The sequence below is a fragment of the Paracoccus denitrificans genome, from assembly GCF_900100045.1.
Classification (GTDB): domain Bacteria; phylum Pseudomonadota; class Alphaproteobacteria; order Rhodobacterales; family Rhodobacteraceae; genus Paracoccus; species Paracoccus denitrificans.
Window position 1 is genome coordinate 111,636 of record NZ_FNEA01000011.1, and the last position, 55,024, is coordinate 166,659.

General features: G+C 66.5%; 56 protein-coding genes, 1 tRNA gene and 1 pseudogene (3 of these 58 cut by a window edge). 26 read left to right on the top strand and 32 right to left on the bottom strand.

All coding sequences use genetic code 11. From position 1 onward, the window contains the following. Positions 1–16, top strand: the 3' end of a protein-coding gene (gene socA / locus BLT64_RS11555) for a type VI toxin-antitoxin system SocA family antitoxin (RefSeq protein ID WP_232290483.1). It extends 497 nt beyond the left edge of the window; only the last 16 of its 513 coding nucleotides appear in the window; its start codon lies off the left edge, out of view; the stop codon is at positions 14–16. Further along, positions 1–710: the 3' portion of a type VI toxin-antitoxin system SocB family DNA replication inhibitor toxin gene (socB, locus tag BLT64_RS11560; RefSeq protein WP_011746797.1), read on the top strand. Its footprint begins 7 nt before the window's first position; only the last 710 of its 717 coding nucleotides appear in the window; the start codon falls outside the window, past its left edge; it ends in the stop codon at positions 708–710. The genes socA and socB overlap by 23 nt, the downstream gene beginning before the upstream one ends. A 90-nt stretch (positions 711–800) precedes the next feature. On the opposite strand, the gene BLT64_RS11565 is transcribed toward socB, so the two are convergent. The 5 genes from BLT64_RS11565 to BLT64_RS11585 all read right to left on the bottom strand — a co-directional run bounded on the left by BLT64_RS11565 (position 801) and on the right by BLT64_RS11585 (position 7,910). After that, complete coding sequence (locus BLT64_RS11565; RefSeq protein WP_011746796.1) at positions 801–1,712, bottom strand: 3'-5' exonuclease; 912 nt, start codon at positions 1,710–1,712, stop codon at positions 801–803. Continuing rightward, a complete protein-coding gene (locus BLT64_RS11570; RefSeq protein WP_011746795.1) occupies positions 1,712–2,620 on the bottom strand; it encodes a carbon-nitrogen hydrolase family protein in 909 nt (302 codons plus the stop codon). The genes BLT64_RS11565 and BLT64_RS11570 overlap by 1 nt, the downstream gene beginning before the upstream one ends. After that, on the bottom strand, positions 2,617–5,805 hold the full coding sequence (locus BLT64_RS11575; protein WP_011746794.1) for an RNA-directed DNA polymerase: 3,189 nt from the start codon (positions 5,803–5,805) through the stop codon (positions 2,617–2,619). Before BLT64_RS11575 ends, BLT64_RS11570 begins: the two co-directional genes overlap by 4 nt. Beyond that, positions 5,802–6,839: a toprim domain-containing protein gene (locus BLT64_RS11580; RefSeq protein WP_011746793.1), complete on the bottom strand. Its 1,038-nt coding sequence runs from the start codon at positions 6,837–6,839 to the stop codon at positions 5,802–5,804. Before BLT64_RS11580 ends, BLT64_RS11575 begins: the two co-directional genes overlap by 4 nt. A 555-nt stretch (positions 6,840–7,394) precedes the next feature. Further along, positions 7,395–7,910 carry an IS5/IS1182 family transposase gene (locus BLT64_RS11585; RefSeq protein WP_011746792.1) on the bottom strand — a complete coding sequence of 172 codons (516 nt, stop codon included), beginning with the start codon at positions 7,908–7,910 and terminating at the stop codon, positions 7,395–7,397. A gap of 64 nt (positions 7,911–7,974) precedes the next feature. Here BLT64_RS11585 and BLT64_RS27820 point away from each other — a divergent pair. Next, positions 7,975–8,175: pseudogene (locus tag BLT64_RS27820) on the top strand (transposase); the annotation flags it as partial. Here the strand turns inward: BLT64_RS27820 and BLT64_RS11595 are convergent. The 6 genes from BLT64_RS11595 to leuB form a co-directional block, all read right to left on the bottom strand. Then, positions 8,140–9,216: a beta family protein gene (locus BLT64_RS11595; RefSeq protein ID WP_011746791.1), complete on the bottom strand. Its 1,077-nt coding sequence runs from the start codon at positions 9,214–9,216 to the stop codon at positions 8,140–8,142. The pseudogene BLT64_RS27820 and the gene BLT64_RS11595 sit on opposite strands and share 36 nt — an antisense overlap. A gap of 11 nt (positions 9,217–9,227) precedes the next feature. Further along, positions 9,228–9,740: an ImmA/IrrE family metallo-endopeptidase gene (locus BLT64_RS11600; protein ID WP_011746790.1), complete on the bottom strand. Its 513-nt coding sequence runs from the start codon at positions 9,738–9,740 to the stop codon at positions 9,228–9,230. An 11-nt stretch (positions 9,741–9,751) separates the two neighbouring features. Continuing rightward, positions 9,752–10,153, bottom strand: coding sequence for a hypothetical protein (locus BLT64_RS11605; protein WP_011746789.1), 402 nt, complete (start codon positions 10,151–10,153; stop codon positions 9,752–9,754). A 488-nt stretch (positions 10,154–10,641) separates the two neighbouring features. Continuing rightward, positions 10,642–10,718: transfer RNA gene (locus BLT64_RS11610), tRNA-Pro, on the bottom strand. Positions 10,719–10,794: 76 nt separating this feature from the next. Beyond that, positions 10,795–11,748 carry a DMT family transporter gene (locus BLT64_RS11615; RefSeq protein WP_011746788.1) on the bottom strand — a complete coding sequence of 318 codons (954 nt, stop codon included), beginning with the start codon at positions 11,746–11,748 and terminating at the stop codon, positions 10,795–10,797. Positions 11,749–11,808: 60 nt separating this feature from the next. Then, the gene (gene leuB / locus BLT64_RS11620; protein WP_011746787.1) at positions 11,809–12,930 is read right to left on the bottom strand and encodes a 3-isopropylmalate dehydrogenase; all 1,122 of its coding nucleotides are present in this window, start codon (positions 12,928–12,930) and stop codon (positions 11,809–11,811) included. Between the two features lie 154 nt (positions 12,931–13,084). On the opposite strand from leuB, the gene BLT64_RS11625 reads away from it, so the two are divergent. Beyond that, entirely contained in the window at positions 13,085–13,486 is a 402-nt protein-coding gene (locus BLT64_RS11625; RefSeq protein WP_011746786.1) for a carbohydrate kinase family protein, read from the top strand. Positions 13,487–13,591: 105 nt separating this feature from the next. Further along, on the top strand, positions 13,592–14,407 hold the full coding sequence (locus tag BLT64_RS11630; RefSeq protein ID WP_011746785.1) for a uracil-DNA glycosylase: 816 nt from the start codon (positions 13,592–13,594) through the stop codon (positions 14,405–14,407). Here BLT64_RS11630 and BLT64_RS11635 read toward each other — a convergent pair. After that, entirely contained in the window at positions 14,404–15,186 is a 783-nt protein-coding gene (locus BLT64_RS11635; RefSeq protein ID WP_011746784.1) for a protein-disulfide reductase DsbD domain-containing protein, read from the bottom strand. The two genes, BLT64_RS11630 and BLT64_RS11635, sit on opposite strands and share 4 nt — an antisense overlap. A 108-nt stretch (positions 15,187–15,294) precedes the next feature. On the opposite strand from BLT64_RS11635, the gene BLT64_RS11640 reads away from it, so the two are divergent. Further along, the gene (locus tag BLT64_RS11640) at positions 15,295–15,867 is read left to right on the top strand and encodes a YqgE/AlgH family protein (RefSeq protein WP_011746783.1); all 573 of its coding nucleotides are present in this window, start codon (positions 15,295–15,297) and stop codon (positions 15,865–15,867) included. Positions 15,868–15,870: 3 nt separating this feature from the next. Here BLT64_RS11640 and BLT64_RS11645 read toward each other — a convergent pair whose 3' ends face one another. Next, complete coding sequence (locus BLT64_RS11645; protein ID WP_011746782.1) at positions 15,871–16,821, bottom strand: L-threonylcarbamoyladenylate synthase; 951 nt, start codon at positions 16,819–16,821, stop codon at positions 15,871–15,873. Positions 16,822–16,937: 116 nt separating this feature from the next. Here BLT64_RS11645 and BLT64_RS11650 point away from each other — a divergent pair, with 116 nt between their 5' ends. The 4 genes from BLT64_RS11650 (at position 16,938) to BLT64_RS11665 (ending at position 20,533) form a co-directional block, all read left to right on the top strand. Next, positions 16,938–18,629 carry an acyl-CoA dehydrogenase family protein gene (locus BLT64_RS11650; protein WP_011746781.1) on the top strand — a complete coding sequence of 564 codons (1,692 nt, stop codon included), beginning with the start codon at positions 16,938–16,940 and terminating at the stop codon, positions 18,627–18,629. Further along, on the top strand, positions 18,626–19,648 hold the full coding sequence (locus tag BLT64_RS11655; protein WP_011746780.1) for an MBL fold metallo-hydrolase: 1,023 nt from the start codon (positions 18,626–18,628) through the stop codon (positions 19,646–19,648). Before BLT64_RS11650 ends, BLT64_RS11655 begins: the two co-directional genes overlap by 4 nt. A gap of 61 nt (positions 19,649–19,709) precedes the next feature. Beyond that, the gene (locus BLT64_RS11660) at positions 19,710–19,862 is read left to right on the top strand and encodes an aa3-type cytochrome c oxidase subunit IV (RefSeq protein WP_041529744.1); all 153 of its coding nucleotides are present in this window, start codon (positions 19,710–19,712) and stop codon (positions 19,860–19,862) included. A gap of 23 nt (positions 19,863–19,885) precedes the next feature. Continuing rightward, entirely contained in the window at positions 19,886–20,533 is a 648-nt protein-coding gene (locus BLT64_RS11665) for a hypothetical protein (protein WP_011746778.1), read from the top strand. Here the strand turns inward: BLT64_RS11665 and BLT64_RS11670 are convergent. After that, positions 20,518–20,850: an AzlD domain-containing protein gene (locus BLT64_RS11670; protein WP_011746777.1), complete on the bottom strand. Its 333-nt coding sequence runs from the start codon at positions 20,848–20,850 to the stop codon at positions 20,518–20,520. The genes BLT64_RS11665 and BLT64_RS11670 overlap by 16 nt on opposite strands. Continuing rightward, complete coding sequence (locus BLT64_RS11675) at positions 20,847–21,623, bottom strand: AzlC family ABC transporter permease (RefSeq protein ID WP_011746776.1); 777 nt, start codon at positions 21,621–21,623, stop codon at positions 20,847–20,849. The genes BLT64_RS11670 and BLT64_RS11675 overlap by 4 nt, the downstream gene beginning before the upstream one ends. Positions 21,624–21,728: 105 nt before the next feature. On the opposite strand from BLT64_RS11675, the gene BLT64_RS11680 reads away from it, so the two are divergent. Continuing rightward, positions 21,729–22,316, top strand: a complete 588-nt coding sequence (locus tag BLT64_RS11680) for a GNAT family N-acetyltransferase (protein ID WP_011746775.1) — start codon at positions 21,729–21,731, stop codon at positions 22,314–22,316. On the opposite strand, the gene BLT64_RS11685 is transcribed toward BLT64_RS11680, so the two are convergent. Further along, on the bottom strand, positions 22,313–23,260 hold the full coding sequence (locus BLT64_RS11685; protein WP_011746774.1) for a hypothetical protein: 948 nt from the start codon (positions 23,258–23,260) through the stop codon (positions 22,313–22,315). The two genes, BLT64_RS11680 and BLT64_RS11685, sit on opposite strands and share 4 nt — an antisense overlap. 17 nt (positions 23,261–23,277) lie before the next feature. Then, positions 23,278–23,748, bottom strand: a complete 471-nt coding sequence (gene greA / locus BLT64_RS11690; protein ID WP_011746773.1) for a transcription elongation factor GreA — start codon at positions 23,746–23,748, stop codon at positions 23,278–23,280. A 276-nt stretch (positions 23,749–24,024) separates the two neighbouring features. On the opposite strand from greA, the gene BLT64_RS11695 reads away from it, so the two are divergent. The 11 genes from BLT64_RS11695 (at position 24,025) to BLT64_RS11745 (ending at position 36,079) form a co-directional block, all read left to right on the top strand. Continuing rightward, positions 24,025–25,671 carry an electron transfer flavoprotein-ubiquinone oxidoreductase gene (locus BLT64_RS11695; protein ID WP_011746772.1) on the top strand — a complete coding sequence of 549 codons (1,647 nt, stop codon included), beginning with the start codon at positions 24,025–24,027 and terminating at the stop codon, positions 25,669–25,671. A gap of 95 nt (positions 25,672–25,766) precedes the next feature. Further along, on the top strand, positions 25,767–27,596 hold the full coding sequence (locus BLT64_RS11700) for a tetratricopeptide repeat protein (RefSeq protein ID WP_041529743.1): 1,830 nt from the start codon (positions 25,767–25,769) through the stop codon (positions 27,594–27,596). A 3-nt stretch (positions 27,597–27,599) separates the two neighbouring features. Further along, the gene (locus BLT64_RS11705; protein WP_011746770.1) at positions 27,600–28,421 is read left to right on the top strand and encodes a 4-(cytidine 5'-diphospho)-2-C-methyl-D-erythritol kinase; all 822 of its coding nucleotides are present in this window, start codon (positions 27,600–27,602) and stop codon (positions 28,419–28,421) included. Between the two features lie 30 nt (positions 28,422–28,451). Next, positions 28,452–29,186 (top strand): pyridoxine 5'-phosphate synthase, encoded by a 735-nt coding sequence (locus tag BLT64_RS11710; protein WP_011746769.1) that lies wholly within the window; start codon positions 28,452–28,454, stop codon positions 29,184–29,186. Between the two features lie 48 nt (positions 29,187–29,234). Beyond that, a complete protein-coding gene (acpS, locus tag BLT64_RS11715) occupies positions 29,235–29,654 on the top strand; it encodes a holo-ACP synthase (protein ID WP_011746768.1) in 420 nt (139 codons plus the stop codon). Between the two features lie 59 nt (positions 29,655–29,713). Next, positions 29,714–30,505 (top strand): signal peptidase I, encoded by a 792-nt coding sequence (gene lepB, locus BLT64_RS11720; protein ID WP_011746767.1) that lies wholly within the window; start codon positions 29,714–29,716, stop codon positions 30,503–30,505. Positions 30,506–30,549: 44 nt separating this feature from the next. Beyond that, complete coding sequence (rnc, locus tag BLT64_RS11725) at positions 30,550–31,239, top strand: ribonuclease III (protein ID WP_041529742.1); 690 nt, start codon at positions 30,550–30,552, stop codon at positions 31,237–31,239. Next, a complete protein-coding gene (gene era, locus BLT64_RS11730) occupies positions 31,236–32,147 on the top strand; it encodes a GTPase Era (protein ID WP_011746765.1) in 912 nt (303 codons plus the stop codon). Before rnc ends, era begins: the two co-directional genes overlap by 4 nt. Continuing rightward, on the top strand, positions 32,140–32,475 hold the full coding sequence (locus BLT64_RS11735) for a DUF1491 family protein (protein ID WP_011746764.1): 336 nt from the start codon (positions 32,140–32,142) through the stop codon (positions 32,473–32,475). The genes era and BLT64_RS11735 overlap by 8 nt, the downstream gene beginning before the upstream one ends. A gap of 186 nt (positions 32,476–32,661) precedes the next feature. Continuing rightward, positions 32,662–35,100, top strand: a complete 2,439-nt coding sequence (gyrB, locus tag BLT64_RS11740; protein ID WP_011746763.1) for a DNA topoisomerase (ATP-hydrolyzing) subunit B — start codon at positions 32,662–32,664, stop codon at positions 35,098–35,100. A 211-nt stretch (positions 35,101–35,311) separates the two neighbouring features. Beyond that, a complete protein-coding gene (locus BLT64_RS11745; RefSeq protein ID WP_011746762.1) occupies positions 35,312–36,079 on the top strand; it encodes an outer membrane protein in 768 nt (255 codons plus the stop codon). Between the two features lie 61 nt (positions 36,080–36,140). Here the strand turns inward: BLT64_RS11745 and pdeM are convergent, their stop codons facing one another. From pdeM to BLT64_RS11770, 5 genes are read right to left on the bottom strand one after another with little or no spacing between them, the layout of a single operon-like run. After that, a complete protein-coding gene (pdeM, locus tag BLT64_RS11750) occupies positions 36,141–36,797 on the bottom strand; it encodes a ligase-associated DNA damage response endonuclease PdeM (protein ID WP_011746761.1) in 657 nt (218 codons plus the stop codon). After that, entirely contained in the window at positions 36,794–39,229 is a 2,436-nt protein-coding gene (locus BLT64_RS11755; protein ID WP_011746760.1) for a ligase-associated DNA damage response DEXH box helicase, read from the bottom strand. The genes pdeM and BLT64_RS11755 overlap by 4 nt, the downstream gene beginning before the upstream one ends. Next, a complete protein-coding gene (locus tag BLT64_RS11760) occupies positions 39,226–40,770 on the bottom strand; it encodes a cisplatin damage response ATP-dependent DNA ligase (protein ID WP_011746759.1) in 1,545 nt (514 codons plus the stop codon). Before BLT64_RS11760 ends, BLT64_RS11755 begins: the two co-directional genes overlap by 4 nt. Next, complete coding sequence (locus BLT64_RS11765; protein WP_011746758.1) at positions 40,767–41,756, bottom strand: ligase-associated DNA damage response exonuclease; 990 nt, start codon at positions 41,754–41,756, stop codon at positions 40,767–40,769. Before BLT64_RS11765 ends, BLT64_RS11760 begins: the two co-directional genes overlap by 4 nt. Before the next feature lie 30 nt (positions 41,757–41,786). Beyond that, on the bottom strand, positions 41,787–42,260 hold the full coding sequence (locus BLT64_RS11770) for an Lrp/AsnC family transcriptional regulator (protein WP_011746757.1): 474 nt from the start codon (positions 42,258–42,260) through the stop codon (positions 41,787–41,789). Between the two features lie 73 nt (positions 42,261–42,333). On the opposite strand from BLT64_RS11770, the gene BLT64_RS11775 reads away from it, so the two are divergent. Then, positions 42,334–43,755: an aminotransferase class V-fold PLP-dependent enzyme gene (locus BLT64_RS11775; protein ID WP_011746756.1), complete on the top strand. Its 1,422-nt coding sequence runs from the start codon at positions 42,334–42,336 to the stop codon at positions 43,753–43,755. Here the strand turns inward: BLT64_RS11775 and BLT64_RS11780 are convergent. Next, positions 43,733–44,434, bottom strand: coding sequence for a helix-turn-helix transcriptional regulator (locus BLT64_RS11780; RefSeq protein ID WP_011746755.1), 702 nt, complete (start codon positions 44,432–44,434; stop codon positions 43,733–43,735). The genes BLT64_RS11775 and BLT64_RS11780 overlap by 23 nt on opposite strands. Before the next feature lie 60 nt (positions 44,435–44,494). Here BLT64_RS11780 and BLT64_RS11785 point away from each other — a divergent pair, with 60 nt between their 5' ends. Next, positions 44,495–45,088, top strand: coding sequence for a glutathione S-transferase family protein (locus tag BLT64_RS11785; protein WP_011746754.1), 594 nt, complete (start codon positions 44,495–44,497; stop codon positions 45,086–45,088). Here BLT64_RS11785 and BLT64_RS11790 read toward each other — a convergent pair. From BLT64_RS11790 to BLT64_RS11800, 3 genes are all read right to left on the bottom strand, one after another. Continuing rightward, a complete protein-coding gene (locus tag BLT64_RS11790) occupies positions 45,043–45,963 on the bottom strand; it encodes a DMT family transporter (RefSeq protein WP_011746753.1) in 921 nt (306 codons plus the stop codon). The two genes, BLT64_RS11785 and BLT64_RS11790, sit on opposite strands and share 46 nt — an antisense overlap. Before the next feature lie 144 nt (positions 45,964–46,107). Continuing rightward, positions 46,108–46,407, bottom strand: coding sequence for an HU family DNA-binding protein (locus BLT64_RS11795; RefSeq protein ID WP_011746752.1), 300 nt, complete (start codon positions 46,405–46,407; stop codon positions 46,108–46,110). Between the two features lie 151 nt (positions 46,408–46,558). After that, positions 46,559–48,043: an AMP nucleosidase gene (locus BLT64_RS11800; protein ID WP_011746751.1), complete on the bottom strand. Its 1,485-nt coding sequence runs from the start codon at positions 48,041–48,043 to the stop codon at positions 46,559–46,561. Between the two features lie 95 nt (positions 48,044–48,138). Between BLT64_RS11800 and BLT64_RS11805 the strand changes: the two genes are divergently transcribed. Together BLT64_RS11805 and BLT64_RS11810 are read left to right on the top strand one after the other, a co-directional pair. Further along, positions 48,139–49,125 carry an LLM class flavin-dependent oxidoreductase gene (locus tag BLT64_RS11805; protein WP_011746750.1) on the top strand — a complete coding sequence of 329 codons (987 nt, stop codon included), beginning with the start codon at positions 48,139–48,141 and terminating at the stop codon, positions 49,123–49,125. Beyond that, complete coding sequence (locus BLT64_RS11810; protein ID WP_128493024.1) at positions 49,125–49,985, top strand: SDR family oxidoreductase; 861 nt, start codon at positions 49,125–49,127, stop codon at positions 49,983–49,985. The genes BLT64_RS11805 and BLT64_RS11810 overlap by 1 nt, the downstream gene beginning before the upstream one ends. On the opposite strand, the gene BLT64_RS11815 is transcribed toward BLT64_RS11810, so the two are convergent. From BLT64_RS11815 to mtaB, 6 genes are all read right to left on the bottom strand, one after another. Continuing rightward, positions 49,982–50,602 carry a COG3650 family protein gene (locus BLT64_RS11815; RefSeq protein ID WP_011746748.1) on the bottom strand — a complete coding sequence of 207 codons (621 nt, stop codon included), beginning with the start codon at positions 50,600–50,602 and terminating at the stop codon, positions 49,982–49,984. The two genes, BLT64_RS11810 and BLT64_RS11815, sit on opposite strands and share 4 nt — an antisense overlap. A gap of 9 nt (positions 50,603–50,611) precedes the next feature. After that, positions 50,612–52,534: a 1-deoxy-D-xylulose-5-phosphate synthase gene (gene dxs, locus BLT64_RS11820; protein WP_011746747.1), complete on the bottom strand. Its 1,923-nt coding sequence runs from the start codon at positions 52,532–52,534 to the stop codon at positions 50,612–50,614. 25 nt (positions 52,535–52,559) lie between these two features. Continuing rightward, on the bottom strand, positions 52,560–53,423 hold the full coding sequence (locus BLT64_RS11825) for a polyprenyl synthetase family protein (protein ID WP_011746746.1): 864 nt from the start codon (positions 53,421–53,423) through the stop codon (positions 52,560–52,562). Continuing rightward, entirely contained in the window at positions 53,423–53,641 is a 219-nt protein-coding gene (locus BLT64_RS11830) for an exodeoxyribonuclease VII small subunit (RefSeq protein WP_041530058.1), read from the bottom strand. Before BLT64_RS11830 ends, BLT64_RS11825 begins: the two co-directional genes overlap by 1 nt. Positions 53,642–53,661: 20 nt before the next feature. Further along, on the bottom strand, positions 53,662–54,579 hold the full coding sequence (locus BLT64_RS11835; RefSeq protein ID WP_041529741.1) for a histone deacetylase family protein: 918 nt from the start codon (positions 54,577–54,579) through the stop codon (positions 53,662–53,664). 199 nt (positions 54,580–54,778) lie between these two features. Beyond that, positions 54,779–55,024: the 3' end of a tRNA (N(6)-L-threonylcarbamoyladenosine(37)-C(2))-methylthiotransferase MtaB gene (mtaB, locus tag BLT64_RS11840; RefSeq protein ID WP_086000152.1), read on the bottom strand. 1,008 nt of this gene lie beyond the right edge of the window; 246 of the gene's 1,254 nt are visible here — the last part of the coding sequence; its start codon lies beyond the right edge, outside the window — the gene reads right to left on this strand; the stop codon is at positions 54,779–54,781.

Sequence of the window (55,024 nt, forward strand, 5' to 3'; positions counted from 1 at the left end):
CGCGCCTTTTGCCTGACATTGACCTTGCGCGCATCGCGCCCCAACGCGATGACATGAAACGCAAGAGCTTGGAGCAGATGAAGGGCGGTTTCTCGACCTTCTCCTACAAGCCGGTGCGCGCTTGCTTCTCTGACATCTTCAACATCCAGCCCGACTTGGACCTAGGGTCAGCCGATCCGACGCCTTGGACTGTGATTGAGTCCGAGTTGCGGAAGCGCAGCAAGTCGGACGAGGAATTCAACTACAACCGGCGCGTTGCCCTTGGCCTGCACGACTTTGCGACTTCTGGTCGGGTCTTCGGGCGACGGCAGGAGTTCTTCCCGCTGTCGATGGGCATGGGGCAGAAAGTCACATTCTGGCTGCCGATGATTCTCGCCATCGATGAGCAGGCAAGCGCCCTGTTTATCGAACCGCGCCGCACCAGAGGCTTAACCGCCGAAGGCCGCAGGTTCGCGTTATCGATGATGCATGAGCGCATCCGGGCCGCTGACGAGGACTTTGCCGACGTTCGATTGACCATCGTGCAGTTTAGCGACCCGTCTGATGATCGGCGCGCGGTCAGGCTCCACACGGACGAGGGCGTTGAACTCTACTCCCGCGAGGATTTGGAGCAGATGGTGGCTTCGACCTATGAGATGTGGCGCGATGTGCTGGAAGAGCGCGAGAATAAGGCGCGGGGAAAGGCGACTGGTACTGGCCCGCTGATCTGAGGCATCATTTCAGTGCCAACCCGATCAGTCGGCTAGCGCCTTAGGCCTCGCGAGAATAGATTGAGCGTATTCTAGGCGACTTCGCATGAGTTATCGAGCAAACCGCTCGCTCGCAGTTATTCTTGACACAGTTGGATGTCCACCGGTCGCTCCGTAGACCGCGTGATCGAGCCAGTCCTTTTCTCCGTCGAGTACATCAGCATCAATTTCGCGCCACCAATAACGGTGCGTCGGATCCCATCGATATCCCCGGCTCTTGAGTAGATCTTTGGCATTGAAGGGAGCCCCAATGGCCGCAATGCGAAAGTTCGGACGATCGCAGCGTTCGAGAAGATGGGACATTATCGTGCGGCCGTCTCCCGCCACGCTGCCTAGAAGCGTTGCCAGGGCGTGAACATCCTGTTCGGCGCGATGTCCCTTAAAATACCACCCAGCTTGGAACAGCAGATGTCCAAGCGCGCGTCCGTCGAAGCCAAGAGTGAGCCAATCTAGTTGAGTGAGGCTGCATCCCCACGCTTGATGCTGAAGCGCTGGGAAGCGAACGTCGACGAACGGTCGATCAAAGGCCGCGTTGTGTGCAATAATGACGTCAGCTTCTCCGAGCTGCGCTACTATACTCTCGTCGTCAAAGGCACATCCCGCGAGGTCTGCGTCTGTAAGCCCAGTAAGCAGGGTCAGTCGTGGAGGCATCGACCGGCCCGGATCTTCGCGCCAAGAGCGGGGATGCTCCATCTCGATGATCCGGCCCCGCGCATCGACGCTCAGCCGTTCGATCGCAATTTCCACAAGCCGATCCGTGGTAGGGTCCAGCCCTGTCGTTTCCGTATCGATAATAGCGACAATCCGCATTTCGGTGGATCGAGGGGCGAGTTCATCCACTTGTCCGGCAAAACTTAGTTCGCGCAAGACCCGATACCCAGGAATCTGCGATAGCCGGTGAGCGAGATACTCTCCCAAATCCGTGGAACTGGCGCGAGAATTGAAGAGATGGGGAAACTTCATCAGACGAGCCTCGCCAGCTTCTCGAGCAGCGCCACCGAGAACTGGTAGCCGGGCGGCAGGCTTTTGAACTCCTTGATGCCATCCTTGAGCGGGTCACCTCCCTTCTGATGCAGTCCCAGCCTTTCGACGGGTAACTCGATAATCTGGGCGGTGGCAAGCCCAGGTCCAGCATGCTGATAGATCGTTCGGCGCTCGGATAGACGGTAAGGAGATACGGCGAGTGAACCACCGAAATGCCCGCAATTGCAAATGATCACATTACAGAACACCATGCGTGCGACCGCTTCAGCGACGTGGCGAAAAGACGTCGCATCTTTATTGAGCGCTAAGATGAAGAGGTGCTGCACCTTTCCACGATACATCGCGATCCGCTCGAGATCGAGGAAGTCGTAGCAGACCATCACGCCGAACGCGCCAATTTCGTCCCCATCGAACAGCCACACTGACGGATCGCGCTTAAATTCACACGAGATACTTTTGAGCTTCTTGTCTTCCTCCGGTGCCGCATAGGTTTTGCCGATGCGCCGTGTTGTCGCCTTGGCCCCCATCTTCCGATTGCGCCACCTCTTAGGAACAATGAGCAGTGCCTCATTGTGAACCTCGCCAGGCTTACCTCCGACGCGATAATCGAGCCCGGCAATCACAATCGACTGCATCTTCCCGGCCATTCTACGTAGGGTCGCCTCATAGCCGGTGGGCACCGAGAGTTCTGGCAGCACTATGATGTCCGGTGGCGGTTGCTCTTGGTGGAAAGCCGCGAAGAATCCCCGGATCTCCGTGATAGCTCTTTCCTCCTCGCACGGCGACATCTTAGGGACGGCCGCCCAAGCAGCAGCGGGATCGAGGGAGGTCTGAATGATGCCAACCTTGAGAAAGGGGGTGAGCGTTGGGCTAGGTGGAGTTGTCATAGTCCGAGCTCTTCCTCGCTTGGCATGCCATCGATAAACGCGCCCATCTGTCGGAGTCGAACCGGAATAAGTTGTCGGGGTTTATGCTCTAGGACGGTCATCTGGCTCTTCTGCAATACGTCCTGTGCCTGCTTGATTTGCGCCAGCAGGGCGTCAGGGCTGTCGATAAGCTGATCGAACTCGGTGTCATCGGCTGACTGCCCCTTCGCATTACCGAACAACATGGGAAACTGTGTCAGCATCGAGGTCTCTCGACTTCGTGGGAGCAGACATGCCCGAAGGATAGAGATGGTGAAGGACGAGATCGTAAGCCGCTCGATATCGTGGGCTACGATTTCGATCAGGCTCCGCTCCTGGCCGCGGATGTTCCAGGCTGCCGGCAGGACGAAGCTCTGACGCAATATGCCCCAGAGAATCTGACCGAGCGCACGGAGGCGGCGTGGCCAAGCGCGGTCGTCGACCGATACCAGCACCTCATGATAGCGATAGTCCCTCATTCCGGGGGAATGGGCAACCCTGCTACGGCGTGTCAGGCTTTGCCAAGCCTCCCATGTGATCTTATCGCCCGCGTCGGTCGCCTCTGGCAGCGCCCTCCAATCGGCAGGTAGCCATTCGAATGGAATGCCTACGTCCTCAGGATGAAGCCTATCTAGATAATCTATGTCGGGCCCTTCGGGCTCGAAGATCGGCTCAAGGATCTGCCGAACGATCTCTAGCGCAGTCCATTCTGATCGGCGTGGATCACTGGAGTCCATCACCGCTGTCTTCTCGGTCCATTCCACAAGTGACAGCGTCGCTCGAGAGTTACCTACCCGCGCACGAACGTCGGCTATGACCGGGGCGATGTTCGGTAGCCCCGCAAAGCGATCAGGCTGCGTTCGTGCTGCGTCGAGCAGCCAGCCCTCGTCGTCACTCTTAAGAAGGAACGGATCCTCGGCCAAGCGCTTCCAGGCGGCAGGGGGCAAGAGCCGGGGATAGCGTCTCAGACCGTTCCAGTCCTCGGGGCGGCTAGGTTCATAACTCTTGGCGGCCGTCGCCCAGTAGACGGGCGGCTGCATGGGATGTGCGCCGGTGGTCGTGAACAGCCAGTGGAACCATACCCCCAGCGGCACTCCAGTCATTTCGAACAGCACGACGAAGCCAGGTGCTGCCGCCTTTTCGGGCCCTATCGCTCGGACCAGCATCTCATTCGAGAGCGTGGCGTCCGTCATCGCTATCTCAGTCGCCCCAAGCATTAGTGCGGCCTCGAATGCCCGACGCGCATTCCACTGGAACTGTTGCAATCGGACAGCTTCGCTTGCGCGGGGGACGAAAGCCTCGAGATCCGCGCGCACCAGATTCTCAAGAAAGGCTCGCGCCGCACCACGTTCGCGGTGGAGTAGGTCAGGCTGAGAGAGGGCAACGCTGGCAGTTAGGACATGTCGAGCGAGGACGTGTAACGCCATCGCTCCCAGATACGACTGCAGGAACTTGTGATCATCGTCGGTGTGGTCGTCCATCCAGCGACGCATGCGGTCAAAACCATTGTGTCCGGTCACCCGGCAGTAATCCAGCAAACGCGTGAAAAGCCTGACCTTGTCAGGATGGGTGGCAAAAGCCTCAAAGAGCAGCCCGAAATGACGCTTTACGAGTGCAGCCCAGTTTTCCTGCTCAGTTTTTTCGAGTTCAGCGATGCGGTCAAGAAATGGCTTGACCATAGCGGGTTCCAGATCTGCGGGTGCCTTGCCACGGGTGAGCGCCTTGAGCCGGCGATGTTCGAGCAGAAGCTCCTCGTTTGGACGAAACAAGGCGGGCGTGAGGTTGGCTATCCGCGCAGCGGCGAAGGCCATGCGAGTATCGCCGCGAATTTCGTTGTCAGGGATATTGGCGAGCAATAGCCATTCGAGTTGCTCAAGCCGCTGACTACGGCCAGCATCGGTCAGTAAGTCAAAATCGGTCGCTGCCAACATCGAAACCTGCGCTAAGGTCCGCGTCATAAGCTGGGTGGGCTTGCGACCATCAACAGACGCGGCAGCGATCGCGACGGATCGAAGCTCCGATAGTTTCTTAGGCTCGACTGTCTCGTCGGGGTGAAGCAGCCATTTTAATTCCGCCGGACTGTATTTCTCGCGCTCGATCTCTACACCGATGCCGTGTCGTGCGAGCAGATGGGCGTATTCGGTCATCCACTCTAGGAGCCGGTCGAAATCGTATGCGAGGAACTCATGGTCGTCGACGAAGCGAAAATGAGCAATGTTGCGGTGTTGCAGCAGCAGCTTCTCGACCTCACGATCGATTGGGAGCATGGCGACGTTCGCGAGGAAGCCACCGACGAACAAGCCTGTCGGGATGCCATCGAACGATCCGACGGGCGCAATAGGATCGACTTTGGCCTTGAGAGCTTGGTCGAGGCCTCCGTCGTCGACCTCAAACCGAAGCATTGCAGAGAGAAGTGCTGAGAGGCGGGGTTCGTCAGAAAACCCTTCTACCAGAGTATCGAAGCCTCGTTGGATCGCCGAAACCTGCACCGACGGGTAGAATTTACTCAGGTCCAGCGATGCAGCATAGAGCGTATTGTCGCCTGACGCTGGACGATTCCAGAACGTTGGGTGGAAGTAGGCAAGTTCGTCGCCCTGCTCGAGGGCCAAGCGTTCGCCGGCATCAAGATCGTCCTCCTCAATGCTTTTCCCGACCATCTTGCGAGCGGTGAGTGAGATGTGGCGCCGGAAGAGCGGCCAACTATGTTTGAAATGTCGGTAAAGATAACCTGCTGAGTGTCGATAGGGCCCAATATTTAGCTTGGAGTTTTGCCCTTCAGCGGTTTCCTCCTCATACCATGCAGCACGATACAGCCGATTTCCGTAGCTCCACGCCGGCATCCTCTGATCCAATTCCGGCCCCAGAACATTGACGAGAGCGATCCAAGCGACTTGATCGCGAACGGAAATCTCAAAGTATTGTCTTAGCCGTGGCTTTCCCTCCTTGTCCGGCTTTTTCGGTTGGGGAACCAACCTGATTGGTCTGTTTCTCCAGTTCCCTGTCTCGAAGTCGTGCCGAATAGCGGTCAGTTCGGCTTCGAGATTCAGCTCGAAGGCCGCAATCTCAGCCTGATCAAAAAGTCCGTCTGCCATACGATAGCAGCGTCGCGCCTTGCGCCATGCCCAGAGCAAGTTTTCTGGCATGAGGAGAAGATTGAACCAGGTCATGCTATGCCTCGCCGCGATCGGAGATAATCGTTCAGATCATTGACCTCTGGTGGCAACTGCTTGGTAACTACCGTAATACCGCGCGCAGCAAGCCGGTCGCTAAGCCTCTTGGCCAGACTACGCCCCGACCGATCAGCATCGGCGAATATCGCGACGTTACGGCCTATGAGGCGGTCGATTATATCAGTTCCAAGGTTGCGCATCGCGCCAAGAAGCCCAATCGGAAGCATGCCAAGTTCATGCGCCGAGAGCACGTCAGTGATCCCTTCACAGATAGTGATGGTCGACCCTGGCTTGGCGAGCGCATCAAGATTGTAGGGAGGCGGCAGGAGCTTCGCCGGGCAGAACCAACGATATTCCTTGCCGTCGTCCGCGCGACGAGCCTGGAGGTAGGTGACTGTGCCGTCCTGCAAGAAGGGAAAGAGTAGATAGTTCGACGGCAAGCAAAGTAGTGGCCCATAGCGCCCCTGCATGACAAGGCCCGCTTCCTCGAGACGCGGCATTCCGAAAGCCGATAGCGCGCGTCGAAACAAGCTGGTGCGATCACCAATCTGACCAACTCGGAAGTGTGCAATGGTCTCGGCGCTGAAAGCTCGTCGTTGGAGATAAGCTCTGCCGCTCGCGGAAAGCGGCGACTGATCGAGAATCCAACCGTAGACTTCGGGGGCCATGCCGTGAGACGAAGACTGCACCGGAACCGGCAAAGTTTGCTGGATGGTCGATGGTCGGCGTCTTGATCGGGGCTGGGCGCTGATGCTGTTGAGATAGTTATCATCCAGCCAGCGGCAGGCCGCCAAGAAGTCGAGATTGTCCATCGCCATGACGAGGTCGATTACACTTCCGGAACGCTGACAGCCGAAGCAGGAGAAGCCATTACTGATCGAACGCAGCGAGAAGGAAGGCCGTTGATCCGGGTGTCCAGGTAGTCGGCAACGTCCGGTTCCCCTCGGCGAGAGTGCGAAGCCGAGATCCGCTGCGACCGTGGCAATCGGGATCGCCTTGATCCGTTCGAGATCATACCTCTTTCGTGACAATCTCAGTCACCCCTGACGCTGAACGTCGAGCGGATTGACCACCCTACTAACGCTGTTGATGCTATTCGCCCTACCGATAGTTGTCGCCATGCTCCCCCCTGCACAATACAATCAACTGACTGGTCACCTTGCAAGCCAGTCGCCACATTGGCTCCTTAATTTTTACCGACAGCAGAAACCATGTCCGGTCTCCATCTCAGGAAGCCGATAAGCAGTCAGACTGCCAGGGGCTCTCTAAACCGGCCATTCGCGCACAATGCAGCGAACGGCCGCTTACCGCCCTTTTTGTCTCCGTCACTGGCAGTAACAGCGAAGGCGAGAACCGCTGCGATAGTTGAGGTCTCCGCGCTTCTCGCCTTCGCTGGCTCTGAGACCGGCACTTCTGGAGCTACTGGCGCCGAATGTCATGCAACCGGGTGCCGAAGTTGTACGCAACCGAGTGCCGAACCGAGTGAGAACCAGCACAGGCCACAATCAAACATCCAATGCAGCGTTCCTGACGACTCTGTTGCACAAATCGGCTGATGGTCGAGGTTCCCCCATCCCCGGACAGACTTATCCTACGGCCTCTGTGACGGGTATGCCGAGCGCGGTGTAGTCGTTCAGGACGGCTATGCGGATCTGGATCTCGGCAACCTGGCGATCAAAGTCTCGCGCCATGAGGCGCTGACCCAGCAGCTTTACACAATGCATCTTGCTCTCGACGCGGCTTCGGCGGTGATAGCCGCTCCAGTTTCGCCAGAGCGCCCGCCCAAGATATTTTGACGCCCGCAAGGCTTCGTTTCGTGCGCGCACTCCGGGCGTGTTCGGCTTCCATGGTTTTGCGTTCTTGCGGGGTGGGATGACGGCGGCAGCGCCTCGAAGCGCCATGCCGAACAAGGCCTTCATTGAAAGGCAGGTCTGGATGGCGGCGTCGCTGTAGGTTTGCTGACGGCCACGCCGACCTGTCGGCACGGCATCCCAGGTCGTGTCGGTGTCAAACCAGATCGTCAGCGAGCCGCGGCGCTTGAGCGCTTCATTGTAGGCCGGCCAGTTCCTGGTCTTGTAGGTCGGAGGTGTGGGTCTGCTCATGACGCCCAGCTACCATGCTGGATTCACGAAATGAATTCCCGCAGGGGTTTGCGCAACAGAGCCCATCAGCGGCATAATATTCATCAATCGCAATGGTTTGCGCTGGTGCGATGCGCCGAAGGAATACGGACCAGCCAAGACCCTCTACAACCGTTGGAAGTGCTGGAGCGACAACTGAGTCTTCACCCGGATCATGGTCGGCCTGGCCGCTGAGCGTGCCGTCCTGTGCCTAGTCTTCCCAATCCTCATCAAGGTTCATTCCACCAATGTCACCGGCCCCATAGAACGCTTGCCGGTGAAGGTGGATGTTAACCCGCGCCGCCACGTTCTTCTGCGGGGTATCGATGCCGATTTCTTCGTTGATTGTGGTCTGATAGATCATCTCTTCGCCCCAGATGTTAAGATTCCCATCCCAGATGTCGCTATTCTCAATCAGCTCTTCGGCGGCGGCTTTAAAGTCCCACTCTTCATCCTTATTCCGGACGATATACCAAGCGCCGTCCGTGGGGTAATCGATGCGGTCCAGCGGGCGGCTTGCGAAGCCACTCTCTTCACGCGGTCGGGTACTCCCCCAGTCACCATAGATGACTCGCGTACGGTTAGACCTGCGCGAGATTTGGTCGATTAGCTGACGGTTGCTGAATGGAACCGGCGTGATGCCGCTAAATGCAGAGAACATCTTCGGAATGGAAGTACATGAAAGCACCACAGGCACAGCCGCATCAATCTCTTGCAGGCTTTCGGCAATCACGCCCTCGAACCACACCGAAAGAGTCAATGGGTCCCGAGTCCAGCCTCCCTCTAGGATGATCGCGAAGTCAGCAGCACCCCCAGCCGCGAAGGCCGCAACGATTTCTTGGATGTTGCTGGGGAACCGATCCCGCACGATCCTCATGCAGTACGGACGCCCCAGCTCCTGAATGGCTTCGATTTGCCTTCTTAGGTCAGCTTCACTCTGTCCCCTAGACTGGATACAGGGCCACGCATTCTCATGCCGCCCCACAAACTCGACCCAGTTAGCGAAGGCGTTATCCGACTCCATCAACCGCGCCAATTCCTGCTGCGGTCCGCTCTCAAGGTTCGTAAACTGATAGTCCCGGTCTATGTCTAGGAAGTAGTTGCGATTGGGGAATGCCCGCTCAACGCGGTCAATAGCCCGGTCTAAGGTGAGGGAATTGGCCCAAGGGGCGAGAAGGATGCAGGGCGTCATCCTATCCTTTGTCGCCCCCGGCAAGAACTCAAGCCCGTTCATTTCGCTGGCGCGGATAGCCAAAGTTGGAACGTAGCTCTTATTCTCTAGGACCATGGTTCACTCACTCATGCTTCTGCGAAGGTCGACAACCGGATTTCCATGGCAGCTTTGGACACTTGGAACCGCGCCGCAAGGCTTTCTATCGTGGCCTCTGTGACTACGCCGCCAAATTCGTCACGAAGCACCTGTTCGACAAGCGCCATCGGCATAACAATGTCCGCCGCCAGACGATTGGCTTCATACTCAATGCGCTCCGGCTCCCCGGAGCGATACAGGACGTTATCCTTGATCCCGTCCGGCGAGCTGTCAATGACCGCCTTGTGCAGGAAGAAATGGGACAGCTCATGTGCGATGGTGAACCTCTGGCGCTCACGCGCCTCATGCCGGTTCACGCGAATGGTGTAGTTCCCATCTTCCTTCATGATTTGACCGGAAACACCAGTGCTCATGCTGGACACCTTGATAGAAACGCCCAGCTCCTTTGCGAGTTGCCCGAGCTTTACAGGGTATTCTGCAAGATACCGTTCAAGGATTTTCTTGGCAGGCCCTTCAATTCGATTGTACTCACGTGAAGTCATGGTTCTCCCTCCTAGCGGTTGCCTGTGTCGTCTGGATCAAAGTCTTCATCCAGTTCACCACGCGGCCCTTGCCCGAATGCGATTTCGTCAATGCGTGCCTTGATCGCGTCGTCCGACAGCTTCTCGTTGACCAGTTCGTTTACCCGCTCACTGGCGATCTTCCGGGCTTCAGCCTTGATCCCGCCAAAGGTGAAGAAGGTAACAACCCCGATCCCGATTGCGACCGCTGCCAACACAGCGGTAACCGCCGTCATCATCGCAGACATAAAGCCAAGATATGTGGGCATCGCGATTGCGGGTTCTTGCATAGTGCCGGGCAGCCCATCGACTGCGTCAACGACACCAAGCGACAAGAGCAGATAGCAGAGAACCGCACCACCTAAGAGGCAGGCCACATAACCTACTGCCTTCATAGCTCCGCTTTGACCTGTTCAGGCATTCTGTGCTCCACCTCATATTGTTCTTTTTTTGTTCCTGTCAAGAGGAACTTTCTGCATTGTGACAGTTCGAAGCTGATTTTGCTAGGGTTTGGATGAACTGCTCACTGCTCACCGCGTACGTTAAACGCAGCAACTTCGACCGGAAGCTCTCATGTTGCACTCCCAGCATCGCATCATTGCTTATGGCACCCGCGCGCTCATTGCACTGCTAGGAGTGGTTGCCATGTCTTAGGCTGCTCGGTCACTCGCTGCGATGCGCACGAGTGGCTGCTTCAGAGCGCGGCACTCAATGATGTGAGAGGTAGCAATGGGCCGTGACCGACAATCGCCTCTGGGGTTACACGGCAAAGTTGCACGCAGGCGGTCCGGCCCGGCGAACTCAGCCGCGAAGCTCTCGACCTCACCAGAGGGCCGCCTATTGAAACAAAAGGAAGACTCTCTGAAACGCCACAGTGCCAACATGGTCGGAGCGAGAGGATTCGAACCTCCGACCCCCTGCTCCCGAAGCAGGTGCGCTACCAGGCTGCGCTACGCTCCGACCGTGAGGGGGCAGGTAGCCCCTGGGGCGGCGGAATGCAAGGGGGAATCTTGCAGTTCCGGCGCAGAAAACCGCGTCATCGCCGCTCGCGCAGCAGGCGCTGCAACAGGCTCCAGCGCGGGGCGGTCACCGCCTCGCCGCCAAAGCGCGCCCGCGTCGCCGGGCGCAGGCGCGAGGCGCCCAACCGCTCGCGCATCAGGATGTAGAGGCCCGAAGCCATGATCAGCCCCGCGCCCAGCACCGTCGGCCCGTCCGGGCGCTCGCCGAACAGGAACCAGCCATAGCCAACCGCCCAAAGCATCTGCGAATACTGCATCGGCGCGACATTGGCCGCCTCGCCCGCCTGATAGGCCAGGATCAGCAGGAAGCCCGCCGCAAGGCCCAGGGCCGCAATCACGCCGGTCAGCGCCAGGTCGCCCAGCTCCATCGGGCGATAGGCGAAACCCAGCGAGGCGCCGGTCAGCAGGAAGTTTCCGATCATCGGCCACAGCAGCAGGATCACCGTCCGCTCGGACCGGCCCAGGCGCCGCACGGCGATGGCCGAAAGCGCGGTCGCCGTCGCCCCCATCAGCGCCGCCAGATGCCCCAGCCCCAGGGGCGTCACGCCGGGGCGCAGCACGATCAGCACGCCGCCAAGCCCGGCGCAGACCGCCAGCCAGCGGTGCAGCCCGACCTTTTCACCCAGCAGCGGCACCGACAGCACGGTCACGATCAGCGGCGCGGCGAAGAGGATGGAATAGACCTGCGCCAAGGGCAGCACGGAAAAGGCGTAAAAGCCGCCGACCCCCGAGGCGACGATGCAAAGCGAACGCAGCCCGACCCAGAACGGGTTGCGCGGCAGCAAGGTGCCATGCGTCGGGTCGCGCAAAAGCAGCACCGCCAGCGGCGGAAAGGACAGAAGCGCCGAGAAGAACAGGATCTGCAACGCCGGATAGGTCGCGCCCAAAAGCTTGATGATCACGTCATGGGTCGAATAGAGCCCCATGGACAGAAGGGCGAGCAGCGCGCCCTTGACATTGCCCGCCGTCATGCCCCTCCCCGACGGTTTGCAGGTTGGGCCGCGCCCGGCGATGCGGGCGCGGCCGGGATCTTACAGCGCCGAAAGCGCCGCGACGATGTGGTCGCCCATCTCGGCGGTCGAGACCGGCTTGCCGCCCTCGGCGCCCATCAGGTCGCCGGTGCGCACGCCGTCGGCCAGCACCCTCTCGACGGCCTTTTCCAGCAGATCGGCCTCGGCACCCAGGCCGAAGGAATAGCGCAGGCACATGGCGAAGCTGAGGATGCAGGCGATCGGGTTGGCCTTGCCCTGCCCGGCGATGTCGGGGGCCGAGCCATGCACCGGCTCGTAAAGCGCCTTGGGCCGGCCGTTCGCCATCGGCGCGCCAAGGCTGGCCGAGGGCAGCATGCCCAGGCTGCCGGTCAGCATCGCCGCCGCATCCGACAGGATGTCGCCGAACAGGTTGTCGGTCACGATCACGTCGAATTGGCGCGGGTTGCGCACCAACTGCATGGCGCCGTTGTCGGCATACATGTGCGACAGCTCGACATCGGGATATTCGTTGTCATGCACCCATTGCACCTCTTCGCGCCAGAGGATGCCGGATTCCATCACATTGGCCTTTTCCATCGAGCAGACGCGGTTGCTGCGCTTGCGGGCCAGCTCGAAGGCCGAGCGCGCGACGCGGCGGATCTCTCCGCTGGTATAGCGCTGGGTGTTCACGCCGACGCGGCCGCCCTCGTTGTCGGGGTTGTTGTCGTCGGCATGGATGCCGCGCGGCTCGCCGAAATAGACGCCCGAGGTCAACTCGCGCACGATCAGGATGTCGAGGCCCGCGACCACCTCGCGCTTGAGCGAGCTGAAATCGGCCAGCGCGTCGAAGCATTGCGCGGGGCGCAGGTTGGCGAACAGGTCCATTTCCTTGCGCAGGCGCAGCAGCCCGCGCTCGGGCTTCACCGAAAAGTCGAGATTGTCGTATTTCGGCCCGCCGACGGCGCCCAGCAGCACCGCATCGACCGCCTGCGCCTTGGCCATGGTCTCGTCCGCCAGAGGCTTGCCGTATTTGTCGTAGGCCGCGCCGCCGACCAGATCCTCGCTGACGTCGAAGGACAGGCCGCGGCTCTTTTCGAACCAGCCGATGACCTTGCGCACCTCGGCCATGACCTCGGGGCCGATGCCGTCGCCGGGCAGGATCAGCAGGGAATAGGTCGTCATCGCAGGCATCCTCTATGCTTCTGGCTGTTGGCAATCGCGTATCCTTGCGCCTCTGCTGCGTCAAGTTCACGGCGAATTGGGTTGCGCCGGCGGGGCGGATCGGGCGGGATGGGCGCGCGAAACCGAAGGCCCAGAACAAGCAAGGGAGCAATCCATGAAGGCACTCGCGGCTCTGGCCGGCGCGTTGGTCCTGGGAACAGGCGCGGCGCTGGCGGACGGAGGCATCACCGTAAAGCTTCCCGATGTCTCGAACCTGTCCGATACCGAGGCGAAATCGCTGATCGCGGAACTGGCGAACGTGAACGTCATCACCTCGAATTGCCCTGATTACGAGATCACGGACGGGGAATGGACGCTGATCACCGGCACCGGCGATCTTCTGGCGGCGAAACTGGGACTGGACGCCTCGGCCTATGACCGCAGCTATTACGGGCCGGCCTTCAAGCTTCTGGACGATCCGGGTGCCTGCGACCGCGTCGGGCCGACGGCCAAGCCGCTGATCCAGCGGCTGGTCGGCATGGGCGGCGGCACCACGCCGCTGACGCAATCGCAGTAAGGCACCGGGTTGCCGCGCAGTCGCGGGAAAGCCTCGCATCGCTCACGCAATCGCAATCGTGCGTCGCATCTTGCCCGCGCCCGCGCCGCGGCCTAGCCTGCGGCCATGACCGCCGATCCGACCTACAGGGGATTCGCGCTGGACGCCGAAACGGCGCTGGCGCTTTTGCAATGGCAGGCCGAGCTGGGCGCGGACGAGCCCTGTCTCGACGCGCCGCTCGACCGCTATGCCATGCCCGACCGTGCCGAGCCCTCCCCTGCCCCGGCGACCGCCGCCCCGCAGGCCGCAAACCCGCGCAGCCCGGTTCGGGATGAGGCCGAGGACCTGGTCGCCCGCGCCGAGGCCATGGCAACCGCCGCAACCACGCTGGCCGAACTGGCCGCCGCCCAGGAAGCCTTCGACGGTATCGAGCTGAAGAAGGGCGCGCGCAATTTCTGTTTCTGCGACGGCAATCCGGCGGCGCGGATCATGATCATCGGCGAGGCCCCGGGCGAGGAAGAGGACCGGCAGGGCCGCCCCTTCGTCGGCCGGGCGGGCCAGCTTCTGGACCAGATGTTCGGCGCCATCGGCCTGTCGCGCGAGGCGGTGGATGCGGAACGCGCGCTCTATATCACCAACGTGCTGACCTGGCGCCCCCCCGGCAACCGCCGCCCCGAGCCGGCCGAGATCGCGATGATGCTGCCTTTCCTGACCCGGCATGTCGAACTGGCGCAGCCGCAACTGCTGGTGCTGATGGGCAACACGCCCTGCATCGCGGCGCTGAACCAGCAAGGCATCCTGAAACTGCGCGGCAAGTGGACCACGGCCTTCGGCCTGCCGGCGCTGCCCATGGCGCATCCGGCCTATCTGCTGCGCACGCCGCTGGCCAAGCGCGAAGCCTGGGCCGACCTTCTGTCGCTGTCGGCGCGGCTGGAGGGCTAGTCCCCCGCCACGCGGCAGCCCTGGAACTCGACCGCGTCGTCGGGGCCGATCAGCGTCACGCGCAGCGATCCGGGGTCCAGCGGAAAGGGCTGGCCCGAGGCCGCGACGAATTCCGCCTGCGCGGTCAGCCGGTTCCCCACCGCATGCGTTTCGGGGGCCGAGACCCAGATCTCGTCATCGGCAAGCTCCATCGCCACCTCGTCGCCGCGGGCGCTGTCCGCCGCAGGCAGGGTGGCGGTGACCTGCATGCCGTCCTTGATCCGGGCGATGCGGCATTCGGGCTGGCGGTCCGAAGTCTCGGGCTGGCGGGCGATGGCCGCCTCGATCACCGGATCGGGCATCGGGCCGGGGGGACCGGCCTGCAATTCCACCCGCACCGGCACGCAGATGTCCTGGCAGATGCCGAAATCGACCACCGCCCTGGGCTCGACCGGCGCGGCGTGGCTGGCTGGGGCGATCTCGATCGGCAGCACCAGTTCATCGTGATAGCCCAGTGTGCGCTCGCCGCCCGATTCGATCACCTCGGGCCGCGGCCACATCAGCCGCACCTCGCCCAGGTTCTGCGAGCCGCCCCAGTCGAAGCGCGGCGGCACGCCGGCATCGCCGGGGCTGCGCCAATAGGTCTTCCAGCCCGGTTCCAGCCGCAAGTGCAGCGCGGTCATCCGGTGGCCCTGGGAGGTGGTCCAGCCGGGCAGCAATTCGGCCGACAGCAATCCGGGCGGCAGATCCTGCGCCAGGGCCGGCGCGGCGGTGATGAAAAGCAGGGCAAGGGTCTTCATGGCGCCGTTCTAGTCGTCCTGCCCCCCGGCCGTGAAGTCACATTAGCGGCAATCCCTTGCGAAAACAGCCGGAAGGACCGATCTTTAAGGAAAAGGACGGAGCAGATCATGGACCAGTCGAGCAACCTGACCGGCAAGATGCTGATCGCCATGCCGGGCATGCGCGACCCTCGCTTCGAGCAGTCCGTGATCCTGATCTGCGCCCATTCCGAGGACGGGGCCATGGGGCTGGTGGTCAACCGGCCACTGCCCGAGATCGGCTTTTCCGACCTGCTCGCCCAGCTTGGCATCCAGGCCGGCGCGAATGCGCTGGACATCCCCGTCCGCTTCGGCGGCCCGGTCGAGCCGGGGCGGGGATTCGTGCTGCACCGCGCCCCCCGCGAGATCGAGCTGGACGAGAACCGGATGCGCATCACCGACGACCTGGCCATGTCCACCACCCGCGACATTCTCGAGGATTTCGCGCGCGGCCTGGGTCCGCAGCCGGCCATGCTGGCGCTCGGCTATGCCGGCTGGGGTCCGGGGCAGCTCGATTCGGAGATCCGCGAAAATGGCTGGCTGACCTCGGACCGCGGCGACGAGATCATATTCGGCGCCGAAGATGCCGGCAAATGGCGGGCGGCACTGAAATCGCTGGGCATCGACCCCCTGATGCTGTCGCCCGATGCGGGCCACGCCTGACGCCTAGCGCGGCGCGGCGGCACGGCGCAGCCGGTCGTTGATCGCAGCCCCCAGCCCCCGCTCGGGCACCGGCGCGACGGCGATGGGCCGCTCCTCGGCATCGGCGCGGTGCAGCAGGTCGAACAGCCGCGCCGCGGCTTCGGTCAGGTCGCCCGTTTCGCTCAGCGTCATCTCGCCCGCGACGGGACCAAAGCCGATCAGCACCTCGCCCGGCCGGGCGGCATCGGCGTTCAGCCGCAGGCTGGCACGCGGCGCGTAATGGCTGGTCAGCTGCCCCGGTGCGGTCGGCGCGTCGGGATCGGCCTCGGGCCGGGCCAGCGGCCGGCCCAGCACCGCCTCGATCGCCTCGGCCGCGACGCCGCCGGGGCGCAGCAGCGCAGGCTGGCCATCCACCCAGCCGACGATAGTCGATTCCACGCCGACCGGACAGGCGCCCGCATCGAGCACCGCCGCGATGCGCCCGCCCAGCCCGGTCTCGGGGTCGGCGGCATGGGCGGCCGTGGTCGGACTGATCCGCCCCGATGGGTTGGCCGAGGGCGCCGCCAGCGGCCCGCCGAAGACGCGCAGCACCTCTTGCGCCGCCGGATGCGCCGGCACGCGGATCGCCACCGTGTCCAGCCCCGCCGTCACCAGCGAGGCGATGCCGGCGTCCGGCCGCAGCGGCAGCACCAGCGTCAGCGCACCGGGCCAGAAGGCCCGCGCCAGTGCCAGCGCGGCATCGTCGAAGTCCGCGATGCGCCCGGCCGCCGCCAGATCGGGGACATGCACGATCAGCGGGTTGAAGCTGGGCCGGCCCTTGGCCTCATAGATGCGCGCGACGGCGCGGGGATTGCGGGCGTCGCCGGCCAGCCCGTAGACCGTTTCGGTCGGGATGGCGACCGGCTCGCCCTGCGCCAGCAGCTCGGCGGCGGTGCGCACGCCCCGGGGGTCGTGGCCAAGGATCAGCGTCTGCATTCGTTACGTCGGGTTGTGGTTGATGGACGCGGGCCGGCAAATATGATCGAAACCCAAGGCATCAGTTACGCGCCACAGCGGGATTTGCCAAGGCGCCACAGGGAGAGAGAGTGCGGATGGCCTATCAAGCCCCGGTTGATCAGATCGCGTTCATCCTGAACCGGATCGTTTCGTTTCCAGAACTGTCCGGCACCGCACGCTTTGCCGAGGCGACGGCCGAGACCATGACCGCCGTCCTGGCCGAGGCCGGCAAGCTGGCGACCGAGGTCATCGCCCCGGCGAACCGCGCCGGCGACCTGACGCCCGCGCGGCTGGAGAACGGCAAGCTCCGCTCATCCCCCGGCTATGCCCAGGCGTTTCGCGCGCTGGCCGAGGGCGGCTGGATCGGCATCGCCGCCGATCCCGAACATGGCGGCATGGGCCTGCCGCAGGCGCTGAACATGGCGGTCAACGAGATGATCGCCTCGGGCTGCCTGGCGCTGCAACTGAACCCGCTCTTGACCCAGGGCCAGATCGAGGCGCTGGAGCATCACGGCAGCGACGAACTCAAGGCGCTCTACCTGCCCAAGCTGATCTCGGGCGAATGGTCGGGCACCATGAACCTGACCGAGCCGCAGGCCGGCTCGGACGTGGGTGCGCTGACCACCAAGGCCGAACGGGCCGAGGACGGCAGCTATCGCGTCACCGGGCAGAAGATCTTCATCACCTGGGGCGACAGCGACGTGACCGAGAACGTCTGCCACCTGGTGCTGGCCCGCCTGCCCGACGGGGCCGCGGGCACCCGCGGCATCAGCCTGTTCATGGTGCCGAAGTTCATCCCCGACGAGGCCGGCAGGCCCGGCATCGCCAACGACCTGCGCGTCGTCAGCCTGGAGCACAAGCTGGGCATCCACGGCAGCCCGACCTGCGTCATGAGCTTCGAGGGCGCGAAGGGCTGGCTCGTGGGCGAGGAGCACAAGGGCATGGCCGCCATGTTCACCATGATGAACGCGGCGCGGCTGGGCGTCGGCGTGCAGGGCGTGGCCCAGGCCGAGGCGGCGTTGCAGCAGGCCGTGGCCTATGCCGCCGAGCGCGTGCAGATGGGCCCGATCATCCGCCACCCCGACGTGCGCCGGATGCTGGCCGAATCGCGGGCCGAGGTTTTTGCCGCCCGCGCCATCTGCCTGGGCTGCGCGGTGGCGCTGGACATGGCACGGGCCACCGGGTCGGAGGAATGGGCCGCGCGCGCCGCCTTCCTGACGCCCATCGCCAAGGCGCATGGCACCGATGTCGGCATCCGCGTCGCCGATACCGCCGTGCAGGTGCATGGCGGCATGGGCTATATCGAGGAAACCGGCGCCGCCCAGTATCTGCGCGACGTGCGCATCACCGCGATCTACGAGGGCACGAACGGCATCCAGGCCATGGATCTTGTCGGCCGCAAGCTGGCCGATGGCGGGGCGGCGGCCATGGCGCTGCTGGACGAGGTGCTGGACGGCGCCAAGGCCGCGCAATCGGCCGAGCCGGAACTGGCCAACCAGCTCTGGCAGGCGGCCGAGACGCTGCGCGAGGCCACGCAGGAGCTGCTGGAGCAGGACATGCCCGACCGCTTTGCCGGGGCCGTGCCCTATCTTGCCGCCTTTGCCCGGGTGCTGGGCGCGCATTACCACCTGCGCGCCGCGACCGGGGGCGGCAGCAAGGCGCTGGCGCGGCTCTACATCACCCGCATCCTGCCGCAATTCGCCGCCGACCTGGTCGCCGCCCGCGCCGGCCTGGCCGATCTGGAGGCGCTTGACGATGCGGTGCTGCTGGGTCAAATGGCCGGGTGATACGCAGCGAAGCACATAACCCCCCGGCCGAGGGCGAGGCGCATGAGATCGCCCCCGGCGTGTTCTGGTTCCAGCTTCCCCTGCCCTTCAAGCCCGATACGGTCAACGCCTATGCCTTTCGCGACGCGGATGGCTGGACGGTTGTGGATACCGGCCTGGACACCCGCCGCACCCGAGCCATCTGGCAGGGCATCCTGCAAGGGCCGCTGGCCGGCGCCCCGGTCGTCCGGCTGATCGCCACCCATCACCACATCGACCATATCGGCCTGGCCGGCTGGTTCCAGGCGCAGGGGGCCGAGCTTTGGACCTCGCGCGCGTCCTGGCTGATGGCACGGATGGGCATTCTCGACGTGCAGGAACGCCCGACGCCGCAGGCCGTCGCCTTCTGGCGCCAGGCCGGCATGCCGCCCGAACTGCTGGACGAGCGCAGCCACGAGCGTCCCTTCAACAGCGCCGATGTCTGCGCGCCGCTGCCGCCCGGCTATCGCCGGCTGTCCGAGGGCCAACAGGTGACGTTCGGCGAGCGGCGCTGGGTCGTGCGCATGGGCCATGGCCACGCGCCGGAACATGTCACGCTGTGGTCGCTGGACGACGACCTGGTGATCGGCGGCGACCAGATGCTGGCGACGATCTCGCCCAATCTCGGCGTCTATCCGACAGAGCCCGAGGCCGATACCGTCGGCGACTGGCTGGAAAGCTGCGACCGGCTGGCGGAATACGCCCGGCCCGAACAACTGGTCCTGCCCGGGCACAAGCTGCCCTATCGCGGCCTGCCGACCCGGCTGCGCCAGCTGGCCACCAACCAGCGCGCCGCGCTGGATCGGATGCTGGAAGGGCTGCGGCAGGAACCGCTCAGCACCGTGGGCTGCTTCCCGCTGCTGTATCGCCGCCAGATCGCCAAGCCGGAATTCGGCCTCGCGCTGGCCGAGGCGGTCGGGCATGTCAACCACCTGCGCGCGACCGGCCAGGTGTGGCCGGTGGGCAAGACCGAGACCGGCGCGGTGCTTTGGGGGGCGTGACACAGCCGCCGCCTTGGGTTATCCCTGCGCCCGACGCATCGCATCGTTTACGGACAGGATCATGGCCTCGCATCACGAAATCACCGATCACAAGCACGGCGAAATGGACATCCGTCATCAGCAGGCGACCTTTGCCGGCTTCATCAAGGGCGCGACCTGGGTCAGCATCCTTTCCATAGCCGTGCTGGTGTTCCTGGCCCTGGCCAACTCCTGATCCTGACCGGGGAAAGACCAAAGATGCAAAGGCGTGCCTTCCTTGCGCTGGCGCTGCCGGCCGCGCTTGCGGCCTGCGGTGCCGACAACAAATGGGCCAGCGACGAGGCGATCCGCCGCGCGCGCTATGTCTCGGACGAGCCGCCCTCGATCACGCTGTTCAGCGTCATCGGCATCCCTCGCGGCGAGGGCGGGCATTCCGCGCTGATGATCAACGGCAGCCAGCGGGTGATCTACGACCCGGCCGGCAGCTGGGAACATCCGGCGATCCCCGAGCGGCACGACGTGCTTTACGGCATCACGCCGAACTTCAGGAACTTCTACATCGACTACCACGCGCGCTCGACCTACTGGGTGGCCGAGGACACGGTGCGGGTGCCGCTGTCCGTTGCCGATGCCGCGATTCGCTCGGTCGAGCGGCAGGGCGCCTCGAACAAGAGCTTCTGCGCCGTCAACACCGGCAAGGCGCTGAGCCGCGTGCCGGGCTTCGAGGGCGCGCCGACCGGGTTCTCGGTGCTCAAGCTGCGCGAATGGTTCCTGACCCTGCCGGGCGTGACCTCGCGCCGGCACATGGACGGCGACCCGGCCAACAACCACGACGTGCTGCTGCGCCAGAAAAGCGGCTCGATCACCGGCTATGGCCGCGACGGCCAGCTTCACGTGATGAGGTAAAGCGCCGCGTAAAGCGTGGCCATCCCGCTGAGGATGGCCGCCAGCACGTTGCGCGTCGCCACCCCCACCGCCACAGCCACCGCCGCCGCGATCATCCGCGCCGGATCGGGCTGGCCATGCGTGGCCGCCGGCCAGACCACCAGCGGCGCCACGATGGCCGGCAGCACCCCCACCGCCGTATAGCGCAACAGCCGCTGCGCCCAGAGCGGCATCGGCCGGCTGCCGAAGACGCCAAGAAAGGACCAGCGCAGCCCATAGGTTCCCAGCGCCACGGTCAGGATGATCAGCCAGATCGTCGCATCGCTATAGCCGGTCACAGGCGGGCTCCGTTTCTGCGTTCCATCAGCACTTCGACCCCGGCGCCGGTCAGCATGGCCAGGGGCGCGGCCACGAACAGTCCCAGCCCCGAGGGCAGGAAGGCAAAGACCAGCGATCCCACCACCGCCACCAGCGCCGCCGCGAGATGCGCCGGGCTGCGCAGCATCGGCGCGATCAGCGCCAGGAAGGTGATCGGCATGGCGAAATCCAGCGCCCAGTCCTCGGGGATGGCCTGGCCCAGCCAGACGCCCAGCAGTGTCGCCAGCAGCCAGATCGGGCAGGTCGCCAGCACCGCGCCCAGGAAATAGCCGATGCGCTGTTCAAGGTTCAGCCGGGGGTGCTTTTCATAATGCTGGATCGCCAGCGCATAGCTCTGGTCGACCAGCACATAGGCGATCCAGGCCCGGTCGCGCGGCCTTGCCCTGCCCAGCCAGGGCACCAGCGAGGCCGAATACATCGCCATGCGCAAATTAACCGCGATGGCCGAGACGATGATCACCAGCGCCGGCGCGTGATCCGTCATCAACTGCACGGCGGTGAACTGCGATGCCCCGGCCAGCACCAGAACGGTAAATCCCAGGATCTGCGGCAGGTCCAGCCCCGCATCCGTGGCCACCACGCCGAACAGCATGCCAAAGGGCAGAAGCACCAGGATGAAGGGCAACGCCTGCACGAAGCCGTGGCGCACGCATTGCGCCGGCTTGCGCCGAAGGGCGCGGCTTTGCTCGGGGGTCAGGCAGGAATCGGCCGCAAGATCGGCTTGCGCGGTCATGATGAAATCGGCTCTTGATCGGAACAGGGTTGGCGGCACATTGGCCAAAACCGCTGGCCGACACAAGAACCTCCATACAAGGCCCCCACCAATACAAGGACCGCCATGCCCGGACCGCAGACCCCGCCCCGTATCCAGCGCGGCATCCCGCCCCGGCTGCATGATGCGGCGGCTGCGCTGTACTGGCGGCATTTCGGGGCGCAGATCCTGCCATGGCCTGCCACGGCGCGGCAGGGCGTGGCGCTGGTCCGCGCCGCCATGCGGCCCGAACAGGCGCTGGTGGCGCTGGCGCCCTCGGGGCGGCTGGTCGGGATGGCCGGGCTGCGCGACGCGGGCGGCGGCTTTCTCGCCCCCCATGCCAAGGGTTTCGTTGCGGTCTGGGGTCCAGCGCGAGGGCGGCTGCGGCATCTGGCGACCGGGCTTTACCGGCCGGGCGCCGAAACGGCGGATCTGGTGCTGGACGGCATCGCCGTGCAACCGCAATGGCGCCGGCAAGGCATCGCGCGCGCCTTGATCGGGGCCGCCGCCGCCCATGCCCGCCGGCTTGGCCACCCCGCCCTGCGCGCCGAGGTCGAGGCAGGAAATCATGGCGGCATGGCGGCATGGCAGGCGATGGGCTTTCAGCCGCTGGCCCGGCAGAGGCTGGGCTGGCCCTGGTCGGCACCGGCCCATGTGCTGCGGCTGGCGCTTTAGCGCGCCTCCGCCGCCTCGTCTTCGGCTTCCGTCCCGGTGCGGCCCAGCATGCCGGTCACCTGAGCCAGCAGCGTGAAGGCCCGGCCCGAGCGTGTCTCGGCCAGCACGGCCAGCAGTTCCGCGTCGCTGTCCTGCGCCTTGCGGCTCATCAGCCGGTCGAAATGGCGCAGGAAGTGATGGGCCACGTCGCGGAAAACCTCGTCGCTGCGCAGCATGGCGCCGGCGCTGGCCAAGGCGTCCTCGTCGCGAATCACCGCCAGCGCCGCCACGGTTTCGCCGCGTGCGCCCTCGGCGAAGCGGCGCCACAATGCCGGATCGGTCTGCGGCATCGCCAACTCGTCCATATAGACGCCCTGCCCGGCCAGCAGCGTGACCACGTCCTGCGCTGCCCGGATCAGCCGGGCCATGCCCGGATCGGCCAAGGCCAGCCGCAGGCAGCGAATCGCCTCGCGATCCTCGGGCCCATCGGGAAAGTTCAGCGCGTGGAACAGCTCGGTGGCGGTCAGTTCGGTCTCGGGCAGCGAATCAAGCTCCAGCGTGGCCTGCCGGGCATCCGCCGCCGGGCGCGGCGCGGGCGGAACCGTGCTGCGCCGCACGGCAGGCGCGGGCGCCGGCGCGACCGGACGCGGCTCGGCCATGGGCTCGGCCGCCGCGCCCTCGCCCTGCATCCGGGCCAGCATGGCGCGCAATTCCTCGGCCTCCAGCCGCAGGATCAGCAGGCTGCGCGCCGCCCAGACCGCCAGCCAGACCAGCGCCAGGGGCAAGAACACCCCGACCAGCCAAAGTGGCCAGCCCACCGCACCCTGCCCCTCGGCCTCGGGGCCGAAAAACGCGAACAGCCCGACCAGCACCAGCCAGGCCAAGCCGACCGCCGCGCCGATCATCAGCGCACGGTTGCGGGCCTGTTCGACGGCCAGCCTGCGCAGCGGATCAAGCGAGTCCATGCGCCGGGCCCCAATCTTCAGACATAGCGGATCGAGATGATCTCATAGGATTTTCCGCCCCCCGGCGTCACCACTTCGATGCTGTCGCCCTCGTCCTTGCCGATCAGGGCGCGGGCCAGGGGCGAGCGGATGTTCAGCAGACCGCGCTCCAGATCCGCCTCGGCCTCGCCGACGATCTGGTAGGTCCGTTCTTCCTCGCTGTCCTCGTCGACCAGCGTGACGGTGGCGCCGAACTTGATGCTGCCGTTCAGCCTGGTCGGGTCGATGACCTCGGCACGAGACAGGATCATCTCCAGTTCCTTGATGCGGCCTTCGACGAAGCTCTGCTTTTCGCGCGCGGCATGGTATTCGGCATTTTCCGACAGATCGCCATGCTCGCGGGCCTCGGCGATGGCGCGGATCACCGCCGGGCGCTGGACCGAGCGCAGTTCGCGCAATTCCTCGTCCAGCTGATCATAGCCCGCGCGGGTCATCGGTATCTTTTCCATTCCAGTCCTTCCGGTCGCAACGGTGCGACGCCAGTCAACACGAAACAAGCTGTTGGAACGCCCCCGGCCATCGGCCGGGGGCGCCCGCTGAAAATCCGAAAGGCATCGTGGCGCGATCCGGCCCCTGTTTCAAGTCCCGCCGGAGCGATCCGCAACAGCCCGGCGAGAAAACGTCGCAAGTTGATTATCGTGCGTCGCGTTAAGATTGCCCGAAAGAATATTACGCGCTAGGTCTTGCGCGCAGATTGTCGAGCTAGGGAAGTTGGGGGCCGAGCCATGTCCGAAATTGAACGCGAGTCGATGGATTACGACGTGGTGATCGTCGGCGGCGGGCCTGCGGGCCTGTCGGCGGCGATCCGGCTGAAGCAGGTGAACCCCGAGCTTTCCGTGGTGCTGCTGGAGAAGGGCTCCGAGATCGGCGCGCATATCCTCTCGGGCGCGGTGCTCGACACTTCGGGCCTCGACCGGCTGATCCCGGACTGGAAGGACAGGGGCGCCCCGGTCACCACCGAGGTCACCCAGGACAACTTCTACATCCTCGGCCCGCATGGCCAGGTCCGGGTGCCGAACTGGCCCATGCCGCCCCTGATGAACAATCACGGCAAATACATCGTCTCGATGGGCAATGTCTGCCGCTGGCTCGCCGAGCAGGCCGAGGCGCTGGAAGTCGAGATCTTCCCCGGCATGGCCTGCTCGCAACTGGTCTACGAGGGCGACCGCGTCGTCGGCGTCGTGGCCGGCGAGATGGGGCTGAATGCCGACGGCTCCCCCGGCCCGGCCTACGAGCCCGGCATGGAGCTGCGCGGCAAATACGTGCTGATCGCCGAGGGCGTGAGGGGCAGCCTCGCCAAGGAGCTGATCGGCAAATACGACCTCTCGGCCGGCCATGAGCCGCAGAAATTCGGCCTCGGCATGAAGGAGATCTGGGAGATCGACCCGGCCAAGGCCCGCCCCGGCACCGTCACCCACACCATGGGCTGGCCCTTGGGCAAGAACGCCGGCGGCGGCAGCTTCATCTATCACCTCGAGGGCAACCAGGTGCTGGTCGGCTTCGTCGTGCACCTGAACTACGCCAATCCCTATCTCTATCCCTACATGGAGTTCCAGCGCTTCAAGCACCACCCGCTGGTCGCGGACCTGCTGGAAGGCGGCAAGCGCGTGGCTTACGGCGCCCGCGCCATCTCCGAGGGCGGCTGGCAGTCGATCCCCAAGCTGACCGTGCCGGGGGCGGCGCTGCTCGGTTGCTCGGCCGGGCTGGTGAACGTGCCGCGCATCAAGGGCAACCACAATGCCATGCTGTCGGGGATCGCCGCGGCCGAGGCGGCAGCCAAGGCCATCGCCGCGGGCCGCGAGGGCGACGAGCTCACGGACTACGAGGCCGACCTGCGTTCCGGCCCCATCGCCCGCGACCTGAAGCCGGTCAGGAACGTCAAGCCGCTGTGGTCGAAGCTGGGGCTGTGGTCTTCGCTGGTGCTCGGCGGCTTCGACATGTGGGTGGCGAACCTGACCGGCTGGAACCCCTTGGGCACCTGGAAGCACGGCAAGACGGATGCGCAGGCCACCGGCAAGGCGGCGGATTTCCAGCCCATCGACTATCCGCGCCCGGACGGCAAGCTCAGCTTCGACCGGCTGACCAACGTGGCGTTTTCCTTCACCAATCACGAGGAAAGCCAGCCCTGCCACCTGAAGCTGAAGGACCCCGCGGTGCCGATCGCGGTGAACCTGCCGCTTTATGCCGAGCCGGCGACCCGCTATTGCCCGGCCGGGGTCTACGAGGTGCTGGAGGGCGAGGGCGGCCCGCGCTTCCAGATCAACTTCCAGAACTGCGTGCATTGCAAGACCTGCGACATCAAGGACCCCAGCCAGAACATCAACTGGACAACACCCCAGGGCGGAGACGGACCCAACTACCCGAATATGTGATCGCAGCCGGGCACGCCGCGCCAGCCGCGGCGTTGCCCATCGGCGCTGCGGCGGCTAGGGTCGCTGGCGCAATCGCCGAGACATGGGCCCAAGCCGTGACCACAAGACTGATCCCGCTGGCGCTGATCGCGCTGCTGCCGCTGCTGCAAGGGCCCGCCATGGCCGCGCCTTCGCTGGCCCAGGCCCAGGACCCCGCCGCCGGGAACAGCGAGCGGCCGGCGCATCGCCCGGTCGATGCCGCGCCGGACCTGCGCGGCCTCTCCGGCCCCTATCTGGCCGCGCGCATGGCCGCGATCCAGAACGACTATTCCGTGGCCGCCCGCTATTACCTCCAGGCGCTGGCCCATGACGACAGCGACCCCTTCCTGCAAGACAGCGCGCTGGTCGCGCTGATCTCGGCCGGCGAGATGGAGCGTGCCGCCGCGCTTTCCGGCACCATGTCCGACCAGGGCCGCGCCACCGAGCTGGCCCGGCTGGTGCAGCGCGCCGAGATGGCCCGGGCCGGGCGCTGGGACGCGCTGATCGAGGCCATCGACTCCGCGCCCTCGCCCGGGGGCAACGCCACCCCCGGCGGCGGCATTCTGGTCGACGGCATGATGCGCGCCTGGGCGCTGCTGGGCGCCGGAAAGGCCGGCGAATCGCTGACCGCGTTCAAGAAGCTGGCCGAATTGCGCGGCGCAGCGCCGATGGTGAACTACCACCTGGCCCTCGCCAAGGCGCGGGTCGGCGATTTCGAGGGCGCCGAGCTTCTGCTGGCCGATCCGGCCACCGGCGCGCATATCCTGGGCGTCATCGCCCGCGCCCAGGTGCTGTCGCAACTGGAACGCAACCGCGACGCCATCGCCATGCTCGAGGCGACGCCCGGCTTTGCCGAGGAGCCCTATCTGGTGGCGCTGCGCGACCGCATGAAGCGGGGCGAGACGCTGCCCTTCGATTCGGCGCGCGGCCCCGCCGACGGCATGGCGCAGGTATTCCTGACCTTCGGCTCGGTGCTGGCGACAAGCGACGAGCCCGATCCGCTGGCGCTGATCCATGCCCGGCTGGCCGAATACCTGGCCCCCGACCTGGGCGAGGCGCGGCTCTTGTCCGCCCAGCTCCTGCAGGGCTTCGGCCAGTTCGACCTGGCCGAGCACGAATTCGAGGCCCTGCGCGAGCTTGGCGACATGCGGCCCGTCGCCGAACTGTCGCGCATCGACGCCCTGGCCCGCGCCGAGCGGCTGAACGATGCCGAAAAGGCCGCGCTGGCGCTGACCGCCGCCCATCCCGAACTGGCCCAGGGCTGGATCGCGCTTGGCGACATGCTGCGCCAGCAGGACAAGTTCGGCCAGGCGGTCCCGGCCTATGACAAGGCGCTGAGCCTGATCGGCGACAAAATCCCCGAGGCGCGCTGGTTCCCGCTTTACGCCCGCGGCATTGCGCTGGAACGGTCGGGGCAGTTCTCCAAGGCCGAGGCGGATTTCCGCGCCGCGCTGAAGATCCGCCCGGATTCGGCGCAAGTGCTGAACTATCTGGGCTACAGTCTCGTGGACCGCAGCGAAAAGCTGGACGAGGCGCTGGCGCTGATCCAGCGCGCGGTCGAGCTGCGCCCGGACGACGGCTATATCCTCGATTCGCTGGCCTGGGCCTATTTCCGCCTCGACCGCTATCCCGAGGCCGTGGCGCCGATGGAGCGCGCCGTGGCGGCCATGCCGGGCGATCCGCTGGTCAACGACCATATGGGCGACATCTACTGGATGGTCGGCCGCAAGCGCGAGGCCGAGATCCAGTGGCACCGCGCCCTGTCGCTGAAGCCGGAAACCGAGGCCGAGGTGCACCGCATCCGCGCCAAGCTGGAACGCGGCCTCGATGCCGTGCTCGAGGAGGAAAAGGCCAACGGCGGCAAGCTGCCCGAGGTCCGCGCCCCGGAACCCGCCAGGGCCGACTGAACCATGCCGCTGCACCGGCGCGAGGCCGCGCCCGCCAAGCTGAACCTGACCCTGCATGTGACCGGCCGCCGCGTGGACGGCTATCACCTGCTCGATTCGCTGGTGGTGTTCCTGGATCTGGGCGATGTGGTGACGATCGCACCGGGCCCCCTGTCGCTCAGCCTGACCGGCCCCTTCGCGCCGGGGCTCGCGGCCGAGCCCGACAATCTCTGCCTGCGCGCCGCACGGCTGGCCGGACGCGAGGCGCGGATCACGCTGGAAAAGAACCTGCCGGTGGCCTCGGGCATCGGCGGCGGCTCGGCCGACGCGGCGGCGGTTCTGCGCGCGCTCGACGCCAGCCCCCGGCGCCCGGAGGCTCTGGGCGCCGACGTGCCGGTCTGCCTCGCCAGCCGTCCGGTGCGAATGCGGGGGGTGGGCGAGATCCTGGCGCCGCTGCCGGCATTGCCCGAACTCAATGTGCTGCTGGTCAATCCCGGCCGCGGCCTGTCGACGCCCGCGGTGTTCAAGGCCCTGGCGCGGCACGACAATCCGCCGATGCCCGAACCGCTGCCCGATTTTCCCGACGCGCAGGCGCTGATCGGCTTCCTGCATGAATGCCGCAACGACCTGGAGGCACCGGCCATCGCCCTGATGCCGGGAATCGCCGACTGCCTCGCTGCGCTCCGCAGCGCGGGCGCGCAGCTTGCCCGCATGTCCGGCTCGGGCGCGACCTGCTTCGGGCTTTTCGCCAGCGCGGCCGAGGCTCAGGCCGCCCGCGCCCGCATCGCCGGGACAAATCCCGGCTGGTGGGTGGCCGCATCTGGACTTGCGCCGGCAAAGCACTAACCTGCCGCTGAAATCCACAAGGGGAAAACCATGCTGCGCCTCGGCGTCAACATCGACCACGTCGCCACCATCCGCAACGCCCGCGGCACGCCCTGGCCCGACCCGGTGCGCGCCGCGAAGCTGGCCGAGGAAGCCGGCGCCGACGGCATCACCGCCCATCTGCGCGAGGATCGCCGCCATATCTCGGACGGGGATATCGACCGGCTGATGGAATCGCTGCACCTGCCCTTGAACCTGGAAATGGCCGCGACGGCGGAAATGCAGGCCATCGCGCTGCGCCACCGCCCGCATGCCGTCTGCATCGTTCCCGAAAAGCGCGAAGAGCGCACGACCGAGGGCGGGCTGGACGTGGCCGGAAACGAGGCATTCCTCGCCGATTTCATCGCGCCGCTGCGCGAGGCGGGCTGCCGGGTCTCGCTCTTCATCGGCCACGAACAGGACCAGATCGAGGCCGCCGCCCGCATCGGCGCCGCGGTGGTGGAACTGCATACCGGCGCCTATTGCGACTTCGACACCGAGGGCCGGCTGGCCGAACGCGACCTGGAACTCGAGGCGCTGCGCAGGGGCGCAGCCCAGGCGCATCTCCTGGGGCTCGAGGTCCATGCCGGCCATGGCCTGACCTTCGACACGGTCGGCCCGATCGCCGCCATCTCCGAGTTGCGCGAGTTGAACATCGGGCATTTCCTCATCGCCGAATCGGTCTTCCTCGGCCTCGGCCCGGCGATCCGCGAGATGCGGCGGAACATGGACGCGGCCCGCGCCTGATCTTTCCGTTTCTCAAATACCCACGTCACCACAGGACCCACCAGGCGCATGATTCTCGGCATAGGCTCGGACCTCTGCAACATCGACCGCATCGCCGGGGTGCTGGAACGCCACGGCGACCGCTTCCGCCGGCGGGTGTTCACCGAGACGGAACTGGCGCTGGCCGGGCGCCGCCGGCATGAGGCCGCGACGCTGGCCAAACGCTGGGCGGCCAAGGAGGCCTGCTCCAAGGCGCTGGGAACCGGCCTCGCCATGGGCATCAGCTGGAAGGACATGGCGGTCAGGAACCTGCGCGGCGGGCAGCCGACCATGGAGCTGACCGGCTGGGCGGCCGAGCGGCTGGCCGCGATGACGCCGCCCGGCCATCGCGCGCATGTCCATGTGACGCTGACCGACGACCATCCCTGGGCCCAGGCTTTCGTGGTGATCGAGGCGCTTCCCGACGATGCGCAGGCCGGCACGGCTTGACTTTGCCGTCCCCCGCGCCCCATGAACGCGCGACTTGCCGATGAAGGGAATGGCATAAAATGGCCAAGAGCGAAGCCCGCAAGGATGGGGGCATCTGGGAAACCGTCAAGACCATCTTCTGGGCGCTGGTGATCGCGGGCGTGTTCCGCACGCTGTTCTTCCAGCCGTTCTGGATCCCCTCGGGCAGCATGAAGGACACGCTGCTGATCGGCGATTTCCTGTTCGTGAACAAGATGGCCTATGGCTATTCGCGGGTCTCCTGTCCCTTCGCGCTCTGCCCGATCTCGGGGCGCATCCTCGGCTCCGAGCCCGAGCGCGGGGATGTCGTGGTCTTCCGCCATCCGACGCGGGGCGACGATTTCATCAAGCGGGTGATCGGCCTGCCCGGCGATCGCATCCAGATGAAGGGCGGCGTGCTCTGGATCAACGGACAGGAAGTGCCGCAGCAGCCCGCCGGCACCTTTACCGAGCCCTACGCCCCGCAAGGTCCGCAGCAAAGCCTGCCGAAATGCCGCAACGAGCCGGTGCCGGAAGGCGGGATCTGCGAAAAGGACCGCCATACCGAGACGCTGCCCAACGGCGTGGCGCATGACGTCCTGAACATCATCGACAACGGCCCCGGCGACAACACGGCGGAATTCACCGTGCCCGAAGGGAACTATTTCTTCCTGGGCGACAACCGCGATAATTCGGGCGACTCGCGCTGGCCCGCGGCGGTCGGCGGCGTCGGCATGGTGCCCGCCGAATACCTGATCGGGCGCGCGGACAGGATCATGTTCTCCTCGGCCGGCAAATCTCTGCTCTACTTCTGGACCTGGCGACCGGATCGGTTCCTGAAGGCCGTGGACTAAGGGAAGAATTGCCGCGGCGCCCCGCGCCGTGGCAGGATCGGCACATGAAGATTTCCGCAGACCTGCGCGCATTCTCGGAACGGCTGGGGCATGAGTTCTCGCGCCCCGAGCTGTTGCGCCGCGCGCTGACGCATGGCTCGATCGCCAGCACGACACGGCCCGACAACCAGCGGCTGGAGTTCCTGGGCGACCGGGTGCTGGGGCTGACCATCGCCGAGGCGCTGTTCTCGGCCGACCGCGCCGCGACCGAGGGCCAGCTTGCGCCGCGCTACAACGCGCTGGTCAAGGGCGAGACCTGCGCCGCCATCGCCCGCGAGATCGGGCTGGGCGAGGTACTGAAGCTCGGCCGGTCCGAGATGATGTCGGGCGGACGGCGGAAAGAGGCGCTGCTGGCGGACGCGATGGAAGCGGTGATCGCCGCCGTCTATCTCGACGCCGGTTTCGAAACCGCGCGCGGCGTGGTGCTGGGCCTCTGGTCCGACCGGCTGGCCAATGTCGAGACGGATGCCCGCGACGCCAAGACCGCATTGCAGGAATGGGCGCAGGCGCAGGGCATGAGCCCGCCGCGCTATGTCCAGATCGCACGCACCGGCCCCGACCACGCACCGGAATTCCAGATCACCGTCCGGCTGGACGACGGCCGCGAGGCCAGCGCCAGCGGCAAGGGCACGAAACGCAGCATCGAACAGGCCGCCGCCACCGCGATGCTGGAGCAAATCGAAAGAACGCCATGACCCAGACACGCGCGGGCTTCGTCGCCCTGATCGGCGAGCCGAATGCCGGCAAGTCCACCCTGCTGAACCGGATGGTCGGGGCCAAGGTCTCGATCGTGACGCATAAGGTGCAGACCACCCGCGCCCGCATCCGCGGCATCGCCATGCGCGGCGCGAGCCAGATCGTCTTCGTCGATACGCCCGGCATCTTTCGCCCACGCCGGCGGCTCGACCGCAGCATGGTCAAGGCGGCCTGGGGGGGCGCGGCCGATGCCGACGTGATCCTGCTTCTGATCGAGGCGCATCGCGGGCTGACCGACGGCACGCAGGCGATCATCGACAACCTGCGCGACCATGCCGGGACGACCCCGGTGGTGCTGGTCATCAACAAGATCGACCGGGTGAAATCCGAGACGCTGCTGGCGCTGTCGCAACAGGTCAATGCCGCCTTCGACTTTACCCGCACCTTCATGATCTCGGCCGAAAAGGGCCATGGCTGCGACGACCTGCTGGAATGGCTGGCCGGGCAGGTGCCCGAGGGCCCCTGGCTCTACCCCGAGGACCAGGTGGCCGACCTGCCGATGCGCATGATCGCCGCCGAGATCACCCGCGAAAAGCTGACCCTGCGCCTGCACGAGGAAATCCCCTATCAACTGACGGTGGAAACCGAGCGCTGGGAGGAGAAAAAGGACGGCTCGGCCCGGGTGGACCAGATCGTCTATGTCGCCCGCCCCGGCCACAAGGGCATCGTTCTGGGCAAGGGCGGCGAGACGATCAAGGCCGTGGGCCAGGCCGCCCGCGCGGAACTGGCCGAGTTCATGGGCCGCCCCGTCCACCTGTTCCTGCAGGTGAAGGTGCGCGAGAACTGGCTGGACGAGGCCGAACGCTATAACGAGATGGGCCTCGACTTCCGCGACGGCGATGCCTGAGGCGCGGCTGGCCGCAGGCATATGGGTCGCGGCCTATCTGCGCCGGCTGGGCCTTGCCGACATCCCGGCCTATGTCACCCGGCACGGCGACGACACCGCAGGCAGCGTGATGGTGAAATGCGCCACGCTGGACGGCCGCGCCAGCCTTTGGGTCCGCGAATGGGATTTCGAGACCGACCGGCGGCTCTGGCTGCAACTGAACGAGGCCGGGGAACGCGAGATCGACGCCGAGATCGCACGCAACGCCGCCCGCGATCCAGACCTGTGGGTGATCGAGATCGAAAGCCGGGACGGCCGCACCCTGCTGGACGAGCCGGGCCTGGCCTGAACCGGCAAAATGAGTATTTGGGGAACGAAGAAGCCGGGCCCTTGCGGCGGAAAATGGCCGCCTGCGCAGCCCCGCCGGCCCGACCGGGCGCCGCGAGGTCTCGCGCCCCTAAATATTGTGGCTTTCCCGTGACATTCCGTGCAGCGCACACTATAAGATGCGGGTCCAAGGCAGGATAAGAAGACAATGACCGAACCCGCCCCCCAGACCTCCGACTACGGCGCCGATTCCATCAAGGTTCTCAAGGGCCTGGAAGCGGTGCGCAAGCGCCCCGGCATGTATATCGGCGATACCGACGACGGCTCGGGCCTGCACCACATGGTCACCGAGGTCGTGGACAACGGCATCGACGAGGCGCTGGCCGGTCATGCCGACTTCGTGCGGGTGAAAATCCATGCCGATGGCAGCGTCTCGGTACGCGACAACGGCCGCGGCATCCCGGTGGACATGCACCCGACCGAGGGGGTCAGCGCAGCCGAGGTCATCATGACCCAGCTGCATGCCGGCGGGAAGTTCGACCAGAACAGCTACAAGGTCTCGGGCGGCCTGCATGGCGTCGGCGTTTCGGTCGTCAACGCGCTGTCGGACTGGCTGGAGCTGCGCATCTGGCGCGGCGGCAAGGAGCACTACGCCCGGTTCGAGAACGGCGACACGGTCGAGCACCTGCGCGTGGTCGGCGATGCCGAGCCGGGCGAAAAGGGCACCGAAGTGCGCTTCCTGGCCTCGTCCAAGGAGGATCGGCCGGACGGCACCTTCCTGAACCGCGAATACAGCTACAAGGTGCTGGAAAACCGGCTGCGGGAACTGGCGTTCCTGAATTCGGGCGTGCGCATCATCCTGGAGGACGAGCGCCCCGCCGAGCCGCTGCGGACCGAGCTTTACTATGAAGGCGGCGTGCGGGAGTTCGTGAAGTTCATCGACCGCTCGAAAACCCCGGTCATGCCCGAGCCGATCTTCATCACCGGCGAGCGCAACGGCATCGGCATCGAGGTGGCGATGTGGTGGAACGACAGCTACCATGAAACGGTGCTGCCCTTTACCAACAACATTCCGCAGCGCGACGGCGGCACGCATCTGGCCGGCTTTCGCGGCGCGCTGACCCGCGTCATCAACAATTACGCCCAATCCAGTGGCGCGGCCCGCAAGGAAAAGGTCGATTTCACCGGCGACGACGCCCGCGAAGGGCTGACCTGCGTGCTGTCCGTAAAGGTGCCGGACCCGAAATTCTCCAGCCAGACCAAGGACAAGCTGGTCTCGTCCGAGGTGCGCCCGGCAGTCGAGGGACTGATCGGCGAGAAACTGGCCGAATGGTTCGAGGAAAACCCGGCCGAGGCGAAATCCATCCTCGGCAAGATCATCGAGGCGGCGCTGGCCCGCGAAGCGGCGCGCAAGGCCCGCGAACTGACACGCCGCAAGACCGCGATGGACGTGGCCAGCCTGCCCGGCAAGCTGGCCGACTGCCAGGAAAAGGACCCGGCGCTGTCGGAACTGTTCATCGTCGAGGGCGACTCGGCCGGTGGCTCTGCCAAGCAGGGCCGTTCGCGCCAGAACCAGGCCGTGCTGCCGCTTCGCGGCAAGATCCTGAACGTGGAACGGGCACGGTTCGACCGGATGCTGTCCAGCGACCAGATCGGCACGCTGATCACCGCGCTGGGGACCGGCATCGGGCGTGACGAGTTCAACCTGGACAAGCTGCGCTACCACAAGATCGTCATCATGACCGATGCCGACGTGGACGGTGCGCATATCCGCACGCTGCTGCTGACCTTCTTTTTCCGGCAGATGCCGGAGCTGATCGAGGCAGGGCATCTCTATATCGCCCAGCCGCCGCTCTACAAGGTCAGCCGCGGCCGCTCCGAGGTCTATCTGAAGGACGAGGCGGCGCTCGAGGATTACCTGATCGAACAGGGCGTCGACGGCGCCAGCCTGCGGCTTGGCAATGGCGAGACCCTGACCGGCGCCGACCTGGCCCGCGTGGTCGAGGAGGCGCGCGTCGTGCGCCGCATCCTGCGCGCCTATCCGACGCATTATCCGCCCCATATCACCGAGCAGGCCGCCATTGCCGGCGCACTGGTCCAGGGCCGGGTCGATGCCGATGCGCAGGGGGTGGCGAATGCCGTGGCGCAACGCCTCGACATGATCGCCGAGGAATATGAGCGCGGCTGGACCGGCCGCCCGACGCAGGATGCCGGTATTCGCCTGACCCGCCTGCTGCGCGGGGTCGAGGAAAGCCGCACCCTGGACGGCCCGATGCTGCGCAGCGCCGAAAGCCGGCGGCTGGGCGCGATGACCGATGCGCTGCGCGATGTCTATGGCCAGACCGCGCAGTTGATCCGCAAGGATCGCGGCATCCCGATCCACGGCCCGATGAGCCTGCTGCAAGCCATCTTCCTGGAAGGTGAAAAGGGTCTGTCGCTGCAGCGCTACAAGGGCCTGGGCGAAATGAACCCCGAGCAGCTTTGGGAGACCACGCTGGACCCGGCGGCACGGACCATGTTGCAGGTGCGGGTCGAGGATCTGGGCGAGGCCGACGACATCTTCACCAAGCTGATGGGCGATGTGGTCGAGCCGCGGCGCGACTTCATCCAGCAGAACGCCCTGAGCGTGGAAAACCTGGATATCTGAGCCACGCCAGCCCTCGAATTGCGCCAGAGAGCTTACCGTTCCCTGCGCAGCCCAAGGGGTCTTGTTGCTATCATGTCGCGAATTGCGCGACAAAATGGTATCATTGCATGAGCCTTCTTGCAGCAGGCAGACCACAGGACTAGCTAACGGCCAACTCCGATACCGGCGCTGCCACGCCCTGCCGGTATCGCGACATGAAGGAGTTGTGAATATGTGCGCTGTTCTTGTGAAAGCTTCCCTGACCGCTGGGGCCGTGGCCTCGCTGGCCCTCGGCACGGCTCTGGCCGCGAATGCGGGCGGATACACGCCCCCTGTCGTTGATACCGACGTCACGGCCCCGGTCGTCGAAAGCGCGCCGGTCGGCGATTGGGCGGGTGCCTATGCCGGCCTGACGCTGGGCTATGCCTTTGGCGGCGACGACCGCGTCGGATTCACCGAAGTCGACACGGGCACCTATCTGGGCGATGCCGGGAAACTTGAGCTTGGCGGCGCCAATGCGGGCCTGCATGTGGGTTATCGCTGGCAAAGGGATCGCTGGGTCTTCGGCCCCGAACTCGGCTTCGAGGCGGGCAATATCAAGGACACGATCACCTTCGACAATCAACTTGGCGGCTCGACCGATGTCTCGTCGAAGATCAGGAACGTCCTCGCACTGCGCCTGAAGACCGGCTATGCGCTGCGTCCCGATCTTCTGCTTTACGGCATCGCCGGCATCGCGCGCGCCGACGTCGAATACAAGGTTGCGGGCACCGATGGCAGCGGCGGCTCGATGAGCGAGAGCCGGGACTTCAAGAGCAATGGCTATATCGTCGGCCTTGGCGTCGAGAGAAAGCTCAGCGACCGCATGTCGGTGACGGGCGAATATGAATATGCCAACTTCGGCAAGACCACCCGGACTTTCCAGGTTGACGGAGGGGTCTCGACCCAGGCCACTCCTGATTACCACAACGTGAAACTCGGCCTGAACTTCAAGTTCTGACCCCGGACGGTTGAGCCGGCTCCACGAACGGAAAGGGGTCGCCTTGGGCGGCCCTTTTTCGTCACGACCGGCGGCGCCGACCCAGCGGCAGGGCAATAGCGCGGGCGCCGCAGGCGATCGCCAGCCCCTGCGGCACCAGCGCCGCCAGCGCCGGATCGTCATGCGAAAGCCCGCCGGTATAGGCACCGAAAGCCGGCAGCAGCAGGTGATCGCGGCCCAGCAGAAAGGCGCGGCGGCGTTCTCCGGCCAGCCGCACGACGGGATGGAAATGCCCCGAGACATCCGGCCCCTCCGCCGCCTCGTGCCGCAAGGTGACGCGGCCCAGCGGCAGGCTGTCCGCCGCCCGCCCCGGCAGGCCGGCAGGCGCGCCGGGATCATGGTTGCCGCCGATCCAGATCCAGTCCCGCCCCCGCGCCAGCCGCCGCAAGGCGCCGGCGACCTGCGGGTCCAGCGCCTCGGTCGCCGCCATGTCGTCAAAGCCGTCACCCAGACTGACCACCGCTTGCGGATCGAGCGCCGCGATCTCACCCGCCAACCGCTCCAGGGTCGCCAGCCCCTCATAGGGCGGCAACAGGGGACCGCCGCGCCGGGCCATGCGCTCGGACTTGCCCAGATGCAGGTCGGCGACGATCAGCGCCGCGCCTTCCGGCCACCACAGTGCACCCGAGGCCCGCGCCTCGAAACGCAAGCCGTGGAAATCGAAGCCATATCCGTTCATGCGATCCCTTCCAGCCCGGCCTCGGCCATCAGCGCCTCGGCCTCGATCTGCGCCAGCCGCTCGCGCCCCTCGCCGCGGATCGGCACCCGGCCGACCTCCAGCAGCAGGGGCGCGGCCATGGGCGAGACCCGCTCCAGCATCCGATGCTCGCGCCGGGGCGAGCGGTCCAGCATCTCCTCGATCCGGCCGAAATCGACAAGGCCCCGCCCCGCCTCCTCGGCGGTGATGCGCAGCATCAGGTGGCCGGGATCGTATTTGCGCAGCGTGTCATAGAGAATGTCGCTGGAAAAGGTCGCCTGCCGCCCGGTTTTTCGCTGCCCCGGCATGTTGCGCTGGGTCAGCCCGGCGACGGTGGCGACATTGCGGAAGGTGCGCTTCATCACCGCATTCTCGCCCAACCAGTCGCCCAGGCCCGCCCGCAGCCGCGCCCGGTCCAACAGCGGCGCGGGATCGCGCACCGCGTCCAGCGACCAGACCAGCAGCGCGTAATCGGTGGACAGGAAACCCAGAGGCCCCAGCCCCTCGTCCTCCATCTCGCGGGTCAGCAGCAGGCCCAGCGTCTGCAAGGCATTGCGGCCGGCAAAGCCGTAAAGCGCGAAATGCCACAGGCCCGCATGGGGAAAGCTTTCCGACAGCAACAGCCCCGGTTCCGGCAGGGCCGAGACCTGGGCCTGCAAATCCAGCCATTCCCGCGTCTGCGCCGGCAAGGCGCCGTGCCGCGCCGGATCGCCGATCAGCGCCAGCACGCGATGGGAAAGCTGCGTTGACATGGCCAGCTTGACGCCGGAATAGACCGCGATCTTGGGCTGTCGGGTCGGGTCGGGCGTGACCTCGATCACCATCTCGCGCATCGCATCCATGCGCACGACCCGGCCGCCGATCAGGAAGCTGTCGCCGTGGGTCAGGCTGGCGGCGAATGCCTCCTCGACCTCGCCCAAAGGCGCACCGCCGCGGCCGCGCAGCCGGACCTTCATCATCTCGGCCTCGACGATGGTGCCGACATTCATGCGCAACAGCTTCGCCGCCCGCGGGTCGCGCAGCTGCCACAGCCCAGCCCGCAGCACCAGCCGCTGCCAGCGGTCATAGGCGCGTAGCGCATAGCCCCCGGTCGCGGCGAAATCCAGGCAGGCATCGAAATCCGCCCGGCTCAGCCCACGATAGGGGCCGGCGGTAACGACCTCGGCAAAAAGCGCATCGGCATCGAAGGGCGCGGCGCAGGCAGTCAGCCCGATATGCTGGCATAGCACGTCCAGCGGCCCCGGCCCGCGCCGATCGCCGTCCAGGTCGCGCTCCCGCACCGCCTCCAGAGCGGCCACGCATTCGATCTGCTCGAAACGGTTCGCCGGCACGATCCGCGCCCTGGACGGAGCGTTATAGCGATGGTTCGCCCGGCCGATACGCTGGACCAGCCGCTTGACGTTCTTGGGCGCGCCGACCTGGATCACCAGATCGACGGCGCCCCAGTCAATGCCCAGGTCCAGGCTGCCGGTCGCCACCACGGCGCGCAGTTCGCCTGCCGCCATCGCCGCCTCGACCCGCGCCCGCTGCTCGCGCGCCAGGCTGCCGTGATGCAGGCCGATGGGCAGGTTCTCGTCATTCTCGGCCCACAGCGCCTGGAAGAACAGCTCGGCCTGCGCGCGGGTGTTGATGAAGATGATCGTCGTGCGCGCGCCTTTCACCGCCTCCAGCACCTCGGGGATGGCGTAATGCCCGCCGCCGCCGGACCATGGCGCAGGCTTGGCGGTGGGCAGCATGGCGATGTCGGGATCGGGGCCGGGATCGGCCTCGACCACGGTAACCAGAGCAGCACCCGCCATGAACCCCGCCAAAGCCTGCGGATCCTCGACCGTCGCCGACAGCCCCGTCACCCGCAACCCGGGCGCCAGCCGCCGCAGCCGGGCCAGCCCCAGCATCAACTGGTCGCCGCGCTTGCTTTCCGCCAGCGCGTGCAATTCGTCCAGCACCACCCGGCGCAAGCCGCCAAAGATCGCCGGCGCCTCGGGATAGCTCAGCATCAGGGCCAGGCTTTCCGGCGTCGTCAGCAGGATCTCGGGCGGATCGACGCGCTGGCGGCGGCGCTGGCCTTGCCCGGTGTCGCCGGTCCGGTCCTCGACCCGAATCTCCAACCCCAGCTCGGCCACCGGCCGGGCCAGGTTGCGGCCGATATCCGCCGTCAACGCCTTCAACGGCGAGACGTAAAGCGTATGCAGCCCCGTCCTGGCGCCTTTTCCATTTTCCAAATACCCATCTTGCGACCGCCCCACCCGCGCCAGGTCCACCAGCGAGGGCAGAAACCCCGCCAGCGTCTTGCCGCCGCCGGTCGGCGCGATCAGCAGGCTGTCGCCCTCGGCCGCCAGCAGGGCCAGCTGATGCGGATGCGGCTGCCAGCCCTGCCGCACGAACCAGTCCTGGAACTCGGGCGGCAGGATCACAGCATCGCCTCAAGTGTTTCAAGACGATCGGCCTCAGCGGCAGGCTTGTCCCAGCGGATACGGCTGATGCGGGGAAAGCGCATGGCCACGCCCGAACGGTGCCGGGTCGAGCGGTTCAAGCCCTCGAAGGCCACCTCGACCACCAGTTTCGGCGCCAGCGCCCGGACAGGTCCGTAACGCTCGACGGTATTCTGGCGCACGAAGCGGTCCAGCTCGCGCAGTTCGGCATCTGTAAAGCCGAAATAGGCCTTGCCCACCGGCACCAGTTCGCCGCCATCCCACAGGCCAAAGGTGAAGTCGGAATGAAAGCCCGAGCGTTTGCCATGCCCGCGCTGCGCATAGATCAGCACCGCATCGACCACCATCGGATCGCGCTTCCACTTGAACCATGGCCCGCGCGGCCGGCCGGCGACATAGGCGCTGTCGCGCCGCTTGATCATCACCCCCTCGATGACGGCGGCGGGCGGTTCGGCGCGCAGCGCGGCCAGATCCTCCCATGTGGCAAAGTCCAGCAGGGGCGAGATGTCGATCCGCGGCCCGAAATCCACGGCTTCCAGCACGGTGCGGCGGGCGCCCAACGGCTCGGCGCGCAGGTCGCGGCCGTCCCACAGCAGCAGGTCGTAAAGCCGCAGTCCCGCCGGATGGCTGGCAAGCAGCCCCTTGCCGACGGTCTTGCGGTTCAGCCGCTTTTGCAGGTCGCCGAAGGGCGCCACCTCGCCCTCGCGCCGCACGATCAGCTCGCCATCGGCGGTGCCGTCGAAATCCATCGCCTCGATCACGTCGGGAAAGGCGTGCGAGATATCCTCGCCCGTGCGGGAATACAGCCGCCGCATGCCGCCTTCGCTGACCGCCTGCACGCGGATGCCGTCCCATTTCCATTCCGCAAGGTAATCGCCGGGGTCCAGCGCGCGCAGCTCGTCCAGGTCGGTCGGCGTGGACAGCATCACCGGCCGGAACGGCGCCAGCGCCGCGCTTTCCGGCCGCGCCCCGCCGCCCAGCCAGCCGAACAGCGGCGCATAGGGCGGCGCGAGCCCGTGCCAGATCTCCTCGATCTCGGGGACCGAGGGCACGCCCATCCCCGCCAGCGCCGTCCGCGCCATGCGGGCAGAAACGCCGATGCGCAGGTTTCCGGTGGCAAGCTTCAGAAAGGCCAACCGCTCGGACGGGCCCAGCCGGTCCAGCATGCCGGCGATGGCGCCGGGCAGCGCCGCCTTGCCGGTCCCCTGCAACAGCGCGACCGCCTGGGACAGCGATGGGTCGTCCTCGGCCCCCTCGGGCCAGAGCAGCGCAATGGTTTCGGCCAGATCGCCGACGAAATCGTAGCTCAGCGCCAGAAGCTCGCCATCCACCCGCTCGGCCGCCAGCCCCCGCAAAAGCGAGGGCGTGACCCTGCGCAACTCCAGATCGCCGGTCAGCGCGGCCAGCGCCCAGCCGCGATCCGGGTCGGGCGTGCGCTCCAGATAGTGCTGCAAAAGCTGCAGCTTGGCATTACGCGCCGGCGTGAAGGCCAGCCGTTCCAGAAGGGCGGCAAAGGCTTTCATTCCGCCTCGTCCTCGTAACCCACCAGCCGCAGCGGCCGGGCGGGGATCTGCGCCAGTTCGCACCAGCGGATCACGCCGTCCTCGGCGCCATGAGTGACCCAGACCTCGGATGGCGCCAGTTCCGCCAGCGTGCCGGTCAGCGCCGGCCAATCGACGTGGTCGCTGATGACCAGGGGCAGCTCGACCCCGCGCTGCCGCGCCCGCGCCCGCACCGCCATCCAGCCCGAGGCAAAGCCGATCACCGGGTCGCGGAACCGCTGCACCCAGGGGCTGGCAAAGGCCGATGGCGGCGCGATCACCAGTTGCGCCGCGACATCCTCGGCGGTCGCCGGCACCAACTCGCCCAGCTCGACACCGCGGGCCGCATAGAAATCGCACAGCACCTTCAGTGCGCCATGGATGGCAATGGGCGCGTCATAGCCGGCCTCGCGCATCAGCGCGATGACATGCTGCGCCTTGCCCAGCGCATAGGCGCCGATCAGATGCGGGCGGTCGGGAAACTCGGCCATGCTGGAGAGCAGCTTCACCACCTGCGTCGTCGGGTCGGGAAAACGGAACACCGGCAGGCCAAAGGTCGCCTCGGTCACGAAGACGTCGCAGGGCACCGGCTGGAACGGCGCGCAGGTCGGGTTCGGCTGGCGCGCATAATCGCCCGAGACGACGATACGCCGGCCCCCGGCCTCGACAGCGATCTGGCTTGACCCCAGCACATGTCCGGCCGGGTGAAAGCCGACGGTGACGCCGCCGATGCGCATCTCGCCATCGGCCACCTGCGTCGCACCGGCAAAGCCGTCGCCCATGCGCAGCCGCATGATCTCCAGCGTCTCGGCAGTGGCCATGACCGCGCCATGGCCAAAGCGGGCATGGTCGGAATGGCCATGCGTGATCAGCGCGCGCTCGACCGGCTTCAGCGGGTCGATGTGAAAGCCGCCCTCGGGGCAGAAAAGACCGGCCTCGGTCGGGAACAGGATGGAATCGGCGCGCATGATCCGAAGATGTAGAACATTTCGTGAAAATCAAGCCGGCGCCAGCGGCCGGCCCTCGAAGATCGTCTCCATCGAGAAAACGCCGGTCACGCGTTCCAGATCCATGTCGGCGATCAGGCGCTTGTAGAGCGCGTCATAGCCCGCCATGCCACCCACCACCGCCTTGGCCATGTAATCCCATTCGCCGCCGATGCGGTGGAACTCGGTGATCTGCGGCAGCGATTCGATGCGGGCGCGAAAGCGCCGCGCCCAGGCGTCGTCGTGATGCCGGGTGCGGATCATGACAAAGACCGTCAGCCCCAGCCCCAACGCAGCCGCATCGATGACCGCGCGGCTGCCTTGCAGCACGCCGGCCTCGGTCAACCGCTGCAACCGCCGCCAGCAGGCATTCTGCGACAGGCCCACCCGCTCGGCCAGCTCGCGCTGCGACAGGCTGGCATCGCGTTGCAACAGCGACAACAGGCGGTTGTCGATTTCATCGATTGAAAAGATCTTGTCGTTCATTTGACAACCAATAATCCGAATAATCGTGGATATTCAGAATGATTCCTCGCTGGATGCGGGTCAAGATGCACGCATGAAGATGAGGAACCCGATGCCGCCTTTCGACAACTATCTTGCCCGGCTGGGCGACGATCCGATGCAGGTGATCCATGACGGCGTGATCGGCCGCGATGCGGTGATCGACGGACCCTTCGGGCCGCGCCGGATGATCTATGCCGATTACATCGCCTCGGGCCGGGCATTGCGGCCCATCGAGGAATGGGTGATGGAAAACGTCCTGCCCTGGTATGCCAACAGCCATACCGAGGCCAGCCATTGCGGCGGCACGATGACCCGGATGCGCCGCGCGGCGCGCGAAGCGATAGGGTTGTGCACCCATGCCGGCGCCGAGCATGCGGTGATCTTTACCGGCTCGGGGGCGACGCAGGGCATCAACCGGCTGGTGCATCTGATGGCCGCCGGGCCGGGAACCACGGTGCTGCTGGGCCCCTATGAGCATCACTCGAACATCCTGCCCTGGCGCGAAAGCGGCGCCGAGATGGTGACGATCCCCGAAACCGCGACCGGCGGGCCTGACTTGGCGGCTTTGCGCGCGGCGCTGGCGCGGGCCGAGGGTCCCGTGATCGGCAGTTTCTCGGCCGCCTCGAACGTGACCGGCACGTTGACCGATGTCGCGGCGGTCACGCGCATCCTCAAGGCGGCGGGGGCCAAGGTGATCTGGGACCATGCCGGCGGCGCGCCTTACCTGCCCATCGACATGCGGCTGGGCATGGATGCGGTGGTGATCTCGCCGCACAAGTTCATCGGCGGGCCGGGCGCCTCGGGCATCACCGTCCTGCGCCGCGACGCGGTGGTGGCCGACCGCCCCACCCTGCCCGGCGGCGGCACGGTGCGCTTCGTCTCGCCCAAGAGCCACGACTATGCCCAGTCGCTGGAGGCGCGGGAAGAGGGCGGCACCCCGAACGTGATCGGCGACATCCGCGCCGCGCTGGTCTTTCTGACCAAGGCCGCCGTGGGTCAGGACGCCATCGACGCGCGGAATGCCGAATGGCTGGCGCTGGGGATGGCGCGGCTGCGCCACCATCCGCGCATCGAGCTGCTGGGCAATCTGGATGCGCCGCGCCTGCCCTTCTTCAGCTTCCGCATCCGCGACGGGCAGGGCGGATACATCCACCAGCAACTCGCCACGCGGATGCTGTCGGACCTTTACGGCGTGCAGGCGCGGGGCGGCTGCGCCTGCGCCGGGCCTTACGTCCATCACCTGCTTGGGCTGGAGGCCGAGGATTCGGCCCGGCTGCGCGCCGCCATCCTGGCGGGGGACGAGATCGAGAAGCCAGGCTTCGTGCGGCTGAACCTGTGCTGGGCGGCGCCGCGCACAGAAATCGAGGCGATCCTGGATGCCGTCTGCGACCTGGCCGATCAGGCGGCCGATCATCTGGCGCATTACCGCTGCGACCGGGCGACCGCGATCTTTACCCCGATTGCGGCCGAGTAGCGCAGGGACGCGAGATATATTCCCGCACCAGGGCCACGCGGCGCGGGCGAAAGCTGGTGCCGCCGGGACGCATGGCCCGGATGCGCGGCACATGGAAGGTGCGGAAATCCTCGCGCAGCTTGCAATGCGCCAGCAGCATCATGTGATTGTCGCTGTAGCTGAGGCCCAGCGGCCAGATCTCGCGCGTCGTGGCGGCGTCGTGCAGGTCGAGATAATCGATGACCAGGCTGCGCTCTTCCCACAGGGCCGCGCGCAGCAGCGCCATGTCCACCTGCGGGCTGGGACGCTGCGCCGGCGCGCGAAACAGCCGCATGGTGGTGTGCATGGCATGGCGGCCCTGGCTTTCCGGCAGGGTGGCGATGATGCGGGCCAGCGCATCCTCGCCCGCGCGGGTCAGTTCGGGATCGCCCAGCGTGCGCAGCCCCGAAATAGCCAGCAGCAGCGCCTCGATCTCCAGCCGCGAAAAGCTTTGCGGCGGCAGCGCCGGATCCTCGGTCAGCGCATAGCCCAGCCCCGCCTCGCCGTCGATCAGCGCGCCGCCAGCGCGCAGCGTGGCGATGTCGCGGTAAAGCTGGCGGCGCGAGACGCCGGTCTCTTCGGCCAGCCGCGCGGCCGTCACCGGCGCGGGCAGGCGGCGCAACGCATCCATCAGGCGCATCAGCCGGTCGGTGCGGGACATGCTGTCACCTTCTGTCAGGGGGCCTGCGCCATTCTGCCCCGGTCAACACAGGAGGCCAAGATGCTGACCCTTTATCACGCCCCTAAAAGCCGCTCGTCGAGCATCCTCGTCCTGCTGGACGAATTGGGCATCCTCGACAAGATCGAGATCCGCCGGGTCACCATCCCGCGCCAGGACGGCTCGGGCGGGCGCGATCCGGCCAACCCGCATCCCGAAGGCAAGGTGCCCTATCTGGTCAATGGCGCGGATCATGTGCGCGAACGCGGCGCCATCATGCTTTACCTGACCGACATGTTCCCCGAGGCGGGGCTGGGTCCGCTGCCGGGCGATCCGGGGCGCGGCCAGTATCTAAGCTGGCTCAGCTGGTATCAGGGGGTGCTGGAGCCGGTGGCGATCCTGAATTTCTTCAAGATCGAGCATCCGGCGCTGGAGGCGACCTTTCGCGACTACGACACCGTGATCCAGCGGCTGGACGAGGTGCTGGGCAAGCAGAGCTGGCTGCTGGGCAACCGCCTCTCGGCCGCGGACCTGCTGATCGCCAGCCCTTTCCTGTTCTTCGGCGAAGGCATGCCGCGAACCGCCGCCATCGACGAATGGGCGCGGCGGATTCAGTCCCGACCCTCGATGGCGCGGGCGGCAGGGATCGACGGCTGAGGCGCCGCGGCAGGCAGCTTGGCCAGTTGCACCATCAGGATGCCCGCCGCCACGATCAGCGCGCCGATCACGTCCGAGACGCCGAACCGTTCGCCCAGCAGGGCCGCGGCGATGCCGACGCCGAAGATCGGCGACAGGAAATGAAAGGTCGCCGCCCGCACCGCGCCGATGCGGTTGACCAGCCGGAACCACAACCAGGTCGCGCCGATGCCGGGCGCGATCACCGTATAGGCAAAGGCCCAGACCAGGCCCGCGCTCCATTCCACCGGGCGACCCCATTCCATCAGCACGGCCGGGATCAGCAGCAGGGCGGCGCCGACCGCCATCTGCAAGCCGACGAGCATCATCATGTTGCGGCTGCCGCCCGCCCCGCGCGCCGCCAGCGTGGCAAAGGTCAGCGCCACCATGCCGATCAGGCACAGGATCACCCCCGGCACGTCCAGCCCGTGCTGAAGCCGCACCCCCATGATCAGCGTGACGCCGGCAACGCCCGCGACCAGCCCGGCCACAGCGATGGGGCGCAGCCGCTCGCCATAAAGCAGCCAGCCCAGGAAGGCGACGACAAGCGGCATCATCGAGGCGATGATGGCCGAGACAGAGGCCTCGACATATTGCATGGCGACCCAGCTGAAGCCCAGGTAAAGCGCGTTCTGGCACAGGCCGAACAGGATCACCGTGCGCCATTCGGTCCTGTTGAGTCGCCAACTCTGGCCCATCGCTCGGGCCAGCGGAATCGCCACCAGGGCGGACAGGCCGAAACGGATGACCAGCGCGGTCAGCGGCGGGGCGGCCAGGACGATCATGCGCGTCGAGGTGAAGGCCGAGGCCCAAAGGACCGCAAAGCCGAAACCCATCAGAATGGCCCTGAAATCCATGTCGCCCCCCTGCCCTTCACCCATGGGCTAGCAGATGGGCCGGCGGGCGCAAGGGCCGGAACTGGATCGGGGGCCGGATCGGGGGCCCGAAACGAGAGAAGCCGCGCAGGTCATGCGCGGCCCCTTGTGCGGCGAAAGCCGGGATCAGGCGTTCACGCTGTCCTTCAGCGCCTTGGCGATGGTGACCTTGACCACCTTGTCGGCGGGCTTCGTCATCATCTCCTGGGTTTGCGGATTGCGGACCTGACGCTCGGGGCGGGTGCGGCACGCGACCTTGCCGATGCCCGGCAGGGTGAGGGCGCCACCTTCGGCGACCGTGCGCGACACGACGGCCGAAAGCGCGTCCAGAGCCGCGGCGGCGGTCTTCTTGTCGCTGCCCATTTCATCGGCCAGCGTGGCGACGAGCTGGGTCTTGGTCATCGGTTTCGAAGCGGCCTGGGCCATTTTCTGTCTCCTCGTTGTTCCCCGTTCGGGAAATTTTCGGACGCCACCTTGGCGGCACGCCTGCCGCTACACAAGCTTTTTCAGCGCAGATCAAGCTTTTTCGGCGGTTTTCCCCAGCAAACGCTGCGAAATTCGCCGCCAAGGGGCCGTTCTAGAGGAAGGCGGTCTCGTTAAACGAGCGCAACTTGCGCGAGTGGATGCGTTCCAAGGGCGTCTCGCGCAGCTTTTCCATGGCCCGGATGCCGATCAGCAGGTGGTTCGCGACCTGGGTGCGATAGAAATCCGTGGCCATGCCGGGCAGCTTCAACTCGCCATGAAGCGGCTTGTCGCTGACGCAAAGGAGCGTGCCATAGGGCACGCGAAAGCGGAAACCGTTCGCGGCGATGGTGGCGCTTTCCATGTCCAGCGCGATGGCGCGCGATTGCGACAGGCGCTGCACCGGCCCGGACTGGTCGCGCAGCTCCCAGTTGCGGTTGTCGATGGTGGCGACGGTGCCGGTGCGCATGATGCGCTTGAGCTCATAGCCGTCAAGCTGCGTGACCTCGGCCACCGCCTCTTGCAGGGCGACCTGCACCTCGGCCAGGGCGGGGATCGGCACCCAGACAGGCAGGTCGTCGTCAAGCACATGGTCCTCGCGCAGATAGGCATGGGCCAGCACGAAATCGCCAAGGCTCTGGCTGTTGCGCAGCCCGGCGCAATGGCCGACCATCAGCCAGGCATGCGGGCGCAGCACGGCGATATGGTCGGTCGCGGTCTTGGCGTTCGAGGGGCCGACGCCGATATTGACCAGCGTGATGCCGTCGCCATCCGGCCGCTTGAGGTGATAGGCCGGCATCTGCGGCATCTTGGCGCCGGTGGCGATGATGTCCTCGGGACGCTCCAGGATCTGGTTTCCGGGCGCGACGAAGCCCGTATAGCCCGAGTTCGGGTCGGCCAGCGCGCGGCGGGCGAAGGCCTCGAACTCGTCCACATAGAACTGGTAGTTCGTGAACATCACGAAATTCTGGAAATGCTCGGGCAGGGTCGCGGTGTAATGCGCCAGCCGCGCCAGCGAGTAATCGACGCGCTGCGCGGTAAAGGGCGCCAGCGCATGGCTGCCATCCGGGTTCGGCCCGGCGATGCCGTTCACGATGTCGTCGTTCATCGTGTTCAGGTCCGGCACGTCGAAGACGTCGCGCAGCGAATAGTCCAGCACGCCTTCCTGCGGGACGTTCAGGTCGCTTTGCGTCGCCACGGCGAAATGCACCGGCATCGGCGTGCCGCTTTCGCCGATCGCCACCGGCACGCCGTGATTGCGCATGAGCAGGCCGATCTGTTCCGTCAGGTAGCCGCGGAACAGGTCGGGCCGGGTGATCGAGGTCGAATAGGTGCCCGGCAGCGCGACATGGCCGAAGGACAGGCGCGAATCCGTCTTGGAATGGATCGGCACGGTCATGCGCAGTTCCGGGTAGAAGGCGCGATAGCGCGCCGCCGGCCGGCCGCCTTGCAGCGTGGCAAGGAAACGGTCCAGCAGGAAATGCGACGCACGGTCGTAAAGCTCGATCAGCCGCGCCACGGCGGCGGCCGGGTCGTCGAAATAGACGCGCTCGGCGGGCTCGGGCGTCTCGATGGGAAGTCTCCGGCTGTCGGTCAACATGCGCGCTCTCCAGTTTCGGCGGAGAGTGCCAGCGCCGCCGCGGGCTGGCAAGCCGGCACCGGACGCCTTATCTGAGGGACGAAGGAGTGATCCGCATGGAATTTTCCGTTCTCGATCTGGCGGTGGTGGCCGAGGGCTCGGACGCCCGGCAGGCCATCGCCAATTCCGTCGCGCTGGCGCAAGCCGCCGAGGGATGGGGCTACAGCCGCTTCTGGCTGGCCGAACATCACAACATGCCCGGCATCGCCAGCGCCGCCACCGCGGTGCTGATCGGCCATGTGGCGGACCATACCAGGGCGATCCGCGTCGGTGCCGGCGGGGTCATGCTGCCCAATCACGCACCGCTGGCCATCGCCGAACAGTTCGGCACGCTGGCGACGATCCACGGGCCGCGCATCGACCTGGGCCTGGGCCGCGCGCCGGGCGGCGACGGTGCGGTGATGCACGCATTGCGCCGGTCGATGCAGCGCAACGAGGATTTCCCCAACGACGTGGTCGAGCTTCTGCGCTATCTCGGCCCGCCGCGCCCCGGCGCCCCGGTCGCGGCCCATCCGGGCGAGGGCACGAACGTGCCGGTCTGGATCCTCGGCTCGTCGCTTTACGGCGCCAGCCTCGCCGCTGCGCTTGGCCTGCCCTATGCCTTTGCCAGCCATTTCGCCCCCGGCGATCTGGAAGAGGCGCGGCGGCTTTACCGCGAGCGGTTCCAGCCCACCGAATTCGGCGAAAAGCCGCGCTTCATGCTGGCGGTGAACGTCATCGCCGCCGAGACCGATGCCGAGGCGCAGCGGTTGCGCAGCAGCCAGCAGATCAGCTTTGCCCGGCTGCGGCTGGGCATGCCCGGCCTGCTGCCGCCGCCGGTCGACGACGTGCTGGACGCGATCCCGGTGCGCATCCTGCCCACGGTCAACGCCGCGCTGGCCATCAGCGCCGTCGGCAGCCCCCAGACCGTCGCGGCCGAACTGGACCGGCTGATCGCCCGCCACCAGCCCGACGAGCTGATTCTCGTCGGCAATATCTACGACCAGGTCGCACGGCACCGTTCCTTTGCCATCGCGGCCGAGATCCTGCGGGGGCGCACATGATGAGGATGCTGGTCTTCGGTCACGGCTATTCTGCCGGTTTCCTGACGCCCTTGCTATTGGCCGAGGGCTGGCAGGTCACCGGCACCACCCGAGGCGCGACGGATCGCGTGGCGCAGGCCGGGGCCGAGCCGCTGCGCTGGCCGGGGCAAGAGGATGCCGTGCGCAAGGCCATCGCCCAAGCCGACGCGATCCTGATCTCGGTCGGACCGGAACAGGGCGCGGACCCGGTGCTGGCAGCCTTCGGCACCGAGATCGCCGCCGCCCGGCCGCGCTGGCTGGGCTATCTTTCCACCACCGGGGTCTATGGCGACCGGGACGGCGGCTGGGTCGACGAGGACACGCCCTGCACCCCCTCGACCCGGCGCGGGCGCGAGCGGGTCGCGGCCGAGCTGGGCTGGCAGGCTTTTGCCGCCGAACACGGCCTGCCGCTGCATATCTTTCGCCTTGCCGGGATCTACGGACCGGGGCGCGGACCCTTTGCCAAGGTGCGGGCGGGCACGGCGCGGCGCATCGTCAAGCCCGGCCAGATCTTTTCCCGCATCCATGCCGAGGACATCGCGCAGGTGCTGCTGGCCTCGATCAAGGCGCCGCATCCCGGCGCGATCTACAATGTCTGCGACGACGATCCCGCCCCGCCCGAGGCGGTGATCGGCCATGCGGCGGAACTGCTGGGCCTGCCCATGCCCCCCGCCGAAGACTATGCCAGCGCCGAGATGACGCCGATGGCGCGCAGCTTCTATGCCGAGAACAAGCGCGTCTCGAACCACCGCATCAAGCGGGAACTGGGCGTGACCCTGCGCTATCCCGACTATCGCGCCGGGCTGGCCGCGCTGGCGCGAGCCGAGGGGATCCCTGCCTAGGGCGCGATCGAGCAGCAGCCCGTCAACATGCGCGAGGGCTGCTCTTGCCCGTCCAGGATCACGCTGACCGCCAGCGCATGGCCGCGGTCCGACATGCCGTCCGAACATTGCTCGGGCCGCATGAACGCCGTGAGCCGCCCCTTGTCATCGCCGGCGATGATGCCCCGCGTGGGCTCGCCCTCGATGCCGCGGTCCATGACCTTGCGCAGCGAAAGCTGGCGCTCCGGCGCATCGGGCTCGCTGAAGATCAGCCCTTTCTGCACCGTCTTGACCGACCAGAAGGGCTCGGTTCCGCTGCAACGCAGCGCCAGCGGCAGTTCGGCCGGCTTCCAGACCGTGGCCTGCGGCTTGAGAAAGCGCAGCGCCACCCAGCCCGTGGTCTCGCCCACGTTCACCAGCCCCCACTTGCCCGAGGCGTCGCGGTCCAGCAACTCGACGCCCTTGGCGGTCGAGGCAAGCCTGCCGATGATCTTGGCCTGGCCGTCCGGCGCCTCGCGCACGTTCAGCTTGTCCCAGGTCTCGACCACGGTGACGTCGAACAGGTTCGGCAGATAATCCTGCGCCTGCACCGCCAGCGGCGCGGCAAGGACGAGGCCGGTCAATAGGATACGCAGCATTGTCACCTCTCAGGCACGTTTCGCCAGCGCCACGCCCAGGACTTCCAGCACCTTGGCCTCGATGTCGGGGGCGGACATGCGGGCCTCGCGATACATGGCCTCGGGGCTGGCATGGTCGATGAATGTGTCGGGCAGCACCATCTGGCGGAAGCGCAGCCCGCCGTCGAACACGCCCTCGTCCGCAAGCAGTTGCGCGACCAGGCTGCCGAAGCCGCCGACCGCGCCCTCTTCGATGGTGATCAGCGCCTCATGCGTGCGGGCAAGGCGCAGGATCAGGTCGCGGTCCAGAGGCTTGGCGAAGCGGGCATCGACCACCGTCGGGCTGACGCCACGCGCCGCCAGCGACTCGCGCGCGCGCATTACTTCCGACAGCCGGGTGCCGAAGGACAGGATGGCGACGCCCTTGCCCTCGGCCATGACCCTGCCCTTGCCGATCACCAGTACCTCGCCGCGCTCGGGCATCTCGACGCCGGTGCCCTCGCCGCGCGGATAGCGGAAAGCAATGGGCCCCTCGTCATGGGCCGCCGCGGTGGCGACCATATGGACCAGTTCCGCCTCGTCGGCGGCAGCCATGACCACCATGCCGGGCAGGTTCGCCAGGAATGCGACGTCATATGCGCCGGCATGGGTCGCGCCATCGGCGCCGACCAGGCCGGCGCGGTCGATGGCAAAGCGCACCGGCAGGCGCTGGATCGCCACGTCGTGCACGACCTGGTCGTAGCCGCGCTGCAGGAAGGTCGAATAAAGCGCGCAGAACGGCTTCATCCCCCCCGCCGCCAGCCCGGCCGAGAAAGTCACGGCATGCTGCTCGGCAATGCCCACGTCGAAGCAGCGGCGCGGGAAACGCTCGGCCATCAGGTTCAAGCCGGTCCCGTCCGGCATGGCGGCGGTGACGGCGACGATGCGGGCGTCGCGGCTGGCCTGATCGACCAGCGCGCGGGCAAAGACCGAGGTATAGCTGGGCGCGTTCGATTTCGCCTTGGCCTGCGCGCCGGTCTCGACGTCGAATTTCGCCGTGGCATGGCCCTTGTCGGCGGCGCGCTCGGCCGGGCCGTAGCCCTTGCCCTTGCGGGTCACGACATGCAGCAGAACCGGCCCCGTCGCCCGTGCCTTGACCGTGCGCAAAAGCGGCAGAAGCTGGTCGAGGTCGTGGCCGTCGACCGGGCCGATATAGGAGAACCCCAGTTCCTCGAACAGGGTGCCGCCGACGGTCATGCCCTTGAGCATCTCCTTGGCGCGGCGCGCGCCCTCTTGCAGCGTAGGCGGCAGGAAGCCGACGGCGCCCTTGGCCACGGCCTTCAGATCCTGGAACGGGCCCTCGGCGTAAAGCCGGGTCAGATAGCGCGACAGCGCCCCGGTGGGCGGCGCGATGGACATCTCGTTGTCGTTCAGCACCACGAACAGCCGCTTGCCCAGGTCGCCCGCATTGTTCAGCGCCTCGAAGGCCATGCCCGCGCTCATCGCGCCGTCGCCGATCACCGCGATGGCATCGCCCGGATCGCCACCCAGTTCGCGCGCCATGGCAAAGCCCAGCGCCGCGCTGATCGAGGTCGAGCTGTGCCCGGCGCCGAACGGGTCATAGGGGCTTTCCGACCGCTTGGTGAAGCCGGAAAGCCCGCCCTCCATCCGCAGGGTGCGGATGCGGTCGCGCCGCCCGGTCAGGATCTTGTGCGGATAGCACTGATGGCCCACGTCCCAGATGATCTTGTCGCGCGGCGCGTCAAAGACCGCATGCAGCGCCACGGTCAGCTCGACCACCCCCAGCCCGGCACCCAGATGGCCGCCGGTCACGGAAACGGCGCTGACCGTCTCGGCCCGCAACTCGTCGGCAAGCTGGCGCAGCTCGCGATCGGTCAGATCCTTGAGGTCGGATGGCAGATGCACCCGGTCCAGGATCGGCGTCGAAGGGCGGTCGGAAGTCTCATGGGTCATGGCTTGCCCCTCTCCGGGCGGGCTGTCAGGCGTCGCGTTCGATAACGAAACGCGCAAGCTGCCGCAAGTTTCCTGCGCCCTCGCCATAGGGTTCCAGCGCTGTTTCGGCATTGCGCACCAGCGTGCGCGCCTTGTCCCGCGCCCCTTCGAGGCCCAGCAACGACACGAAGGTCGCCTTGTTGGCGGCGCCGTCCTTGCCGGTGCGCTTGCCGGTGTCGGCCTCGTTACCGGTCACGTCCAGGACATCGTCATGGATCTGGAAGGCAAGGCCCAGGTTGCGGGCATACTCCGCCAGCGGTCCGGTATCCTGCCCCGCCATGACGGCGCCGGCGGTGGCGGAGAACTGGATCAGCGCCCCGGTCTTGGCTTGTTGCAGCCGCTTGATGGCCATCAGGTCCAGGGGCTCGACGGCGGTCTCGGCGGCGATGTCCAGCGCCTGCCCCCAGACCATGCCGCGCCCGCCGACCGCCTCGGAAAAGCCGCTTACCAGCGCCAGGCGTATCTCGGGCGCGCCGATCTGCGCATCGGTCAAGAGGCCGAAGGCCAGGCTTTGCAGCGCATCGCCGGCCAGGATCGCGGTCGCCTCGGACCATCGCACATGCACGGTGGGCAGGCCCCGGCGCAGGTCGTCGTCATCCATCGAGGGCAGGTCGTCATGCACCAGGCTATAGGCATGCAACGCCTCGACCGCCGCCGCGACGGGCAGCGATTCCCGGTCGCGCAGCCCGAACAGCCGCGCCGATTCCATCACCAGGAAGGCGCGGATGCGCTTGCCGCCGATGCAGGCATAGCGCATCGCATCGGTCAGCTCGCCCTCGGGCAGGCCGGCCATGGCCCCGTCCAGCGCAGCCTGCACCTGCGTCTTTACCTCATCGAGGCGGTCCAGCATCACAGCCCCTCGGCCGGCACGGTGCCCGTGGGTTGGCCATTGGCCGCCAGCGTGATCTTTTCGACCCGCTCCTCGGCCTCGCGCAGGCGCTTGTCGCAATGCGCCCGCAACGCCGCGCCGCGTTCGTAAAGCTTGATCGATTCCTCCAGCGTGGCCTCGCCATGCTCCAGACGACCGACGGTCGCCTCAAGCTCTTTCATCGCCTCCTCGAAGGACATGTTCTCGATCTCGGTCCCGGTCACGCGGCAGTCTCCCTCAGCACATCGACATGGGCGCGCGCCGAGCGGCCCAGAGCGGCCAGATCATAGCCCCCTTCCAGCGCCGATACCACCGGGGCCGAACAGGCCGCCGCCGTATCGCAGATCATCCGGGTGATGGCGGTGAAATCACCATCGTCCCACATGAGCGAGGCCAGAGGATCCTCGGCATGCGCATCGAAGCCGGCCGAGACCAGCACCAGTTGCGGCCGCCACGCCTCGACCCGGGCGCAGATCGCCTGCCAGACCGCGCGGGCCTCGCCCCCGCCGCTGCCCGGCGCCAGCGGGAGGTTGACGACCTGCCCATGCGCCCCCCGCTCCGACGGCGCACCCGTGCCGGGATAAAGCGGCACCTGATGCGTCGAGGCGAACAGCGCCCGCCGCTCGTCCCACAGCACGTCCTGCGTGCCGTTGCCGTGATGCACGTCGAAATCCAGCACCGCCACCCGGTCCAGCCCGTGATGCTCCAATGCCCGCAGCGCCCCGATCGCGACCGAGGAAAAGATGCAGAACCCCATGGCCTTCATGCGCTCGGCATGATGGCCCGGCGGTCGCATGGCGACAAAGGCGCTGGGCGCCTCGCCCGCCAGCACCGCATCCACGGCGGCGCAGACCCCGCCGACGGCATGGCGCGCCGCATTCAGGCTGCCCGGCGACAGATAGGTGTCCGAATCGAGCATGCTCCAGCCCTCGCCCGGCGCCTTCCGGCGCAGGAGCGACAGGTATTCGGGAGGATGGGCGCGCAGAATGTCCTGATCCGCCGCCTCGGGCGCCTCGCGCCGCTCAAGATCCGCCCCGTCAAGCACCGCCAGCACGGCATCCAGCCGGGCCACCTGTTCGGGATGGCTGGGCGGCGTCACATGCGAAAGCCCCGAGGGATGCGTGTAAAGCAAGGTCATCCACCCAAGGATTATGTGCAGCTTCCCCACGCGGCAAGCCAATCTTGCGCACCCGGCCCCGCAGGGACGGGAAAACGGCCCCCTTGCTGCTCCCGTGCGCAATGACGCCGCCGGAAACCCGCCCTTTTTCCGTTTTCCAAATACCCTCGGGGGGTCCGGGGGCAGACAGCCCCCGGCGGCCGCGACGCATGCGCCGCCCTCAGACCGTCAGCCGCTGTCCGTCATGGCCCGCGATGCGCAACGCCATCAGCGTGCCCTCGGGCATGTCGCGGTCGAAGGCGACCTCGGTGAAATGCTCCGTCCGGCCCAGGCGCGGCCCCTCGGTCAACACCATGCGCGCCTCGCCGAGCTGGGCCTGCAAATGCCGGGCCAGCGCCGCATCGCCCGCCGCCCGCAGCCGGGCCGCGCGCTCCTTGATCGCCGGGCCGGGCACGCGCGGCATCCG

Coding starts and splice junctions, on each gene's coding strand:
- BLT64_RS11605 (WP_011746789.1), bottom strand. CDS start 10,153: ATGAAGGCAGTAGGTTATGTGGCCTGCCTCTTAGGTGGTGCGGTTCTC.
- BLT64_RS11645 (WP_011746782.1), bottom strand. CDS start 16,821: ATGCAGACGCTGATCCTTGGCCACGACCCCCGGGGCGTGCGCACCGCC.
- era (WP_011746765.1), top strand. CDS start 31,236: ATGACCCAGACACGCGCGGGCTTCGTCGCCCTGATCGGCGAGCCGAAT.
- BLT64_RS11600 (WP_011746790.1), bottom strand. CDS start 9,740: ATGACTTCACGTGAGTACAATCGAATTGAAGGGCCTGCCAAGAAAATC.
- BLT64_RS11745 (WP_011746762.1), top strand. CDS start 35,312: ATGTGCGCTGTTCTTGTGAAAGCTTCCCTGACCGCTGGGGCCGTGGCC.
- BLT64_RS11805 (WP_011746750.1), top strand. CDS start 48,139: ATGGAATTTTCCGTTCTCGATCTGGCGGTGGTGGCCGAGGGCTCGGAC.
- BLT64_RS11785 (WP_011746754.1), top strand. CDS start 44,495: ATGCTGACCCTTTATCACGCCCCTAAAAGCCGCTCGTCGAGCATCCTC.
- greA (WP_011746773.1), bottom strand. CDS start 23,748: ATGGAAAAGATACCGATGACCCGCGCGGGCTATGATCAGCTGGACGAG.
- BLT64_RS11665 (WP_011746778.1), top strand. CDS start 19,886: ATGCAAAGGCGTGCCTTCCTTGCGCTGGCGCTGCCGGCCGCGCTTGCG.
- BLT64_RS11735 (WP_011746764.1), top strand. CDS start 32,140: ATGCCTGAGGCGCGGCTGGCCGCAGGCATATGGGTCGCGGCCTATCTG.
- BLT64_RS11830 (WP_041530058.1), bottom strand. CDS start 53,641: ATGTCCTTCGAGGAGGCGATGAAAGAGCTTGAGGCGACCGTCGGTCGT.
- BLT64_RS11825 (WP_011746746.1), bottom strand. CDS start 53,423: ATGCTGGACCGCCTCGATGAGGTAAAGACGCAGGTGCAGGCTGCGCTG.
- BLT64_RS11795 (WP_011746752.1), bottom strand. CDS start 46,407: ATGGCCCAGGCCGCTTCGAAACCGATGACCAAGACCCAGCTCGTCGCC.
- pdeM (WP_011746761.1), bottom strand. CDS start 36,797: ATGAACGGATATGGCTTCGATTTCCACGGCTTGCGTTTCGAGGCGCGG.
- BLT64_RS11695 (WP_011746772.1), top strand. CDS start 24,025: ATGTCCGAAATTGAACGCGAGTCGATGGATTACGACGTGGTGATCGTC.
- BLT64_RS11710 (WP_011746769.1), top strand. CDS start 28,452: ATGCTGCGCCTCGGCGTCAACATCGACCACGTCGCCACCATCCGCAAC.
- BLT64_RS11570 (WP_011746795.1), bottom strand. CDS start 2,620: ATGACAACTCCACCTAGCCCAACGCTCACCCCCTTTCTCAAGGTTGGC.
- BLT64_RS11800 (WP_011746751.1), bottom strand. CDS start 48,043: ATGTTGACCGACAGCCGGAGACTTCCCATCGAGACGCCCGAGCCCGCC.
- BLT64_RS11575 (WP_011746794.1), bottom strand. CDS start 5,805: ATGACCTGGTTCAATCTTCTCCTCATGCCAGAAAACTTGCTCTGGGCA.
- BLT64_RS11770 (WP_011746757.1), bottom strand. CDS start 42,260: ATGAACGACAAGATCTTTTCAATCGATGAAATCGACAACCGCCTGTTG.
- BLT64_RS11595 (WP_011746791.1), bottom strand. CDS start 9,216: ATGGTCCTAGAGAATAAGAGCTACGTTCCAACTTTGGCTATCCGCGCC.
- gyrB (WP_011746763.1), top strand. CDS start 32,662: ATGACCGAACCCGCCCCCCAGACCTCCGACTACGGCGCCGATTCCATC.
- dxs (WP_011746747.1), bottom strand. CDS start 52,534: ATGACCCATGAGACTTCCGACCGCCCTTCGACGCCGATCCTGGACCGG.
- BLT64_RS11565 (WP_011746796.1), bottom strand. CDS start 1,712: ATGAAGTTTCCCCATCTCTTCAATTCTCGCGCCAGTTCCACGGATTTG.
- BLT64_RS11760 (WP_011746759.1), bottom strand. CDS start 40,770: ATGAAAGCCTTTGCCGCCCTTCTGGAACGGCTGGCCTTCACGCCGGCG.
- BLT64_RS11705 (WP_011746770.1), top strand. CDS start 27,600: ATGCCGCTGCACCGGCGCGAGGCCGCGCCCGCCAAGCTGAACCTGACC.
- BLT64_RS11640 (WP_011746783.1), top strand. CDS start 15,295: ATGGACCAGTCGAGCAACCTGACCGGCAAGATGCTGATCGCCATGCCG.
- BLT64_RS11775 (WP_011746756.1), top strand. CDS start 42,334: ATGAAGATGAGGAACCCGATGCCGCCTTTCGACAACTATCTTGCCCGG.
- BLT64_RS11810 (WP_128493024.1), top strand. CDS start 49,125: ATGAGGATGCTGGTCTTCGGTCACGGCTATTCTGCCGGTTTCCTGACG.
- BLT64_RS11680 (WP_011746775.1), top strand. CDS start 21,729: ATGCCCGGACCGCAGACCCCGCCCCGTATCCAGCGCGGCATCCCGCCC.
- BLT64_RS11675 (WP_011746776.1), bottom strand. CDS start 21,623: ATGACCGCGCAAGCCGATCTTGCGGCCGATTCCTGCCTGACCCCCGAG.
- acpS (WP_011746768.1), top strand. CDS start 29,235: ATGATTCTCGGCATAGGCTCGGACCTCTGCAACATCGACCGCATCGCC.
- BLT64_RS11630 (WP_011746785.1), top strand. CDS start 13,592: ATGACCGCCGATCCGACCTACAGGGGATTCGCGCTGGACGCCGAAACG.
- BLT64_RS11780 (WP_011746755.1), bottom strand. CDS start 44,434: ATGTCCCGCACCGACCGGCTGATGCGCCTGATGGATGCGTTGCGCCGC.
- rnc (WP_041529742.1), top strand. CDS start 30,550: ATGAAGATTTCCGCAGACCTGCGCGCATTCTCGGAACGGCTGGGGCAT.
- BLT64_RS11685 (WP_011746774.1), bottom strand. CDS start 23,260: ATGGACTCGCTTGATCCGCTGCGCAGGCTGGCCGTCGAACAGGCCCGC.
- BLT64_RS11765 (WP_011746758.1), bottom strand. CDS start 41,756: ATGCGCGCCGATTCCATCCTGTTCCCGACCGAGGCCGGTCTTTTCTGC.
- BLT64_RS11835 (WP_041529741.1), bottom strand. CDS start 54,579: ATGACCTTGCTTTACACGCATCCCTCGGGGCTTTCGCATGTGACGCCG.
- BLT64_RS11615 (WP_011746788.1), bottom strand. CDS start 11,748: ATGACGGCGGGCAATGTCAAGGGCGCGCTGCTCGCCCTTCTGTCCATG.
- BLT64_RS11585 (WP_011746792.1), bottom strand. CDS start 7,910: ATGAGCAGACCCACACCTCCGACCTACAAGACCAGGAACTGGCCGGCC.
- BLT64_RS11660 (WP_041529744.1), top strand. CDS start 19,710: ATGGCCTCGCATCACGAAATCACCGATCACAAGCACGGCGAAATGGAC.
- BLT64_RS11650 (WP_011746781.1), top strand. CDS start 16,938: ATGGCCTATCAAGCCCCGGTTGATCAGATCGCGTTCATCCTGAACCGG.
- BLT64_RS11635 (WP_011746784.1), bottom strand. CDS start 15,186: ATGAAGACCCTTGCCCTGCTTTTCATCACCGCCGCGCCGGCCCTGGCG.
- leuB (WP_011746787.1), bottom strand. CDS start 12,930: ATGACGACCTATTCCCTGCTGATCCTGCCCGGCGACGGCATCGGCCCC.
- BLT64_RS11790 (WP_011746753.1), bottom strand. CDS start 45,963: ATGGATTTCAGGGCCATTCTGATGGGTTTCGGCTTTGCGGTCCTTTGG.
- lepB (WP_011746767.1), top strand. CDS start 29,714: ATGGCCAAGAGCGAAGCCCGCAAGGATGGGGGCATCTGGGAAACCGTC.
- BLT64_RS11815 (WP_011746748.1), bottom strand. CDS start 50,602: ATGCTGCGTATCCTATTGACCGGCCTCGTCCTTGCCGCGCCGCTGGCG.
- BLT64_RS11625 (WP_011746786.1), top strand. CDS start 13,085: ATGAAGGCACTCGCGGCTCTGGCCGGCGCGTTGGTCCTGGGAACAGGC.